Annotated in this window: 49 protein-coding genes and 4 tRNA genes (1 of these 53 cut by a window edge); 27 read left to right on the top strand and 26 right to left on the bottom strand. The window is 66.0% G+C overall.

Annotated features, from left to right (window positions below):
- The 7 genes from OG921_RS05000 to OG921_RS04970 all read right to left on the bottom strand — a co-directional run.
- On the bottom strand, window positions 1-2,173 hold the 5' portion of the coding sequence (locus OG921_RS05000) for a cation-translocating P-type ATPase (RefSeq protein WP_266111268.1). It extends 599 nt beyond the left edge of the window; 2,173 of the gene's 2,772 nt are visible here — the first part of the coding sequence; the start codon lies at window positions 2,171-2,173; its stop codon lies beyond the left edge, outside the window.
- A 76-nt stretch (window positions 2,174-2,249) separates the two neighbouring features.
- Complete coding sequence (locus tag OG921_RS04995) at window positions 2,250-3,554, bottom strand: APC family permease (RefSeq protein ID WP_266111267.1); 1,305 nt, start codon at window positions 3,552-3,554, stop codon at window positions 2,250-2,252.
- A gap of 87 nt (window positions 3,555-3,641) precedes the next feature.
- Complete coding sequence (locus OG921_RS04990; RefSeq protein WP_266111266.1) at window positions 3,642-4,475, bottom strand: class II glutamine amidotransferase; 834 nt, start codon at window positions 4,473-4,475, stop codon at window positions 3,642-3,644.
- Window positions 4,476-4,488: 13 nt separating this feature from the next.
- Window positions 4,489-4,938: a DUF6325 family protein gene (locus OG921_RS04985; protein ID WP_266111265.1), complete on the bottom strand. Its 450-nt coding sequence runs from the start codon at window positions 4,936-4,938 to the stop codon at window positions 4,489-4,491.
- Window positions 4,939-5,525: 587 nt separating this feature from the next.
- Window positions 5,526-5,600: transfer RNA gene (locus tag OG921_RS04980), tRNA-Val, on the bottom strand.
- 1 nt (window position 5,601) lies between these two features.
- Window positions 5,602-5,672 (bottom strand) — tRNA-Cys (locus OG921_RS04975).
- A gap of 26 nt (window positions 5,673-5,698) precedes the next feature.
- Window positions 5,699-5,771, bottom strand: a tRNA-Gly gene (locus tag OG921_RS04970).
- A gap of 229 nt (window positions 5,772-6,000) precedes the next feature.
- On the opposite strand from OG921_RS04970, the gene OG921_RS04965 reads away from it, so the two are divergent.
- A tRNA-Val gene (locus tag OG921_RS04965) sits at window positions 6,001-6,072 on the top strand.
- A 307-nt stretch (window positions 6,073-6,379) separates the two neighbouring features.
- Here OG921_RS04965 and OG921_RS04960 read toward each other — a convergent pair.
- The 3 genes from OG921_RS04960 to OG921_RS04950 all read right to left on the bottom strand — a co-directional run bounded on the left by OG921_RS04960 (window position 6,380) and on the right by OG921_RS04950 (window position 8,066).
- The gene (locus OG921_RS04960; protein WP_266111264.1) at window positions 6,380-7,462 is read right to left on the bottom strand and encodes a site-specific integrase; all 1,083 of its coding nucleotides are present in this window, start codon (window positions 7,460-7,462) and stop codon (window positions 6,380-6,382) included.
- A gap of 112 nt (window positions 7,463-7,574) precedes the next feature.
- Window positions 7,575-7,784 (bottom strand): AlpA family transcriptional regulator, encoded by a 210-nt coding sequence (locus OG921_RS04955; protein WP_266111263.1) that lies wholly within the window; start codon window positions 7,782-7,784, stop codon window positions 7,575-7,577.
- An 81-nt stretch (window positions 7,785-7,865) separates the two neighbouring features.
- Window positions 7,866-8,066: a helix-turn-helix domain-containing protein gene (locus OG921_RS04950; protein ID WP_266111262.1), complete on the bottom strand. Its 201-nt coding sequence runs from the start codon at window positions 8,064-8,066 to the stop codon at window positions 7,866-7,868.
- 386 nt (window positions 8,067-8,452) lie between these two features.
- On the opposite strand from OG921_RS04950, the gene OG921_RS04945 reads away from it, so the two are divergent.
- Window positions 8,453-8,995, top strand: coding sequence for an HD domain-containing protein (locus tag OG921_RS04945; protein WP_266111261.1), 543 nt, complete (start codon window positions 8,453-8,455; stop codon window positions 8,993-8,995).
- Here the strand turns inward: OG921_RS04945 and OG921_RS04940 are convergent.
- The 3 genes from OG921_RS04940 to OG921_RS04930 all read right to left on the bottom strand — a co-directional run bounded on the left by OG921_RS04940 (window position 8,959) and on the right by OG921_RS04930 (window position 10,913).
- On the bottom strand, window positions 8,959-9,441 hold the full coding sequence (locus OG921_RS04940; RefSeq protein WP_266111260.1) for an NUDIX hydrolase: 483 nt from the start codon (window positions 9,439-9,441) through the stop codon (window positions 8,959-8,961). The genes OG921_RS04945 and OG921_RS04940 overlap by 37 nt on opposite strands.
- Window positions 9,442-9,446: 5 nt before the next feature.
- Window positions 9,447-10,181, bottom strand: coding sequence for an XRE family transcriptional regulator (locus OG921_RS04935; protein WP_266111259.1), 735 nt, complete (start codon window positions 10,179-10,181; stop codon window positions 9,447-9,449).
- A 336-nt stretch (window positions 10,182-10,517) separates the two neighbouring features.
- Window positions 10,518-10,913 carry a hypothetical protein gene (locus OG921_RS04930; RefSeq protein ID WP_266111258.1) on the bottom strand — a complete coding sequence of 132 codons (396 nt, stop codon included), beginning with the start codon at window positions 10,911-10,913 and terminating at the stop codon, window positions 10,518-10,520.
- A gap of 192 nt (window positions 10,914-11,105) precedes the next feature.
- Here OG921_RS04930 and OG921_RS04925 point away from each other — a divergent pair, with 192 nt between their 5' ends.
- The gene (locus OG921_RS04925) at window positions 11,106-11,804 is read left to right on the top strand and encodes a class I SAM-dependent methyltransferase (protein ID WP_266111257.1); all 699 of its coding nucleotides are present in this window, start codon (window positions 11,106-11,108) and stop codon (window positions 11,802-11,804) included.
- 12 nt (window positions 11,805-11,816) lie between these two features.
- Here the strand turns inward: OG921_RS04925 and OG921_RS04920 are convergent, their stop codons facing one another.
- From OG921_RS04920 to OG921_RS04900, 5 genes are read right to left on the bottom strand one after another with little or no spacing between them, the layout of a single operon-like run.
- Window positions 11,817-13,283 carry a cytochrome P450 gene (locus tag OG921_RS04920; RefSeq protein WP_266111256.1) on the bottom strand — a complete coding sequence of 489 codons (1,467 nt, stop codon included), beginning with the start codon at window positions 13,281-13,283 and terminating at the stop codon, window positions 11,817-11,819.
- 27 nt (window positions 13,284-13,310) lie between these two features.
- Entirely contained in the window at window positions 13,311-14,468 is a 1,158-nt protein-coding gene (locus OG921_RS04915; RefSeq protein ID WP_266111255.1) for an MAB_1171c family putative transporter, read from the bottom strand.
- A complete protein-coding gene (locus OG921_RS04910) occupies window positions 14,465-14,977 on the bottom strand; it encodes an ImmA/IrrE family metallo-endopeptidase (protein ID WP_266111254.1) in 513 nt (170 codons plus the stop codon). Before OG921_RS04910 ends, OG921_RS04915 begins: the two co-directional genes overlap by 4 nt.
- Window positions 14,978-15,003: 26 nt before the next feature.
- Window positions 15,004-15,417: a hypothetical protein gene (locus tag OG921_RS04905; protein WP_266111253.1), complete on the bottom strand. Its 414-nt coding sequence runs from the start codon at window positions 15,415-15,417 to the stop codon at window positions 15,004-15,006.
- Between the two features lie 3 nt (window positions 15,418-15,420).
- Window positions 15,421-16,092, bottom strand: coding sequence for a hypothetical protein (locus OG921_RS04900; RefSeq protein ID WP_266111252.1), 672 nt, complete (start codon window positions 16,090-16,092; stop codon window positions 15,421-15,423).
- Window positions 16,093-16,810: 718 nt separating this feature from the next.
- Between OG921_RS04900 and OG921_RS04895 the strand changes: the two genes are divergently transcribed.
- The 22 genes from OG921_RS04895 (at window position 16,811) to OG921_RS04785 (ending at window position 43,409) form a co-directional block, all read left to right on the top strand.
- A complete protein-coding gene (locus OG921_RS04895) occupies window positions 16,811-17,797 on the top strand; it encodes a hypothetical protein (RefSeq protein ID WP_266111251.1) in 987 nt (328 codons plus the stop codon).
- A 19-nt stretch (window positions 17,798-17,816) separates the two neighbouring features.
- Window positions 17,817-18,635, top strand: coding sequence for a hypothetical protein (locus OG921_RS04890; RefSeq protein ID WP_266111250.1), 819 nt, complete (start codon window positions 17,817-17,819; stop codon window positions 18,633-18,635).
- Window positions 18,632-19,522, top strand: a complete 891-nt coding sequence (locus OG921_RS04885) for a hypothetical protein (protein ID WP_266111249.1) — start codon at window positions 18,632-18,634, stop codon at window positions 19,520-19,522. The genes OG921_RS04890 and OG921_RS04885 overlap by 4 nt, the downstream gene beginning before the upstream one ends.
- The gene (locus tag OG921_RS04880) at window positions 19,519-20,988 is read left to right on the top strand and encodes a cutinase family protein (RefSeq protein ID WP_266111248.1); all 1,470 of its coding nucleotides are present in this window, start codon (window positions 19,519-19,521) and stop codon (window positions 20,986-20,988) included. The genes OG921_RS04885 and OG921_RS04880 overlap by 4 nt, the downstream gene beginning before the upstream one ends.
- Window positions 20,989-21,013: 25 nt before the next feature.
- Window positions 21,014-21,769 (top strand): DUF6668 family protein, encoded by a 756-nt coding sequence (locus tag OG921_RS04875; RefSeq protein ID WP_266111247.1) that lies wholly within the window; start codon window positions 21,014-21,016, stop codon window positions 21,767-21,769.
- 41 nt (window positions 21,770-21,810) lie between these two features.
- Window positions 21,811-22,101 (top strand): hypothetical protein, encoded by a 291-nt coding sequence (locus OG921_RS04870; protein ID WP_266111615.1) that lies wholly within the window; start codon window positions 21,811-21,813, stop codon window positions 22,099-22,101.
- 48 nt (window positions 22,102-22,149) lie between these two features.
- Window positions 22,150-22,425 carry a hypothetical protein gene (locus OG921_RS04865; RefSeq protein WP_266111246.1) on the top strand — a complete coding sequence of 92 codons (276 nt, stop codon included), beginning with the start codon at window positions 22,150-22,152 and terminating at the stop codon, window positions 22,423-22,425.
- A 22-nt stretch (window positions 22,426-22,447) separates the two neighbouring features.
- A complete protein-coding gene (locus tag OG921_RS04860) occupies window positions 22,448-23,104 on the top strand; it encodes a hypothetical protein (RefSeq protein ID WP_266111245.1) in 657 nt (218 codons plus the stop codon).
- Entirely contained in the window at window positions 23,101-23,979 is an 879-nt protein-coding gene (locus OG921_RS04855; RefSeq protein ID WP_266111244.1) for a hypothetical protein, read from the top strand. The genes OG921_RS04860 and OG921_RS04855 overlap by 4 nt, the downstream gene beginning before the upstream one ends.
- The gene (locus OG921_RS04850) at window positions 23,955-25,472 is read left to right on the top strand and encodes a hypothetical protein (RefSeq protein ID WP_266111243.1); all 1,518 of its coding nucleotides are present in this window, start codon (window positions 23,955-23,957) and stop codon (window positions 25,470-25,472) included. The genes OG921_RS04855 and OG921_RS04850 overlap by 25 nt, the downstream gene beginning before the upstream one ends.
- Window positions 25,469-26,968: an SCO6880 family protein gene (locus tag OG921_RS04845; protein ID WP_266111242.1), complete on the top strand. Its 1,500-nt coding sequence runs from the start codon at window positions 25,469-25,471 to the stop codon at window positions 26,966-26,968. The genes OG921_RS04850 and OG921_RS04845 overlap by 4 nt, the downstream gene beginning before the upstream one ends.
- A gap of 14 nt (window positions 26,969-26,982) precedes the next feature.
- Window positions 26,983-28,707: a hypothetical protein gene (locus tag OG921_RS04840; protein ID WP_266111241.1), complete on the top strand. Its 1,725-nt coding sequence runs from the start codon at window positions 26,983-26,985 to the stop codon at window positions 28,705-28,707.
- Window positions 28,704-29,027 carry a hypothetical protein gene (locus tag OG921_RS04835; RefSeq protein ID WP_266111240.1) on the top strand — a complete coding sequence of 108 codons (324 nt, stop codon included), beginning with the start codon at window positions 28,704-28,706 and terminating at the stop codon, window positions 29,025-29,027. Before OG921_RS04840 ends, OG921_RS04835 begins: the two co-directional genes overlap by 4 nt.
- A gap of 4 nt (window positions 29,028-29,031) precedes the next feature.
- On the top strand, window positions 29,032-30,675 hold the full coding sequence (locus OG921_RS26600) for a M23 family metallopeptidase (RefSeq protein WP_323182689.1): 1,644 nt from the start codon (window positions 29,032-29,034) through the stop codon (window positions 30,673-30,675).
- Window positions 30,672-31,283 (top strand): hypothetical protein, encoded by a 612-nt coding sequence (locus tag OG921_RS04820; RefSeq protein ID WP_266111239.1) that lies wholly within the window; start codon window positions 30,672-30,674, stop codon window positions 31,281-31,283. Before OG921_RS26600 ends, OG921_RS04820 begins: the two co-directional genes overlap by 4 nt.
- A gap of 28 nt (window positions 31,284-31,311) precedes the next feature.
- Window positions 31,312-32,070, top strand: a complete 759-nt coding sequence (locus tag OG921_RS04815; protein WP_266111238.1) for a hypothetical protein — start codon at window positions 31,312-31,314, stop codon at window positions 32,068-32,070.
- Window positions 32,071-32,095: 25 nt separating this feature from the next.
- Window positions 32,096-34,168: a type IV secretory system conjugative DNA transfer family protein gene (locus OG921_RS04810; RefSeq protein ID WP_266111237.1), complete on the top strand. Its 2,073-nt coding sequence runs from the start codon at window positions 32,096-32,098 to the stop codon at window positions 34,166-34,168.
- Window positions 34,165-34,740 (top strand): DUF4913 domain-containing protein, encoded by a 576-nt coding sequence (locus OG921_RS04805; protein ID WP_266111236.1) that lies wholly within the window; start codon window positions 34,165-34,167, stop codon window positions 34,738-34,740. Before OG921_RS04810 ends, OG921_RS04805 begins: the two co-directional genes overlap by 4 nt.
- 18 nt (window positions 34,741-34,758) lie before the next feature.
- A complete protein-coding gene (locus tag OG921_RS04800; protein WP_266111235.1) occupies window positions 34,759-35,988 on the top strand; it encodes a DUF1173 family protein in 1,230 nt (409 codons plus the stop codon).
- Window positions 35,989-36,206: 218 nt separating this feature from the next.
- Complete coding sequence (locus OG921_RS04795) at window positions 36,207-36,854, top strand: hypothetical protein (protein WP_266111234.1); 648 nt, start codon at window positions 36,207-36,209, stop codon at window positions 36,852-36,854.
- A 236-nt stretch (window positions 36,855-37,090) separates the two neighbouring features.
- The gene (locus OG921_RS04790; RefSeq protein ID WP_266111233.1) at window positions 37,091-42,709 is read left to right on the top strand and encodes a helicase-related protein; all 5,619 of its coding nucleotides are present in this window, start codon (window positions 37,091-37,093) and stop codon (window positions 42,707-42,709) included.
- A gap of 94 nt (window positions 42,710-42,803) precedes the next feature.
- Window positions 42,804-43,409: a hypothetical protein gene (locus OG921_RS04785; RefSeq protein WP_266111232.1), complete on the top strand. Its 606-nt coding sequence runs from the start codon at window positions 42,804-42,806 to the stop codon at window positions 43,407-43,409.
- A gap of 158 nt (window positions 43,410-43,567) precedes the next feature.
- On the opposite strand, the gene OG921_RS04780 is transcribed toward OG921_RS04785, so the two are convergent.
- The 4 genes from OG921_RS04780 to mobF all read right to left on the bottom strand — a co-directional run bounded on the left by OG921_RS04780 (window position 43,568) and on the right by mobF (window position 52,937).
- Entirely contained in the window at window positions 43,568-43,885 is a 318-nt protein-coding gene (locus OG921_RS04780) for a hypothetical protein (protein ID WP_266111231.1), read from the bottom strand.
- Between the two features lie 361 nt (window positions 43,886-44,246).
- Window positions 44,247-45,203: a hypothetical protein gene (locus OG921_RS04775; RefSeq protein WP_266111230.1), complete on the bottom strand. Its 957-nt coding sequence runs from the start codon at window positions 45,201-45,203 to the stop codon at window positions 44,247-44,249.
- The gene (locus tag OG921_RS04770) at window positions 45,203-45,997 is read right to left on the bottom strand and encodes a triacylglycerol lipase (protein WP_266111229.1); all 795 of its coding nucleotides are present in this window, start codon (window positions 45,995-45,997) and stop codon (window positions 45,203-45,205) included. Before OG921_RS04770 ends, OG921_RS04775 begins: the two co-directional genes overlap by 1 nt.
- Window positions 45,998-46,865: 868 nt before the next feature.
- The gene (gene mobF / locus OG921_RS04765; protein ID WP_266111228.1) at window positions 46,866-52,937 is read right to left on the bottom strand and encodes a MobF family relaxase; all 6,072 of its coding nucleotides are present in this window, start codon (window positions 52,935-52,937) and stop codon (window positions 46,866-46,868) included.
- Between the two features lie 366 nt (window positions 52,938-53,303).
- On the opposite strand from mobF, the gene OG921_RS04760 reads away from it, so the two are divergent.
- Window positions 53,304-53,801, top strand: a complete 498-nt coding sequence (locus OG921_RS04760) for a hypothetical protein (protein ID WP_266111227.1) — start codon at window positions 53,304-53,306, stop codon at window positions 53,799-53,801.
- Window positions 53,802-53,852: 51 nt separating this feature from the next.
- Here the strand turns inward: OG921_RS04760 and OG921_RS04755 are convergent, their stop codons facing one another.
- The 4 genes from OG921_RS04755 to OG921_RS04740 form a co-directional block, all read right to left on the bottom strand.
- Window positions 53,853-54,158, bottom strand: a complete 306-nt coding sequence (locus tag OG921_RS04755) for a hypothetical protein (RefSeq protein WP_266111226.1) — start codon at window positions 54,156-54,158, stop codon at window positions 53,853-53,855.
- Between the two features lie 208 nt (window positions 54,159-54,366).
- Window positions 54,367-55,698 carry a DNA cytosine methyltransferase gene (locus tag OG921_RS04750; RefSeq protein ID WP_266111225.1) on the bottom strand — a complete coding sequence of 444 codons (1,332 nt, stop codon included), beginning with the start codon at window positions 55,696-55,698 and terminating at the stop codon, window positions 54,367-54,369.
- A gap of 44 nt (window positions 55,699-55,742) precedes the next feature.
- Window positions 55,743-56,348: a hypothetical protein gene (locus tag OG921_RS04745; protein ID WP_266111224.1), complete on the bottom strand. Its 606-nt coding sequence runs from the start codon at window positions 56,346-56,348 to the stop codon at window positions 55,743-55,745.
- Window positions 56,349-56,484: 136 nt separating this feature from the next.
- Window positions 56,485-57,132: a hypothetical protein gene (locus tag OG921_RS04740; RefSeq protein WP_266111223.1), complete on the bottom strand. Its 648-nt coding sequence runs from the start codon at window positions 57,130-57,132 to the stop codon at window positions 56,485-56,487.
- A gap of 131 nt (window positions 57,133-57,263) precedes the next feature.
- On the opposite strand from OG921_RS04740, the gene OG921_RS04735 reads away from it, so the two are divergent.
- On the top strand, window positions 57,264-57,572 hold the full coding sequence (locus OG921_RS04735) for a hypothetical protein (protein WP_266111222.1): 309 nt from the start codon (window positions 57,264-57,266) through the stop codon (window positions 57,570-57,572).
- Window positions 57,573-57,671 lie beyond the last annotated feature (99 nt).

The raw sequence follows: 57,671 nt of genomic DNA, 5'->3' as shown, positions 1-57,671 counted from the left end.
CCGCGCTGAGGAAAATGAGCACGAAGCCCCACGCGGTGGTGAGTTGGAACTTCACGAACTTGATGATGTTGGCGTAGATCCCGCGTCCTTCGCGGACGGCGGCGACGATGGTGCTGAAGTTGTCGTCGGTGAGAATAATGTTGGCCGCGCCCTTGGACACGTCGGTTCCGGTGATGCCCATGGCGATTCCGATGTCGGCCTGCTTCAGCGCGGGCGCATCGTTGACACCGTCGCCGGTCATGGCCACCACGCCGCCGTCGGCCTGCAACGCCTTGACCATTCTGATCTTGTGCTCCGGCGCGACCCGGGCGAGCACCCCGAATTCGCGCGCGCGTGCCACGAGTTGGTCGTCGTCGAGGGCGTCGAGCGCGGCGCCGGAGGCGGCGTCGCCGGTGATGCCCAGGTTTCGGGCAATCGCGGTCGCGGTGGTCAGATGGTCGCCGGTGAGCATGTGTACATGGATTCCCGCTTCGTGTGCGACCTCGATCGCCGCGGCGGCTTCTGGGCGGGGTGGGTCGACGATTCCGACCAGCGCGTAGAGGGTGAGGCGGTCGACCTGGTCGAACAGCGCCGCCGAGTCGCCGGGCAGAGTGTCGCCGATCTCGCGTCCGGCGATCATCAGTGTCCGCAGACCCTCGGCCGCCAACTCGTCGACTCGCGCCCGAATACGTTCGTGATCGGCGGCTTCGAGCGGCCGCACCCCGTTCTCGGCGAGCACCGACCCGGCCCGCTCGAGCAGCACGTCCGGCGCACCCTTTACGCAACAGCGGTAAATCGTGGCGGCGTCTGAAGTGTGGCCATGGAAGGTCGCCATGAACTTGTAGTCGGAGTCGAAAGGGACCTCCGCGACCCGGGGAAGTGCTTCGCGTGCGCCGTCGACGTCGATTCCACCCTTTTCGGCGAGCACCACCAGCGCACCCTCGGTGGGATCACCGACCAGTGTGCCGTCGTGCACGGAGGCGTCATTGCACAACGCCATCGCGGTCAGCGCATCGGTCAAGTCGGGCAACGGGATGCCGTCGCCGGTGAGGATCTGGCCGGTGGTCGCGTAGCCCTCGCCGCTGACCCGGAAGCCACGCCCGACGATGTGCAATCGACGCACCGTCATCTGGTTGAGCGTCAGGGTTCCCGTCTTGTCGGTCGCGATGTCGGCGGTGCTGCCCAGGGTTTCCACCGCAGAGAGCTGTTTGACGATCGCGCCGCGTTGCGCCAGCCGCGACGCGCCCATGGCCAGCGTGAACGCGACAACCGCCGGCAGACCCTCGGGGATGGTGGCCACCGCGAGCGACACGGCGGTCAGCAGCAGGTCCGTCCAGGAGTCACCTCGGGCCAGGCCCATCACAAACACGAGGGTCACGACCACCAGGGCGATGATGGTCAACGTCTGCGCCAGCTTGTCGATCCGGCGTTGCAGCGGGGTCTTGTCGCCGCCGGCCTGCCCGAGCATCGTTGCGATGGCACCGATCTCGGTGTCCATACCGGTGCCGGTCACCACCATCGCCGCCCGCCCCCGGGTGAGCGCGGTGTTCATGTAGAGCATGTTGGTGCGGTCGGCCAGCGGGAGGTCCGCGTCGTCGAGTTTCTCCAGGAACTTCTCTACTGGCTGCGACTCACCGGTCAACGCCGATTCGGCCACCTGCACGTTCGCGGCCTCGACGACCCGGCCGTCCGCAGGGACCGAGTCACCGGCCTCGAGCAGCACCACGTCACCGGGGACGAGTTCGGAGCGGGCGACTTCCTGGAGTCGACCGTCGCGGCGTACCCGCGAGTTGGCGACCGCCATGTCGCGCAGGGCCTGCAGGCTGTTTTCGGCGCGCGCTTCCTGCAGGTAGTTCAACACAGTGTTCAGCGTGATCACTGCGAGGATTACGACCGGCGTCTCCCACTCGTGGGATACGAGGGCGCTGACCGCAGCGGCGACCAGCAGCACGATCGTCATCTGGTCGGTGAGCAGGCGCGCGACCTTCTTCCAGCGCGGATCCTTCGCCGCTTCGACGAGCAGGTTCGGCCCATGCTCGCGCAGCCGGTCCGCGGCTGCGGTCGCTGTCAGCCCGGTGGCGGCGTCGACGCCGAACGCGGTTTCGATGTCGGTGGTGGAGCGGGTGAACCAGGGCTCTGGTTGGTCGGGGGACCGGTCGGCTACAGAGGCTGTCGGGGTGTTGCCGGAAACCATGCGCGAACTCCTCCGCGTCGGGATGTTCGGTTCGATCACACTCGCGCAGTCATCCTACGAACAATCGGGGCCGCGCTCAGGTTCTTCTGCGTTGCAGGCGAGTCCAGACCAGGTCGAGAATCACTGCGAGCAGGAGTATCCCGATCATGGCGGTGAACGTCTCGGGCGCGGTCCGCAACGTCTGCACGCCGAATACGACGAGCACAACGACCGTGAGCGCAATTCCCGCGACGAGCAGGGCGGTGGAGGATTCGGTCTCGGACTTCAGCCGGTAGGCGGCAATCGAGGTCACCAGAAAGATTGCCAGCGCGACGGCGCTGCCGAGTGACGCGATTGCGGTGAGGTCCACAGTGTTCGCAATGAGCAGGATCAGCAGCACCGAGATCGCCAGGCCCCAGGTTCCGCCGAACCTCGCGAGTCGACCGAAAATCGGTGGGAACGTGCCCGACTCGGCCAGTTTCGCCGTCGACCCGGCAGCTGCATAGATATTGGCGTTGACCGACGACGAGGTTGCCAGCAGGGCCGCGACGGCCATCATCGCGAAACCCGCATCCCCGAGTGCGGGCTTGGCGGCGAGTGCGAGCGCCGTTTCGCCGTTGTCGATCACCTCCTGCACCGTGAGGGTTCCGAAAACGCCCAGCGCGATCAACACGTACAACGCCGTCGTGATGCCCAGGGCCAGGTACATGGCTCTGGGGAGGTTGCGACTCGGGTTGGGAATGTCACCGCCGGTGAAGCTGATGACGGTGAATCCGATGTAGGCGAAGAAGGTCAACGCGACGCTGGAGACGATGTCCACCGTCGGCGGGTAGGTGGACGGGGCGAGCAGGTCTGGGTTCAACTCGGCAAGCGTGACCACGATGAAAACCGCGAAGACAGCGAGTAGTACGACCACAATCGCCGTCTGCACCCGGTCGATGAACTTCGCGCCGGCGATATTGACGACGGCAACGCCCAAGATCACCACGCTCGTCAGCACCTTGGCCCACGCCGTCGATTCGTCGAAGAACAGCGCAGAACCGTAGCTGCCGAACGAAACCGACACCATCGCCGTGACGATGAGCGCCGCGAAGTAGAGCAGCCACGATGTCACCGCGGTGATGCGCCCGGGGCCGTAGCCGAGCAGGAGGAAGGTGACGATGCCGCCCGACGACGGGTAGCGGGCGCCGAGCTTTGCGATGGCATACCCCTGCAGGGTTGCCACGACACCAGCGATGACGAACGACACCCATACCGCCGAACCGGCGACCGTCCCGGCCTCGCCGAGCAGGGCGAAGATGCCGGCGCCGACCATCGACCCGACACCGAGGAACGCGGCGCCGCGCACCGTCATGGACTGCTTGCCAGACCCCGAGGCGTCGGCCGAGTTGGTCTCGCTCATAGGCTCAATCCTGGCAGGAGAAACCTGTCTACACCTCGACATATGGCCGTGTCTGCGCCCCGTCGTTTGGTCGTTGACGGAGATGGTTCAGGAGGGCGGCTGCGGTCGAAATGGCCGTTGTTCGTCCGGTCCGTCCTGGACAATCAACGCGCTCGATGGCGGAACTTCGTGCCATATCCCCGGCAGGTCGCTCAGCGGTTCGGAAACGACGACGCGAGCTTCCTCCGAAAAGTGGCTGAGGCGGTGGTCTTCGGGGTACAGCTGACGGACGGAGTCGATATCGACGCTCGCGTACAGCGTGTTGACGACGGGGCCGCTGGCGTACCGGGCGGCATAGAGGCGCTCGCCGTCGGTTAGTCCGATGGTCATCTGCACCGGTTCGGCGATGTCCTTGGATTGAGCGAGTGCCTCGATGTATCCGGCCATGCGTTCGAGCCCACCGAGCGGATCGTCGGCCAACCCGAAGGTCAGGGCGAGGTGAAACATGAGTTCGGAGTCGGTGGAGCCCTTGATGTTGTCGAAGAGATCCGGTCGGACGGCGAGGAGTAGGTCGCGACGTAGTAGCTCGAACCCGGCCAGGAACCCGTTGTGCACGAAGATCCAGGGCCCGTAGCGGAAGGGGTGACAATTTGTCTGCTGGACGGGCGTGTTGGTCGCGGCGCGAACGTGCGCCAGGAAGATGGGCGATTCGATTGCGCCGGTGAGTTCACGCAGATTCTCGTCACCCCAGGCCGGCGCGGCGTTGCGGAACAGCGCCGGCTCGCCCGGCCTGGGGTACCAGCCGAGCCCGAACCCATCACCGTTGGCCATTGCCATGTCCGGCGTGGACCGTCGACTCTGCTCGATCAGCGAATGGACGGGGTCGTAGATGAGTTCCTTTGGGGTCGTTGCATTTCCAAAGTAGCCGAGCCAGCGACACACGATCGGGGCCTTGTCAGTCGTCGGTGTCGAGGGATTCGAGCGCTGCCAGGATGCCCTGGGTGGGGACGCGGCCCGAGGCGACGAGCTGGGCGCCGTTGTGTCGGAGCGCGGACGCGAACGGCGCTGCCCAACGGTTTTCGTAGATGAGGACCGCGCCGGTACAGCCGGGTTCGAGGACAGCGCCGGCTTCGTGGACATCGGTGCTGTCGAGTAGTCCCGAGGACGCCTCGGCGAACAAGGTCACGTCCAGGTCGCCTTCCATCCCGGACTCGCTGATGTCGATTCCGACCAGTGAACCGTCGGGTTCCCGCCGGACGAATGCCAGGTCGAGCACCCGGATGATGCCGCGGTCGACGAGGTCGAGCAGCTGCGGCAAGGCGCTACCGTTCGGGGGCCGGTCGGCGGGGAATTCCACCACGAGATAGTCGATTGGCCCGATCTCGTCCAGGTTGATGTCGTTCACCGCGAACCTCTCGTCGTTGAATGGGTCGATGTGCGGGCTGAGCTGCGGAATCGTGGTGGTTACGGTCGCCCGTGCGGCGGCCCATAATGGGTGCAGAGATTGGGCCGAGTGTATCGCCGAGCGACAACGTCCAGGGTGCGAAACTCGTCGAATGTTCGCGCATTCGCCGGGCGGAAGCCCAGGTCGTGGGTGAACACGCCGAGCAGCACGGCCAGCACCAGCCCGATCGACAATGAGACCGCCACCGCGGGGGTTCGCCGAATCCAATGCGCCGGACCTGCAGGACGAGGGCGCCGTTCAGGTGCAATTGGGCGCTGACTGAGCACTCACGTCGCGGTAGCGTCCTGCGCGACGGCGATGATGCCGGTGCAGCGGTGGCGAACAGCAGCCGTTGACGCGACCGACCTAGGCCGTGTCCAGCCCGAATCCGAGCGGAGCGTGCCGCGTTGCGGACCTATTCCGGGAGCTGTGTGAGACGACGTTGCACGGCGGTCGTATGGACGGGGTGACGGGTCGAACACATGGCACGCATGCGGCATAGAAACAGAAAAGCCCCGGTGAATACCGGGGCTGATCAGGTAAAACGGTGGTGCGCGATACTGGGATTGAACCAGTGACCTCTTCCGTGTCAGGGAAGCGCTCTCCCGCTGAGCTAATCGCGCGAGGTGGAGACGGGAATCGAACCCGTGTGCACGGCTTTGCAGGCCGTTGCCTCACCACTCGGCCACTCCACCGGGCTAATGTCGAGACCCATACCTCGAGCGGATGACGGGATTCGAACCCGCGACCCTCACCTTGGCAAGGTGATGCGCTACCAGCTGCGCTACATCCGCATTCGTCCGCGGCGCTGTTTCCGGCCCCGCGGTGCGAAAAGGAACATTAGCCGACAGCGGAGTGAACTCACAAATCTGCTGGTAGACGTCCTGTGAGCGCCTCTGGGTATCTGCTCGACGGCCGCCGGTGGCAGCTCAGGTCTGTGGCCCGAGGGGCGGATTGTGACTCGCCCGTGCGGTCGTGTTAATGTTCCACCTCGTTCGGCAAGCCCCGCAGGGGCGCGCAGACGGTCCCGTGGCTCAGTGGGAGAGCGTCCGCTTCACACGCGGAAGGTCGCTGGTTCGATCCCAGCCGGGACCACACACTGAAACCGCAGGTCAAGGCATGTTTCGAAATGCCATTCTCCGTTTTAGATAACGGCATTCCGCGTCTCCATCCGGCTAAAATCCGGCCAAACTATCGAGGGTCGGAATAAGAGGCCTGGCACTGGGTGCCACTGGGTCGAGATTCCGAACGGAATGGCATCGAGTGCCACGTCCGTCGGTCCGCTCCCTGGGCGGCTGCCGAGGGTCCGGCGCCAGGCTCTCGGGTCAGCAATCCCCGGGTGCCTGCAGTGATGTGTGGAGGGCCCGCGAGCGCACGGTGGCCCGCCGTGGAGGTTGCGCTCCTACACGGAATCGATGCCGGCCAAGCCGTCGAGTGCAGTGGCGATGCTGTCGAGCTCCTCGTCGTACAGATCGGCATAGGTGTGCGCGGTGACAGTGATCGAGGCGTGGCCCATGACCTTTTGAAGCAGCCGCAGGTCGGCGCCAGCCTTACGTGCAAGCGACGCATAGGTGTGGCGCAGGTCGTGGACGCGCAGGCTCGGTCGCGCGAGAGCCGCAATCGAGGCCTTCCAGGCAACCGCTCGTTTCCAGTTCTCCAGCCCGAGCCTGGATCCTTTGGGTGAGGTGATTGCCGGCTCCGCCGGACCGCGTCCTGAAACTCTGTCGAGGAGTATTGGCATCAAACGCTGGGGGATTGGGATCGTGCGCTGGCCGGCACGGGACTTGGTGTTTCCCTCGGTGAGTTTGCCGCCCACCTGGGTGATCGAGCGGCGCACGCGGATCCGACGTGCTGCGAGGTCGACATCTTCGACGTTGAGGCCGGTGAGTTCGCCGAAGCGTAAGCCGGTGTAGGCCAGAATCAGCACGACATCGCCGTACTCGCCGCAGACCTGTGCGAGTGCGGCGACCTCGGACGCGGTCAGATATGTGTGCTGGCGGTGTCGCATCGGCGGAAATTTCGTTCGCGTCGCGGGATTCTTGCCGATCAACAGACCGCTCTCGACGGCATGGTCGAGGCACATCTTGAGCACCGAGTGAGTCCAGCGGACCGTTCGTGGGCTGAGGCCAGATGCGGTCATTTCGTTGACCCAGCCTTGAACTGATTCCTGGTCGATCCTGGCTATGGGCCACGTACCGAACCTGGGCTCGACACGCAACCGCCAGTTGTCGGTGTAACCTCGGCGCACCTTCGCACTCAGATCTGGACGAGATGCGAGCCAGACCGAATAGACTTCTGCCAGTGTATGTTTGCCGCCGCGTGGATCGACTCGGTCGCCGCGCGCTTGGGCAACGGCGACCTCGGCTTCGAAGAGTCTCGCTGCACGTTCGGTCTTGAAAGTGCGCGTCCGTCTGGTGCGGTCGGGCAGTCGCCATTCGACGTCCCAGCGCGCGCCTTCAGTGGTCTTGCGGCGATTGATCGACATGATCGGTTCGTCCGATCCTTTGAATTATGTTGCACAGCAATGGAAGCGCTGTTTTTGCAAAGGCCGTTCGGTCGTAGTCGGTACCGCTGCCTCGATTCGGGTGGGTGAGCGGCTACACCCGTACCGACTCGAGCCAATCGAGGACGTCACGCCGATTCCATCTCCGATGACGATCGCTCAGCCGCAAATGACGAGGACCGGGCGCGACCATGCCGCGCTCGCGCTTGGCTGCCCAGTCGTGCAGCGTGGAGACGGGGACACCCGTCAATCCCTGCACATCGCCAGCTGTGAGCAGGTCGCGATCAGAGCCGTTGTCGACCACTGCAATCACGCTCCTTCAAGGCCGCACGCGGACATGACGCATTCACGCAAGACTCGTTCCCAAATCGTCGGCGGCGCATCGTCAGCGGAGTCCGAACTCTTCGCGAAGCGCGGCCGTCACAACGTAGATCCGCCCGCCCAGGCGCCGTATGGGAAGCTCCTTGCGCGATGCAAGGCGGTACGCCGACGCGCGGCTGATACCTAGAAGCGCTGCTGCTCGTGGCACTGCAAGGAGGAGCGGAAGGTCCTCCGATTCCTCGGTTCGCGAACTGGGTGTCTGCATGTACTTCCCCGTCCAGTCATCGGCCGTAGCGTCTTGGGTCTGAGACGGAAACTATATTAGCGCTAATATTGGAATCTGGCGACAGGTCTGGGTCGGCCGATTGGCGCAATCCACAGACGAGTGCTCGCCCACGCATGCCAGTGGATCCTCGGGGGTTGTGGGTCATCCGAGCCTGACTCGCCGACCAATGCTGAGGAGTCACGCCTACTGTCGGGAGTGTCGCGCGACGGTCGAACCAGTGGCCCGTTCACACGTGCCGCCAAATGGTGGCGGGCGAACGCCAAGCTGTGGCGAACAAGGTTAGTGGCCAAACTGCAGTGCATCGTTCGAAGTCAGACGTCACACGTTAGTGTTCGTCACCTGCGATCGAACGATATCGTCGGGGTATGTCGGTTTCTCCAGCGATCTCAGAGCTGCTGGCTCTGCTGACGCCTGCCCGACGTGAGCACTCGATCGAGGTGGGTCGGAAAGCCGAACGGGCGGCGGAACTTGTTGCGGACCATCTGCGCGAGGACTTCGTGATCGCGGCGTACCTGCATGACGTCGGATACGGACATCCCGACGGAGGGTTCCACCCACTGGACGGCGCGCGCTTGCTCGAATCGCAAGGCTACTCGTCGGCCGTGTGTCACCTGGTCGCCCACCACACTGCGAGCCTGATCGAGGCTCGCCGTCGTGGCATCGACCTTAGCGAGTTCGACCAGTTTGCCTATGACGGTCCAGAGATGGACAACGCCAACCGCGTGCTGTGGTGGGCAGACATGACCACAGGGCCGAACGGGGAGACGGTGACGGTTGAGGAGCGTCTGGCCGAGATCTTGGAGCGGTACGGAGCGGACGATGTCGTCGCTCAGTCGATTCAGGAGGCTTCGCCTTTGTTGATCGAGGTCTGTCACTCCGTGGCTGGGTCGATGAATGGTTCTGTCTGAGTCAGCGCCCACTCAATGCGTTTACGTTGGCTCGTATCCATTTTGAGTTCAGGGATTCTCGCGCTGGCTACCCACTCGACACGTGTGCTCTCGGAGCTCGGTGTCGGTTCGCCCGAGACGTAGCTTGCGCGGTAGACGACGGTGAACTCTTGGCGGACCTCGTCGTTGCTGGTGTAGTGGATGACGTGCCGCGGGTCTGTGAAGATTCCCACGATGCCGTTTAGCTGAACGGTGATCCCGGTCTCCTCCTCGGTTTCACGAACCGCTGTGTGGCTTAATGATTCTCCGGGGTCGTGAGCGCCACCAGGCATCGACCAGTTGCCGTTGTCCGAACGACATATCAACAGGACCGCGCCATCCCTCGATACGAAGGCGCCGGCACTGGGCCGCACGCTGTTCGCCGGCGGAGCTGATGGGTCGTTGTTGTAGTCGATGCGTTGTCCCACAACGCTCAGACTACCGGGCGCCCAGTCGCCCACACCTGCTCGAACGAGTCGGCATACAGCGTGAAGAGGCGCCCGCCGGGAATTCGTTGGAGGTGCTGTACGGGCGCCCGAGCTGCGTAGGCGCCATACACGTGAGTGTTGACGAGCATGTTGTCGTCGAAGCGGTAGATGCTGGTATACAGCGGGGTGTCGTGAATCCGCAACGACACCTCGGGCAGTTTCAGGCAGTCGGCCAAGTACTCGGCTGTCGATTTGCACCGTTGGGGGAGTGTCGGTAGGCCCTCAGCGTGGCCACGTTCACGCACGGCCTCCGAGTCAGGATCGCCGAGTAGTACCCGGATCTGGGCTCCGGCGCGAGCCTTCTCCGTGACGATGTCCACGAATCCCAAGGATTCGACGAGGAAGCCGCCCGAGTAGACGAGAATCTCGATCGTCTCGTTTGCCTGCCGCATCAATGCGCGCCAAATCTCATGGGGTACATCAGCTCTGGCCGCCCACATCTGCACAACCTCGGAACGCGACGTCTCTGCTGACCTTCCGCCAATCAGCAAGCCTGGCCAAAGGTAGGTCTCTTCGTGCCCCAGCAACTTCGAAATGTGCGCACGGGTAGATGGGTGCGGCTGCCGACCTTGTGTGATCCACCGCTCCACGGTCTTGCCGTCAACCGAAAGACACTCTGCTAGCCGCGAATTGGTGAATCCAGCGGCGGTCATCGCGCCGCGCAGACGATGGTTCGCCATTGCCTGAGTCTATCCGAAAGTGTCCCAAAATGTCCCTCCTGGGCGGTTAAAACGTCCCGCTCTTCGAGCGCATTCTGAGCTGGGGGTTACGCAAGGATCGAAGATCAGACGGGGGCACTGATCATTATGGCGACCAAGAACTTTCCGGGTCCAACGACATCGTTGCAGACTGACGGAGCCACGACAGTCACCGTTGATACCTGCATCGAGGGTGAGCGGTCATGAGCAACGCCGGCTCGGATGGCGGAGCCCATCAAACATCAGATAACGCAGACGGCGATCGTGGAGAGTCGGAGCGGTGGTCGGCGGGTTTGCTGGACGACCGAGTCGAACGACTCATGGTGCTTCGTCGCCGCCGGTTAGCTGCTGCTCGATCCGGTCGAGGCGATCGTTGATGGCCCTGAGTTCCTCGGCGTTCTTTTCGCTTCCGCTCAGTCTGCGCAGTTGAGCCCTGAGCTCGGCAAGCTCTTGAAGGACGGGGTCATCGCGGTCGGGATCCTTCGGAGACTCTCCTTCGAGGACTAGCTTGAGGTGATTGCGCGGCCAGCCGAGGGCCTCCGATACGGCTGCGAGCGTGACTTGGCTGCGGCGTCGACGCTGAGTGTCGTTGACCATCTCACGGATGGTCATCGGCGCAAGGCCTGACTTCTGCACCAGCTCGGCCTGGGTCATGTCGAGTTCACCCATCCGCTGCCGCATCGCTGCACTGACGCCCTGCCAATCCTTGGCCACGATCCGCTCCCTCCGCGAGTGCAGCCAAGGCTAGCGCCGATTTGCGCGCGGAAATCAACCAAGCGTCAGACGCCCAGCTCATCGAGAACGCGGTAGAACGTCTGACTAGCGTTTTCACCCACCTTCGTCCTCGGACAGCACGACCCTCTGGGAGGCATGGCACGATCGAGAAGGCATCGCAGAGGGGGAAACGTGACGAATGAACAGGACAATGCTGACGTCTTGGCTGCCAGCGCGCCGTATACGAAGCTGTTCCTCAACGTCTACGACTTGTGGGTTGTCTGTCTATCGAACACGGTGGCGTGGCGGTGCCCGGCCGGTACGCTACTAGAACATTTCAACGCAAATGTGCGCCTTCGACACCTCGAAGTTGGCCCAGGGTCCGGGTGGCTTCTGGCCCACGCCGACTTCCCAGGACCGTCTGCGGACATCGTCTTGCTGGATCTCAACCCGAACAGCCTCGAACACACCGTCCGTCGGTTGTCCGACCGCCATCAGGTGAGGACGATCGAGCAGAACGTGCTCGACCCTCTCGGCGATGTTGGTGGGCCATTTGAATCGATCGGGATCAACTACGTCCTGCACTGTCTGCCCGGTGGATGGGTGGCGAAGTCGGCCGCGTTGAAGAACCTCGCGAACAAACTGTCCGACGACGGCGTCCTCTTCGGCTCGACGGTGCTCGGTCCCGGAGTGAACCGCAACCCGGCAGGCTTCGCGTTGACAGAGCTCTACAACCGGATCGGAGCATTCCACAACCGTACGGACGATCACGATGGGCTCGTGTCGGCACTTGAAGCTTCGTTTACACAGGTCGATTCCCGCATCGTGGGCAATGTTGCGTTGTTCGCTGCATCGGGCAGGCGCCTTACTTCGCGAGCGGCCTCGACCTAGAAACCCACTAGCTTAGCCGCTTTGAGACGATTGCTCCCCAAGGTCCCTTCGCCGGATGCGCAGCCTTAGGCCCGTCGGCTTGAGAGTGATCTGCTCGCTGATGTTCTGATCAAGTCGGAACGAAGGATCCGGTTCGAACTCGTAACGCCGCAGTAGTGTCGCGAGAGCGAGGAGAACCTCGTGGTACGCGAACTGCCGGCCGATGCACGCGCGCATCCCGGTCCCGAACGGCTTGTAGACGTACGATCGATCGAGCGCACGGAGTCGTTCGGGGAGAAACCTATCGGGGTCGAAGTCATCGGCGTCGGATCCCCACACGCTATCGCGGTGTGCAGCCAATGTGAGGACGAACACCCACTCACCCTTCTTGAAGGGGTAGGCGCCGTCACCGATGACGGTGTCTTCCTTCGCTTCCCGAAAGTATCCCGGCGCGATTGGCCACAGCCGCAGTGTCTCGTCGACGACACGTCGCAGGTATCGGAGTCTTGCGACGTCCTCGTACGCGAACTCAGGCCGCTCGGCGGTGGCGGGCCATTTCGCGTCAATCTCGTGGCGAGCGCGATCGGCGATTTCCGGCCTGGTGGCCAGAAAATGCAACGCGAAAGCGAGGACCCCGGCGGAGGTTTCATGTCCAGCCACAAGAAACGTGAGAATCTGGTTGCGGATGTTGATCTCGTCTAGGGGTTCGCCGCTGTCGGGATCAGGTTGACTGAGCATTCGCTCGAGCAGATCGCTGCCCGCAGTTGCGTTGGCCTCGACACGGACACCAGCCTTCCGGCGTGCGACGACGTCGTCGACGACATCCTTGACATAGCGTTTGTCGCGCTCATGCTGCGCGCGCTGCCGATACCCGATCGATTTCTGCAGAATTGGCGGAAGGTTCGCGTTTCGGTTGATGTAGGTCAGGCCGCGCATCATCGCCTCGACGAACGGGTGGTCGCCGGAGCGCTGAAACGAGTCGAAGGTGTATCCGAATCCGGTGCGGGCCATGACTTCGAGGGTGAACTTGTTCATGTCCTCCGGTACGTCGACCCAACCGTCAATGCGGTAGTCCCAGTAGTCGACTAGTTCACGAAGAGTCGCAAGCATCGTGCCGTGGTAGCTACGCATTGCCTCCTGCGTGAAGCCGGGCGCAAGGACATTGTGCGCCTTCTGCCAGTTGGGCTCGTAGTTGTAGGCCGTGAAGAGCCCGTCTCGCGCGATCGGGCGCAGCTTCTTGAACAACACCCCGACGTGTTTGGTCCACGTCGCATCATCGTTCACTTCGGCAATCAGTTGTGGTCCCGAAACGACAATCATCGGATAGTTCACGATCATGCGCTCGAAGATAGGGCCGAGGCGCTGCGCGTCTTTGAGACTTGTTTGCGTCGGCTTGGCAGGGTTGATCGTCAGCAGGTCGCCGAGGAGCGGGAGTCGGAACCGAGGACGCGGCAATGACGGACGTGACGTGCGCGGAGGCGCAGACGGCGTTGATGTCATGGGCTGGTTAACCTTTCAAGAAGTCGCTCACCTTGATGCGGCGGGAGCGCACTGCGCGAGCGCTGTCTGCCACTGCCGGGCCAGGTCGACGAGGTTGTCACTCGCTGCGGTCAGGTGCGTCGATTTCGTCGGCATTGTCAGAATGTCCAGCTGCACACCAGAGTTCGAAGGGATCGTTCCGTGGAGCTTGGCCGTGTAGGCGCGCGCCACCTGAACCGCGGCCGCGGCGGTCGGCGAGGCGACATCGTCGTGCTTGGCGACCGGAGTCGCGTAGGGCCGCAGCCGTAGGAGAGCATCGTGAATCTCTATTGTCATTCGATGCAAACGCGCGGCTTCAGTGTCGGTGGCGAGGCGGTCGCGGGCGACCACCTCGGGAAATAGCGCGGTGAGGTCCTGCCACAGCGGTTCGAGCAGTCGACGGTTGCGCCCGGTTCGGTCACGACCGAACCGGACCCGCAATGCAGATACTGTGGGCACGATCGTGATCAGGCTTGCCGCCGTGGTCGCGAGGAAGAACGTCAGTGCCTTGATGTGCATCTCGGGATCTTTGGACCGGGTGTTGCTGATCACCTCGTATATCGTGTTCAGCGGGGTGACGACCGCGTCGAACACGAGGACTCCACTGATGCCGATGTTCGCTGCGTAGATCGCCTTTTCACGGCTGGTGTTGTCGCCCGCGCGCAACTCACGCACCGCGAGGCGCAGGTAAAGGGTGGCGCACACCAGGATCGGTGCGTAGAAGGCGCACCAAAGCACCGCGGATGACCACGTAAGTTCCTGGTCGATGAGGACGTTTTGCATGCGCGCCGGTGTACCAGCGAAGAGGACAACCGCACTGAGGATGAGGCCGACGACGTAGTAACGGCGCTGCCGCTTCTGCGCAGTGGCGGGATCGGCGCCATCCCACAGCTTGCCGATTCCGTACAGTGCCTGGACGATCCCGATGATCGCGCAGAAGGACAGTTGCCGGAGCAAGTCGATATCCCCGATTGGACCAGGGAAACGCCCGAGCAGGTCTTCGGTGGCTTGTTCCCGAAGAAGCATGCCAACAGCCGCGAAAGCGAGTGCCTGGTTTATCAGCCGATCCGTGATGCTGGAGTTGATCAGCGCGAACCGCACTATCGTCAGCAATACCAGCAGGGTGATCACCGGCCATGCGATGACGCCGGGAACTGGGGAGGTCATCGGCCGCGGAAGAATGTCGAGCGCATAGCGGAAACCCTTCGTTGTCGGACGGTCATCGCTTCGATCATCACCAGGTCGGCGAACGCCTCGGCATCGCGCTCGGCCTGTTCGTCGTAGTCGCTGCGGCCGAGTGCGCGCAGGATGGACGAGTTTGCGAGTGAAGGCATCAGCGAGCCAAGCTGTTCGAATCGGAAGTCGGCGTGCGGTGAGGTTTCATGGGCAAGCATCATGTGCCCGATCTCGTGACAGATGACTTGATCGGCGTTGTAGGCGGAGGTATCGCAGCCGTATACGAGAAGGTCGTCGGTATCGCGGGCCAGCCATAGCCCGCAGGTCGTACCCGCGCAGGTGACGCCGCCGAGCCGCTCCGAGGTGACCGAGACAAGCCGAATGGGCCTTCCGCGCACTGACGCGACGGTATCGACGAACCGTTGTCTTTCCCACGGAACATCCGTCGGCATCAGGTCGATCAGTCTTTGCGCCGCTATTGCTACTGCATCGGTCGACATGGCGGTCCTTCCCCCCGGAAATCGCCTTAGTGGTCGTCGTATTGTGCAGGAAGCTCCTCGAGAACTCTTGCGATGTCATCGGCGAGCCCGCCCCCGCCGCCGCGCATCGCAATCTTGCGAACGCCAGCGTTCCGCGCGGCGATCAACAAGCGGAGTTCTCTGTCGAGTACATGTACCTCGTCGTCAGGACCTGTGAGGTACCGCGCTGGCACGTCGAAGTGCTTGGCGATCGCATGAAGGATACGGAGGTCGGATTCGGCACCGTCGTCGCGACGTAGCCCTGTCACCACGTCTACGGGCAAGTCCGACCCGAGAATTGCGCTGATTGACTGTGCCACAGCTTCATTGCTCTGTTCAGGAGCGTCCCGCACATGGGCGGCGTCGAACAATCGGTTGATCCGCTCGGCGACCGATGGCAAACCATGGTCGTTTGTCGTCACCGGTCACCCTCTCCCTGCTCGGGGACCTTGCCGCTTGCGGCGCAGTCTGCTTTCAAAGTCCGCGAGTTGTCCGCGGTCAAGGTTTGGCTCACGGCCGATAAGCCACCTGCGGTAGAGCTTTTCGGATGCATCCGGGTCGTCGGAAGATACTGACGTAGAGAGCAATTCGCCGAATGCGTACTCGATGAGTGGATGGGTCGTCCGCCCGCCATCGCTGTCTTGATTGCGTTCGAGCAGATCGGTGACGAAGGCGCCGGCGACCTGGCTTATGAAATCATCGATCAGTCGGTTGGCGCGTTCGAGTTCGCCGGAGAGTGATCGTGCGGCAATGTCGTGAAGCTCTCGCTGGGCAGTCATTAGGCCGAGGAACGACTCGAGGTCGAGAGGAACTGTGCCCGCCCCCGGCTCGAAGTCTCGCGTGGGCGGGACGTCGGTGGTTTGCGGATCACCGCCCTCCCAGAATGTCGTGGCCGCGCTGCCGGGCAACCACTGCAGGCCGTTGTCGAACTTGGTCAGTGTGCTCGGGCGCGGACTCTTCAGGTCGCCTCGCTCGGCTTGTGCAATGACTGGTGGCGTCGGACCTCCCGCCGCGTTAAGTGCCTCGAGAGTCAGATTCAGATGCTTGCGGCGCGCGGCAACTTCGGCCGCGAAGTGCTGCGAGAAGTCGTCCGCCACTACCCCATGCTACAGCGGTAGACAAGTATTCGTGCGAAATGCATGAAGTGTTCCAGAAGCAGACTCGCGATACCCGCGAAGTCTGGCGGAAAAATTACTCTCGGATTTAGAGTTAATTTCTCTTAGTTTTGTGCGGGAGCCATAACTGTCCAGGGGGCGCTCGGTGGGGTCGGGCGCCGTTCCATGGGGGCATGAGCGGGGGTATGCCGCGCGCGCCAAGCGTTCGGCGAAGGGTGCTCGCCACGGCAATGACGCCGAGTAGCAGCGGGTCCAGGGGTGGAACGTGGGGTCGATCGTCGCGACGGATCGATGTCATTGCTGTTGACGCGTCTAATTTAAGCGCTAATATAGTCGCTACCGAGCGGGTTGGCCCCCACTTCTGGGGCGTCGAACCGGTCATTTCCAGGTGTTCTCCTCGTGAAAGGTCGGTGCAGGGATGGGACGTAATCGGATTGGTCGCCGGATCGCGGTAGCGGGATCGCTCCCGTTGGCGGTGGTGTTCACGTGCAGTGGCGTGGGTTCGGCGACCTCTGGCCAGCCGGGGTTGACGCCGGGGCCCCGAGGCGCGGGTCAGCCGGGAATGAGCGCGTCGCCGGCCCCGCCTCCTGTGCCGGACACGCCGTTGGTTTCCTCGATTCCGGATGCGCCGGTGGCACCGAGCCGGCCTGTTCCTCAGTACCTGAAGCCGTCGTACCCGCAGGTTTCGACTGACGAGGAGATGTCGCCGACGCCGGAGTTTGGCGACGACAGCGTTCGGGAGCCCGAGGTGGTTGCGGCCGCACCAGAGGCGGTGGGTCCGCCCGCACCGATCCAGGCCCCGCCGGACACGATCCGTGCAGGAACGTTCCAGCAGCAGCGCCCGGACTGGTTGCCGAAAGACGTGGCCGACAAGGTGAATGGCTGGGGCGCCTACGTCGAGTATCTGGGGCAGCAAGGTTTCGATTCGGTTGGCTTTTCGCGGATCCAGAGTGATCGCGCGGCCGCGGCCGCGACGGGTGCAGGCGCGGTCGGTGCGCTGGCCGGCGCCGAGGTCGCGGGCATCGCGGGTTCGGTGCTGGGGTGCGGTGTCGGTGCGGCGATTGGTGCCGCTGGAGGTGCGGTGGCCGCGACGGTGTTCACGGCTGGTCTCGGTGCGCCTGCGGGTGCAATCTTCGGCGGGATCGGCGGCTGCATCATCGGTGGTGCGATCACCGGTGTCCCGGCTGTCGTGGCCGGTGCGGTGGCTGGCGGCGTGGGCGCCGGTGTGGTCGCGGGCGCGATCGGGGCGGGCCAGAACGCGTCTCCGGCACCACCGCCGCCGCTGCTGGACACCGCGGGCATTCCCGCGCTGCCCGCCCCTGCTGCACCGGTGTTGCCGACTGTGGATGTCGCTGGGGTGGTGGATTCGGCTCCCCCGCAGCTGCTTTCCGCTGCGCGGGACGCGATCGTGGGCGCCACCCCGGTGGCGGCGCAGGTCACCGGACAACTCGCCGACGCGGCGAGCACGGCGCAGTCCGCGGTCCAGACCGCCGCACCGCAGCAGGTGGCGGCGGTGCAGCAGGTTGCCACGCAGGTGGTGGAGCGTCCCGACGTCGCGCCGGTGGCACAGTCGTTCCGGCAGGCGGTGAACACGGTGCCAACCCTTAGTCCGGGCCAGCTGGGCACGCTCACCGCGCCGGTCAACGACCTGGTCTCCGCCGTCCAGTCCGCCGCCAGCGGGCACTGAGACTCGCGGGGTCATCGCCATGAACAGCCGTGAGGACACAGCCGCCGGTATCGAGGGGTCCGGCGGCCGGTTCGCGGGCCACCCGCCCCAGCTGGATCCGGATGCCCCGCCACCGGATTCGGACTGGACGGGCTGGCTCGCCAGCGAGGTCGATGTCGTCGGTGCACACGACGCCATCGGTGATGACCTCGCGTTCACCAACGACGAGCCCGACGCGCAGGACCGGATGGCCGAGCTGTCAGCGTCACTCGTCGAACGGCGCGAACAACGCCTCGCGCGCAAGCGCCGGGCGCGGCTGGTGAGTGTCGGTGTCGCGGGCGTGTTCGTGGCCGGGGGCGTGGTGCTCGCCCTCACCGTCACCCGCGGCACGGACGAGACGAGCGCTGCACCCACCGGGTTGGTCCCGGCCGTCACCTCGCCGACGGAATCCGTGCGCCCGTCGGCGGTGCCGGCGGCGTGGTGCCCGACGGTGCAGGAGGGCGCGCACGTGTCCGGTTCGGGCGCAGGTGACCTGACGTCCGGGCCGGGGATCGTGTTGGCGTTGCAGCACCGGATGTATGTCGATCGCGATTCCGACGGGGTGCGGGCACTGTTCGCGCCGGGCGCCGTGGTGGCACCGGTGGAGGACACCCGGGCCGCGATCGCCACGATCCCCGCCGGAACTGAGCATTGCGTGAACATCATCGCCCTGGCCCCGGACCGGTTCGCGGTCACCGTCGACGAGCTGCACCCCGATCGGACCACGCAGCGCTGGGAAACCACGGTCACCACCGCCACTGGCCCCGACAGCCGCCCGGCGATCATCGCTGTTGCCCCCGCGAACGTAGGCGGGCAATGATGACAACACTGGATATCTATTCCGGGACAGCGCTTTCCGACCGGGACGCGGATCGACTGCACGCCCCGGTCCCGCCCGGATCCCCGACCACGCCGCCCGCGTCAAGTGCCCGCAGCGAGTACGTGCGCGTCGGCCTACCGGATGGGCCGGCGCTGCGGCCGCGCTGCCCGATGCTGGTGGTCGGCGGCAACGGCGGCTCCGGTGCGACCACGACCGCGATCGGGATCACGTCCGCACTCACGCAGGTCGAGGGCAGCGGGTGGCCGGTCGTGGTCGACGCGACCCCGGCCGGTGGGGATCTGGCGCGACGCGGCGCCGACGAGCACCGATGCCTGTCCAGTGTGCAGGCCTGGCTGGCGTCCATCGAGCCCTCGCTGCCGTCGCCGGTCGAGGATGCGTGTGGGTTCAGCAGCCTCGGGATCGGGGTGCTCGGGCGGACCGAGAACCACCTGCCGCGCCGTGAAACGTTCGCCTCGGTGCATCGCCTGCTCGGTGATGCCGGTGTGGCCGCGGTGTACGACGGTGGTGCCCCGTTGCAGGCCAACGGGATTCGCCCGTTACTGGCCGATCCGCGGGTGCCGGTCGTGGTGACCGTGGCCGCCCGCGCGGATGCCGCGAATCGGCTGATGCCCGCACTGGAGTGGCTCGACGAGCATTGCACCGAGTTCGTGGTCGCCGACTGCGCCGTGGTCGTGACTCATCAGAGTGTGCACGCCCACCGCGGGGTGTCCGAGCACCTGCGCACCCACCTCGGGCAGTGGGTCCGCGGTGTCTTCGACATCCCTTATGACCCGCACCTGGCGCTCGGCGGCCCGATCACCTGGGCCCAGCTGAACCCTCTCACCCGGACCGCGTACCGAAATCTGATGCAGGAGATGCAGAAATGACCGTTCGCAGCATCCGCATGGCGGTCCTCGCCGGCACCACCGTGGTGATCGTCGGCGCCGGTGGGGGCATCGTCGCCGGCGCGGCCCCGGTCGCCGAGACCACCTCCGCCGCCGCGGTGTCGGTTGATCCTTCGGTGGCCAAGTTGATCGGGAGCACCTGCCCGCAGCTGTTCGCGCTTGGGGTGCAGGGCACCGGGCAGTCCTCACCGGACGCATCACCGACGACCGATACGGGAATGTTGTCCTCGGTGTTCATGCCGATGTTGGCCAAGGCGACCCAGGACGGTGTCGCGGTCGCGCGGGCCTACGTGCCGTATTCGGCCGGGTTCGGTGGCGCGGTCGCGGGCAGCAACGTGCCGTATTCGCAGTCGGTGACCGAGGCCGAGCAGCGCCTCGACGACATGGCCGCCCAGATCGCGGCGGCCTGCCCGGACACGAAGTTCACCGCCGCCGGCTACAGCCAAGGCGCGCACGCAGTGAGTGCGTTCGCCCGTAAGGTCGGTGCCGGGCAGGGTGTGATCCCGGCCGACAAGCTCGTCGGAGTCGCCACCTTCGGTGACCCGACCCGCGCACCGCGCGCAGCACTGTTCCCGGGTGATCCGGGGTTGACCAGCCCACAACCGGCACCCGGCACCACCGGCACCGAGGTCTCCAAACTCACCGCACCCAGCCAGCCCACCGGTACCGGCGGCGGCATCGGCCCGGTCGCCGACACCGCCCCCGACTACGGGGCCCTCACCGGGCGGGTCGCGAGTTTCTGCATTCCGGGCGATCTGTCGTGTGATGCCCCGGCCGACGCGCCGATCGTCCGCGTGATCGCGAATATCGCCGGGCAGTCCGACCTTTCGGCGGGTGACCCGATCACGGCGGTGTCCTCGATCGCGCAGGCGCTGGCCCTGACCACGATCAAGACCGGCGTCACGGTGATCAACAACGACGTGCAGGGCACCACGCTGGCGAACCTGTCGCTGTCACCGCAGAAGTCGCTGTCACAGCGACTGGCCGAAGCCTCGGACCCGCGTACCCCGCTGCCGACCCCGTCGGAGGCGATGCGGGCGTTGATGAAGGTCGGCACCATCGGCTTCAACGCCGCACTCACCGTGGCCAAGGAGATCCTGACCCCGGCCAACCTAACCGAGTTCGCCACGGTCGGGCTGGCCAATCCGGTGGCCGCCGCGGCGCTGCTGGCCACCAAACTCGGCGGAGCGCTGGTGAAACTCGTTCCGCCGGCGACCACGTCGCGGCTGGTGCAGCAAACGTTCACCGCGGTGCAGCGCAACGTCACCGACAACGCCGACCTGCTCAACATCGCCACCCTGGCCCGCTACGCCGACACCATCGCGCGGCACAACAGCTACGCCACGGCCCCCGCCGCCGCGGGCGGGCCCTCGCCGGTGCAGTTCGTCGCGGACTGGTTCACCGCGCTCGCCAAAGACCTCGCCACCGCGACCGGTCCCGCCCGGTAACGACACCGCAGGAAAGGAGAATCCGATGCCGCATCCCATGCCCCACGCACCCATCGACGGCGACCAGCTCGGCAACGACGAGTTCGCCAGTGCCGATGTCGTTGTCGGCCCCGCCGGGCGCGACGACGCCCGCATGACCCGGTTGCCCGATCCGGACGCAGCGGGGGCGGGGTTTGCGGTGCGGGCGCCGCAGTTCCGGTTGCCGGTGTGGGACCGCCCGGTCCCGCACGGGCAGCACCGTTCCCCGGCGGTGTGGCTACTCGGCGCGCACGGCGGTGCCGGGGTGTCCACGCTCGCGCACGTGCTCGCCCCCGCCGGTGAGGCCGGGGGACGGTGGCCCGCGCACTACCCGGAGGAGTCACCGTTCGTGATCCTGGTGGCCCGCGAAACGGTACCCGGCCTGTTACGCGCCCACGGGCTGCTGCGTCAGCACGCCGCAGGCCTGGCCGGCCCCGCGCGGGTACTGGGACTGGTCACCGTCGCGGACCGGCCCGGGCGGATCCCGGCCGCGGTCCGCCAGACCCGCGACCTGGCCGCCGGGCTGGTCGAGCACGCCTGGCGCGTCGCGTGGATCGAGCAGTACCCGCTCACCCACGACGTGACCACGTTGCCGGTCTGGTCCCCGCTGGACCCACCGCCTGTGAAACCGGCACCGAAGCACACACCCGTCGTGCCGCGCGAGGTGACCGCCCTCGGGGCCGCGATCCACGACGCGCTCCGCACCGCGCTCGATTTCCCCGACACCCCACCGCGTTCCACCCGAGAAAGGCGCTCGTCATGATCCTGCACACCCTGCACGCCAGCACCGACACCGTGCTCGCGATGCACAGTTACTTCGCCCAACAGGATCCTGCCCCGGTGCAGGGCGTGATCGGGGACCTGAGCCCCGAGGCCCCACCGGGATCGAACGGGTTCCTCCGGCTGATCCGTTGGCTCATGTGGGCCGTGCTGCTCGCGGGTGTCGCGGCACTGATCTTCGCCGGAGGGAAGTTCGGGTGGGAGAAATACAACGGCGGCACACTCGAGTCCCCGAAGATCGTGCTCGGCGCCCTGGTCGGTGGCGTGATCGCCACCGCGGCCGGCACGATCATGAACGCGGTCATCCTTCCATGACCCCGCCGACTCGACGCGCGCTCTCACCCCGGGTGGGGTGAGCGGGTCGTGATCGTCCTGGCCGACACCGCAACCCAGCTCGTCGCGGTCAAGCAGCTCCCCCCGGAGGTTCTCGACCCGCTCAAGCAGGTGGTGGGCTGGCTGCTGTGGCTGGTGTGTGCGGGGATGCTGGCCGGCCTGATCTGGGCCGGTGGGCGGCTGGCCTACCAGCGCCAGCACGCGCCACACGAATCCGCGGCCGCCACCTCGATCGTGATGATCCTGATCGCGAGTGTGATCGCCTCCTCCGCTGCCGGTATCGCTGCCGCCCTGCTCACCTTCTGACCCCCGGAAAGAGACACCCAACATGGCTGCCCGATCGACCCGCCCTCGCCTCGCGCTAGCCCTGGCGATCACGGCCACAGCCGTGATCGCGGCCGGGTGCGGCGACGCCGGTGATACGCAAAACACCGATGCGGCAACACAGGTGGAAGCGGCGGCGCCGGACATCACCGCGGCACCGGCCGGGTTGCGGTGGGAGCCGTATCAGGGCATCGCGCTGCCGTTCTCGAACACCGACGGCCCGGCCAGCACGACGGGTGGCGCGGTCGGCGGGTTCGGGCACACCCCGCAAGGCGCGGCACTGGCGGCGATCCAGCAGTCCACCCGCATCGGGGTCGCCCCGGACGCGCAGTGGGCAGCGGTCCTCGCCGCCGGCGCCGCACCCGGAGCGGAGCGAGACAGCTTCGCGGTCAACCGGATGCAGGTCTCCATCACCGCCCCGGTCGTCGCCGCCGAGGCACCGACGATCCGCGGCTACCGGATCGGTGACTACACCCCGGAGCGAGCCATGGTGACGGTGTTCACAAGCTTCCCCGACACATCGAGGGCCGCAACTGATGTCGCTGTGGTGTGGTCGGACGGGGACTGGCGGCTGATGCTGCCCGCGGGGGACAGCGCTGCGGCGGTGCGATCGGTCGACACGATCCCGTCCGACCGATTCGTCGCACTGGAGGCACCGTGAGCACACCACCCGAAACCGACACCACGACCGACCCCGACGCACACGCCACGCGGCGGATGCTGTCGCTGATCATCTCCGCGGCCATCGTCGTGCTGGTCGTCGTGGGCGGCACCATCGCGATCCTGATAACCCGCCACGACAACACCGAGCCCGCCGCCGCCGCGCCACCGGCCGCGGCGCCCACGCAGACCGACCGGGCCGATTGGGGCACGCCATATCTCGACCCGATCGGGCGCCGGGTCGAGACACCACCGAACCCCAACGGTGTTGCCCTGCCACAAGACGAGCCGCAGCGCCCGCCGCGCGGAGGACTGGATCACTGCCCCGCCACCGCGCAGGACACGGCCGGGACGGCGTTCTGCACCAGCCCGCCCGCCGGGGTCATGTGGCAGCAGGTCGACACCGTCCCGATGCCGTTCTCCACCAGCGACGGACCCACCGCCATCGACGGCGAAATCCCCACCGGATTCGCACAGACACCCCAAGGCGCAGCCCTGGCCGCACAGCAACTCATCGCCAGGTTGGTTGCCACCAAGGACGCTGCGATCGCGATCACCGAGCAGCGTGTTGTGTTCGACGACCCAACGGAACGGCAAGCCCGCCTCGATCGGTACGCGAAGACGACCGACTGGCCACCGATTCCACTGGACCGCATCGAGGCATACCGCGTCGCGTACTGGGCACCGGACTACGCCGCAATCGAAATCGCCAGCCGCCCCTACAACAACGACACAGCCGGCGAATGGACGACGGGCCGGCTCGACCTGCTCTGGCGCGACGGGGACTGGCAACTCAAAGCAGGTCAGATCCCGGGAGTTCCCTCCGGCGGCACCACGATGAACCTGACGGGATGGACGGAATGGCCCGGAAAATAATTCTCGCCCTGCTCCTTTCACTGGCGATCCTGTGTGGTGCGACCCCGACCGCGGTCGCCGAACCGGAACCCCCGCCAGCACCTTCCGCGCCCGCCGACGATGGAGGCGGAGTCTGCCAGACCGTCGGCAACGCAGTCGAGAACTTCTTTGGCTTTCCCGGCATTGGTGAGGTGCTCGGCGGCGGTGTCACGGCGGTGTGTGAGAACCCGGGGAATCCGGTGGGTGCGGTGGGGGACGCGGTGACCGGGGTGGCGGGGGAGGTGTGGGACTCCTCGTTCGGCAAGATCGTGCAGTCGCTGATGTCGGGCTTGGGACAGATGATCATGCTGTCGATGTCGTGGTGGATCATGCTGCCCAGCCCGGACCTGCAGAACATGACCGCACTACAAGCCATTTCGGAGTACACGTTCCAGATCCAGCTGATCCTGCTGACGGTGTCGATCATCTTCGTGGCCTTCCGGCTGGCGAACGCACGCCGGCACGCGCTGCTCGACGAGTCCGAGGAGGCCTACCGCGGCCTGGTCCGCACGGTGCTGTCCTCGACATTGGCCGCGGTCCTGATCGCGACCCTGACCAAGGTCGGGGACGGGTTCGCGACCTGGGTCGTGATGGAAACCTCGGGTCAGAACCCGATGAAACTCGTCGCGACGATGCTGTCGCTGACTTCCTACAACACCGCCGCCCCGGGGTTGATGCTCGTGATCGCGGTGATCGGCATCCTCGGTGCACTCATGCAGGCGGTGCTGCTGGTGGTGCGCCAGGCGATGCTGATCGTGGTGGTCGCCGCACTACCGATCGCCGCTTCGGCCGGCGGTATGGAGGTCGGCAAACAGTCCTACCAAAAGCTGATCGCCTGGATCATCGCCTTCCTGCTGTTCAAACCTGTTGCGGCACTCGCCTATGCGGTGGCGTTCCTGTCCGCCACCAGCGGCGACGCCACCCCGGGCGGTGCGGACGGCAACCCGACCGGCCCCGCGTTTCAGCAGGCGCTGCTGGGCATGGTGCTGCTGATCTGCACCGCTTTGATCCTTCCCGCGCTCATGCGCCTCATCTCACCCGCCGTCTCCGCCGCCGGTAGCGGCGGTTCCGGTGCGGCCGCGACCGGCGGCGCGCTGATGGCCGGTGCCGCACTCGCGACCGGCGGAAAAGCGCTCGCCGCAGGCAAAGCCGCGGGTGCGGGCGGGGCGAGTGGCGCGTTTTCCGGCGGCGGCCCGACCGCCGCGATCGCGAGCGCAGGCGGCGGAGGCGGCGGGGGAGCGCCACGCCCGAGTAGCGCACCGCGACCGCAGAACCCGCCACCACCCTCGGCGGGCGGCTCCCGCCGCCCCGGCGGCGCCGGGACCGGCGCGGAAGCCGGACCCCGCAAGGGCCGCGGCTCGGCGGCCGCACGGACCGCAGGTTCGGGACTGGTCAACGCGGATCGAGCCAGCCGTGAAAACGACGAGCGCAACCAGGGCGGCACCGACATGGGAAGGCACACGATCCGGCAATGACAGCCACATCGACACCGCCACAGAACGAGGGCCTGCTGTACACGGGGTGGACGAAACCCCGCTCCGCCGGCCTGTTCGGCATGACCTGGGCCACCACCTTGACCTGCGGTGTCCTGGTGGTGGTGTCGATGCTGACGATGATGTTCGCGGGCCCGAAGATCGGGCTGGGCGTACTGGTCGTCTCCGGGTTGATCGTGACACCGCTGGTGTGGACACGTGAGGGCCGCAGCGGCTACGAGGTGAGCTCGCTGCGGGTGCAGTGGCACCGCGGCCGCGGATCCGGGTCACACATCTACCGGTCCGGGGTGTTCTCCGAAATCCCCGGCGGCAAAACACGTCTGCCGGGTCTGCTGGCCCCGACGAAGCTGTACGAAGGCACCGACATCGCGGGCTGGACGTTCGGGATGATCCACATGCCCGCCACCCATTGCTACACCGTGGTGCTGCGCGCCTGGCCCTCGGGTGACGAACCGGTCGATCAGTCGGTGATCAACGGCTGGGTCGCCGAATGGGGCATCGCGCTGGCCTCGATGGGCCAGACCAGCGACGTGCCCCAGGTCGCCGTCGTGATCGACACGATCCCCGAGACGGGTAACAAGCTCCTCGGGGCGGTGCGGCGGTTGATTCATCCCGACGCCCCCGAGCTGGCCAGTGAAACGCTGTATCAGTCCGCGGAAATGCACGTCAGTGAAACTGTGGGGCTGGAATGCCGTCTGGCGGTGACGTTCACCGCGACCACCGATGCCCGGCGGAAGGACCCCGCCGAGCAGGCCGTGGAGATCGGGCGGCGACTGCCCGGGTTGTGCGCGGCGATGCAGACGGCCGGGGTGGCGTTGCGCCCGATGCCGGCCGCCGAAGTGATTGCGTTCGTGCGCCGATCCTTCGACCCGGCAGCGCAGTTGGCCCTCGAACACGCGGATTTGGCCGGGAACTCGCATGGGCTGGACTGGTCCGATGCTGGTCCGGTCGCGGCCGAGGAACGCTTCGATCACTACCTGCACGACGGCGCGCAGTCGGTGACGTGGGAAATGGACACCGCCCCGATCGGTGCTGTCGACGAGGGCGTGCTGCGGCGTCTGCTCGCCCCCAACGCCGAGATCCCCCGCAAGCGGGTGGCCCTCTTCTACCGCCCGCACACCGCCGGTGACGCGGTGAAGATCGTCGACATGGACTTCAGGGACGCACTGGCGGCCGAGCAGTCCGGGAAAGGTCTGGCCGCGGCGTCGGCGTCGATCAAGGTGGAGCACACGGGCCGCGCCCGCGAGGAGCAGGCCCGCGGGCACGGCCTGGTCCGGTTCGGGCTGCTGATCACCGTCACCGAACCCCTCGACGGGGATCTGCCCGCGGTCGAGGCGATCACCCGCGACCTCGCGGTGCAGTGCCGGTTGAAGATCCGCCGGACCTACCGGTATCAGGCCGCGGCGTTCGCGGCGTCCCTCGGCGTGGGCGTGATCCTGCCCGACCACGCCACGGTGCCCAACTCGCTGGCCGGATAAGGAGCCGATCCCCGATGGTGAAGGTCCTCGACGATCCGAAACGCGCGGCCTACCGCGCCCGGACACATCAGCCCGGGCCGCGCGGGGCGTGGGCGCGGTGGAAGCTGCACATCGACGACAACCGGCGCCGCAACGCCGCTGCCGCCGAGCGCGCCGCGATCGACACCACCGAGGCACCGGCGGGGCGGAAGTTGCTGCGGCTCACCTCACATGGTTACCGCGGCCGCGGTGGCGGCGCGACCCGCACCGTGGGCCGGGTGCCCGAATACCGCGCCACCACGGTGCAGGCTCCCGGCTTGTGGCCGTGGGCGGTGGGTGCCGGATCACCGTTGGTCGGCACCCCGATCGGGCCGCGGCTGGGCACACCGAATGCGCGCACGGTGTGCATGGACCTGCTGAACTGGCTCACGAACGGATTCATCACCGCTCCCGTCGGATTCGTGCTCGCGCTCAACGGGTTCGGCAAATCCACCTTCGTGCGCCGCCAGGTCCTCGGCACCGTCGCGCAAGGAGTGACCAACCTGATCCTGGCCGACGTGCGCCCCGACTACCGGGCCCTCGTCGAAGCGCTCGGCGGGCAGGTCGTGGACCTCGGCTACGGCTACGGACGGGTCAACCCCCTCGCCGGCGGAGTCCTCGGCTCGATCATCCCGCTGCTGTCGGGTGACCTGCAGCGCCGGATGCGCCAGGAGCTGCGCGGTCGCCAGGTCGAAACCGTCTCCGCCCTGCTCGAACTCATCCGCGGCCGCCGGATCGAGGACTACGAGGAGACCATCATCGCGACCGGACTCCATCTGCTCTACACCGAGAAGGGATTCACCCCCGAGCGGCCGCCACTGCTGTCCGACATGCTCGCACTGGTCGACGAGGGCCACCCCGAACTGATCGCCGACGCGGGCGAAGACGACACGATCGGCTACCGGACGGCGACGAAGAACCTGCGCCGCAGCCTACGGGCTCTGATCCGGGGCCGGTTCGGCGAAATCTTCAACGGCCACACCACCACCGAGATCGACATCGACGCGATCGCGGTGTGCATCGACGTCTCCCACATTCCCCAGGGTGACAAGAAACTCAAGGCCGCGGTCATGCTGGTGTGCTGGGCCGACGGGTTCGCCGCGATCGAGGCCGCGCACGCCCTCACCGACGCCGGCCTCGCCCCACAACGCCTGTTCCAGGCCGTCATGGACGAAATGTGGGACGTCCTGGGCCTGGGGCCGTTCATGACCGACCGGGTCAACGCCGTGACCCGCCTGAACCGGCGCGACGCGACCGCGCTGTGGATGATCCTGCATTCACTGGCCGACCTGGAAGCGGTCGAGTCCCGTGCCGATGTGAACAAGGCAATGGGGTTCTTCGAACGCGCCCGGGTCAAGGTGATCGGCCCGGTCCCGGAAAAAGAGATCGACCGGCTCGACAAACTGTGCCCGTTCACCGCGACCGAACGCGCGATGGTCACCCGCTGGTCGGACCCGCCGCCACTGATCGACGACCCGAAACGCGCCGGCGATCCCGAGCGGGTCGCCGCCGGAGTCGGGAAGTTCCTCATCAAATACGGCGAAGGCGGACGCCCGGGCATTCCGGTGCAAGTGCTGCTCACCCCCGCAGAACGCGACGCGGAGGTGCACGCCACCAACAAGCGCTTCGACGACTTCGGCATCGCCGGCGGCGGTGCCGCCAAGGTCGGTACGGAAGTCGATGAGGCGCACCACCACAACGGTGCCCAGGTGACGCTGTGATCCCCGCACGGCGTTACCGCGACCTGTCACCCGAACTCCGGGTCACCGCGGTGGAGAAGGTCCGCATGCTGTCCCCGCAGGTGTCGAGCCGGTGGCGCGCAATCCAACTTGTCGCCGAAGCGATCGGAGTCAGCCCGAACACGTTGCGATCCTGGGTGAGCGCGGCCCCCGAACCGGTTCCGACCCGCGCCGCGGACGACGGGCGCGCCGAACGGGAACGGACCCTGCAGCTCGCCACCCAGGCCGAGCTGATCCGCGACCTGACCGCCGGCCCGCAGACCCGGACCGACAAGCCACCGATCCCGCACGGCGCGTGGTGAAGTCGTGAATGCCACGAAGCTGATCGCGGCCATCCTCGCCCCGGTGGTCGGGTTGACGCTGATCGTGCTTCTGGTCCTGGTCCCCGCCGCCCTCGACAGCGGCTGCACACCCGGAAGCGGCGCCCCCAGTTCCACGGGAAATCCGTTGCTGCCGCCGGGATCGACGGTGAAACCGGTCGACCCGGCCCTGGTGAGGTTCACTTCCGGTTTCGGGATGCGCGGCGGCGCACCACATCAGGGCATCGATCTCGCCGGTGACCCGGGCACCGCGATCTACGCCTACACCGACGGCGTCGTCGCCGAGTCCGGGCCCGCGTCCGGGTTCGGTGACTGGATCGTGCTCGACCACAACCTCAGTGGACTACCCGCCTCCACCGTGTACCGGCACATATTCGCCAACGACCTACTTGTCCACACCGGTGACCAGGTCCGCGCCGGTCAGCAGATCGCCAGGATCGGCTACAACGGGGCCGTCGACCCGCCCGGTCCACCCGGGGCGCACCTGCATTTCGAACTCTGGCAGGGCGGCACCCGCCTGGGCGGCGGGCACGCGGTGGACCCGAAACCGATCTACGACACCGCGCCAGCGCCCGGCACCGGACCCCCGCCACCCGCGCCCGGATCACCCGCACCGGCCACCCCCGCCCCGTCACCGTCGGGGGCGGAGCTCGCGGCATTGCCCGCGTCGGTCGGCAGTGAAACCCATTGGCAGATCGACACGATCCGCATCGCACGCGCGGTGCACGCAAAGTACCCGCAGATCCAGACCATCGGCGGCTGGCGAGCCTCCGACCCGTATCCCGATCACCCGTCCGGGCGCGCCGCCGACATCATGATCCCCGACTATTCCTCGGGTGAAGGAATCGCGCTCGGCAACGCGGTCGTGGACTACCTGCTGTCCAACGCGGATGCCTTCGGCATCGACTACCTGATCTGGCGCCAGGAATACATCCCCGCACACGGAGAGCGCAACCAGATGGAGGACCGCGGCGGGGCCACCGCCAACCACTACGACCACGTCCACGTGACCACCAACGGGCACGGCTTCCCCGGCGGGGACCTACACCTGTACGCCCCCGAAGGCGGTTCGGGTACCTACAGCCCCGGCCAGGCCACCAGCGACTGCACCCTCGACCCCGGCGCCCCGGTCGGCGACGACCTCGCACCGGGCAGCGTGCCACCGCAGTTCGCGCCCTGGCTGCGCAAAGCCGGCGCGATCTGCCCGCACATCAAACCCTCACTGCTCGCCGCGCAGATCCATCAGGAGTCCGGCTTCAACGCCACAGCGGTCAGCGGCAGCGGGGCACAGGGCCCGGGACAGTTCATGCCCGAAACCTGGCCGTCCTACGGCCGCGACGACGACGGCAACGGACAGGTCTCCCCGTTCGACATCGGCGACGCAGTGATGGCACAGGGCCGCTACATGTGCGCAATCGCCGCCGCGATCGACCCCGCCATCACCTCCGGGAAGGTCAAAGCCCCCAACGGCGCCGCCGAGCTGTATCTGGCCGGCTACAACGCCGGCGAGGGCGCGGTCCTGTCGGCCGGCGGATTCCCCAGCGGATCAGCCGATTACGTGAACCAGACCCGGCCCTACGTCGACACCATCCTTGCCAACGAACCGAAATACGCGGCGGTGAACCAATGACCACAACCATTCGCGCCCGCCCGCGCCCGCGCGCGCGAGGACTCGCCACCCTGGCAGCCGCCACGCTGGCGGTGCTCGTCCTCGGGGCCACCTCGGGGTGCGGGAACGACAACCCGACGCCAGCACCGCCGGCGGCGAGCATGGTTGCCGGCGAGCAGGGAAACGACGCGCACACTCCGCTGCCCGACCCGCTCGCCGACGTCACCAGCGCCCCCGGCCGCACCGCCGAGCAGGCCCTTGCGGCGATGTTCTCCTGGCAACCGGCCACCGATCCCGGCCCGGCCGCTGCGGTCGCGCGTGCGTTGCCCTATCTCGGTGGGCAACTCGCCGCCGCGGCGACCGTCACCCTCGACGCGCCGCTGCTCCCCGCGCAGTGGGCGGCCTGGTCACGCAGCCACGACACCATCACCGCGGCAGCCACCACCCGAGACACCGACCCCCGATCAACCGAGACCGCCACCGAGGCCACGCAGGTGGTCGATGTTCGGCAGATCGTGTTGCACGCCAACGGCCAAGCCACCCCGCTACCGGCGATGGTCGCGATCGCCGAACTCGACCACACCGCCGATGGGTGGCGGCTCGTCGACTACCGGCTCACCGGACAGTGACCACCCTTCGATCGAGAGGAAACGCTCCATGACCGAGCATCACGACGTCGACCACGGCGGCCGGGAACTGGCGCAGATGGCGGTGAAAGCGCTCAACGCCGCCCAATCGGCGCTGGATTCGTACGCGCGCCTCGCCGAACGCCGCGTCCAGCAGACCGACCGCGCCCACCGGCTCGCCGAGGAGCAGCACCGCAACGCCGAGCGCGAACGTGAAACCGCGGCGCGTGAGGTGGAACGAAGGCAGCGGATGCAGGCACGCGAGCTACAGATGGCGGAGTCCTCACAGCGGATGGCCGAGCGGGAGCTGCGCATGGCCGACGCCGATCTGGCCGCCCAGTGGGCAGCCGCGGACCTGCAACGCGATACCGACCCTGCGGCCGCAGCCACAGCGGCGGACCGGCTGCGCGAACGCGGCGTCGACATCGACGAGGCCCGCGTCCAAGCCGAGCGTGAACGCGAACAGGCCGAGCGTGACGGTACGTCGGCGCCGATGACCGACACCGAGGCGGTCGCCGCCGCGAAAGCCGCCGAATACGTCACCGCTCAGATCGAGGAACAACAGCACGCGCAGACCGACCCGGCCCAACAAGCCGAATCCGCCCAGGCCGGTACCGAGCAGGTTGAGCCTGAACTGGATGCAGCCTATGTCCGCGACCTTCTCGACGACGCCGACCCGTGGCGCAGCGAGGTCACCGATATGACGATGTGGCCCACTGATTTCTCCGAACCGACACCGGAACCCGCGCTGCTCGCAGACACCAACCGCGAACAGGGAGTTGGGCTGTGACGCCATCAAGTGAGGGAGGTGGAGGATGACGACTCAGGCACGACGCAAACGCGGTGGCGAACGCAGCGAGTGGGCACCACTGCTCCTGCTCGCGTCCGTGGCGACGGTGGCGTCTGTGGTGTGGGCCGCGTTGTCCTTGGGCGAGATACTCACCGGCGAGTCTCCGAACGCAAACCCGATTGCCGCACTGCTCGAGGTCGCAATGGGGAAGCGCCGCTGGCCAACCACTGCGACCGTGATCTTGGTGGCGCTTGTTGTGGCGGCCGTCGCGGGGGCGGTCATGCTGGCGTGGGCGGTGCGGGGCCGAGTCGGTCGTCGTCACGCCGTCGACAGGGCGGCACGGACGATGACGCCGACTCGGAACCTGCGTGGTGCGGTCGGCCACGACGCCGACCAGCTCGCGGGCCGACTTCTGCCCGACTCGGTGCGCACCGACATCGAGGCGGCAGCCAGCCGGAAACGGTTCAGCGACACCCACGGCCGACCCCCGGTCGACCACAAGGAACTGCTGGTCTGGACCACCGAGCAAGAAGCGTTGGCAGCGCCGGGCACGGATCGAGAACGGTTCACCGCCGCGCTAGGGAAGGAACCGGTCAGCGGTAAGGAGCTGGCCCGCTGGGTCGAGCACAATCCGGATTTGGGACGCGCACGGCACCGTCCGTCGTATCGCGGTGTGCGGCTGGGCCGAACGGTTGCCGGCAACACGATGGTGTATCAGCCTTGGGAACTGCCTGGCGCGGCGATAGCGGGCACCCGGATGGGCAAGACCGCCGGGTTGGCGATCGTCGCCGTGTGCGATGCACCGGGTCCGGTGATCGCGAACAGCAACAAGCCCGACCTGTATGGACACACCCGCCTGGTGCGCGAACTCGTCGGCCGCGCATGGATATGCGATCTGCAGGGCATCGCCGGACAACCCGGTGCCGATTTCTACTGGGACGCGCTGGCGCGGGTCACCCGCCTCGCCGAAGCGCGCCGGCTGGCGTCGTTCTTCGTCTCCGCCTCCACAGCCAAGGGTGCGCGAGTCGATTCCTACTTCGACGGCGGAGCCCAGGAGCTACTGGCGCTGTACATGCTCGCCGCCGGATGCGTCGGCGGCGACCTGCTGCACGTGGTGGAGTGGCTCGGCAACGACCAGAACCCGCTGCCGGTCACCATTTTGACCCAGCACAACAAGTTGCGGGCAGCCGGTCGCGTCAAGGAGGCCCACTTGTTGCACCCGCGACAGCGGCAGGGGCTTTACGACATGGCCCGCCGGTTTCTCGATGTGCTGTCGGACGACGAATACGCGGCGCTGATCCTGCCCCCGTCTCGGTTGTCGGTGAGCGTAACCGGGCAGAAGGCCGTCGTGCAGTTCGGGCCGCGGACACACGACCGTCCGCAGTTCGATCCGGTCGCGTTCGTCACCAGCTACGACACGCTGTATCCGTTGAGCCGCAAAGGGCCCGATAGCACCGCGCCGTTGACGACGGCGCTGATCGGGCAGGTTCTCGACGCCGCGGCCGCCGTGGCGGTACGGAATCGCGATGCACGCCTGCGGGTTCCACTGCTGGCGGTGCTCGATGAGGCCGCGAACACCTGCCGTCTCGCCGAGTTGCCCGATCAGTATTCCTATCTCGGTGGGCACGGGGTGATCCTTCTGTCGATCTTGCAGTCGCGCAAGCAGGGTGCCCGGGTCTGGGGTGCCGACGAGTTCGCCGAGATGCTCGACCAGTCGGTTCATGTGTACGGCGGAAATGTCGCCGATACCGGTTACCTCAAGGAGTGGTCCGACCTGACCGGGGTCCATCAGGTGTCCACCGAATCGATCAGCAGCGGCAAGGGCGGCGCGAGCAAGTCCCGCAGCTGGCACGACGAACCGGTGCTCACCGTCGACAACCTCGGTGCGTTGCCGAAAGACCGAGCGCTAGTGCGTTTCCCGGAAAATAGGCCGGTACTGATTCGCAAGCTGTGGTGGTGGGACACCGAGCACGCCGACCTCATCCGAGCCTCGATCGCCCGCTACGGCGGCGCCATCGACGACGACGAGCCCGAAGCAGCTCCTGCCACCGCGACCGGCACTACACCCACAACCGCATCGGAGGCGATCGAACTATGAGGGATGACAACTACAATGACGATCGGGCGTCACACGAGCCGTATCCCGGGAGCACCGAATCGGAACCGGAGTCGCTCGTCGCCTATCTTGCGAAGGGCTTTTCCAACGGCAGAGCCCGCAACCTCGGCGTACCCGAAGGCACTGAGACGGACAAGCCAGCGCCGAGGTCGATCCCGCCCCGTTTCCGCCATGCCGGGGAATGGGTCGAGCAGTGGCTCGCGCCGATCGTCGTGCGCCGCCTCACTGGCCCAGGTCAGGGCCGCACCTGGTGTGCCCAGTGGTGGAAACACGATGAAGTAGCGGTGCGGATGGACGCGCTGTGGAGTGGCTGGGAAGCGGCGCGTGCCAGCAAGGACCGACTCGCGATGAGTGCGTTGTGGGTACACCACATCGACGCGCACCTCCGCGTCATCCTCGACGGCGAATCGGGGCCCCTGCACATGTGCGGACCAGACGAACACAACGAACCTGGTTCCCTGCCGGTCGAGCCCGCCCCGCAGGGCTGGTTCGAACATGGCCGGCACCGCGATACACGACTGATCCCCGCCGGGCCGAATGGCAGCCGTGGCTGAGGAGCGAACAAGGGGCTGATGATGGTGAACCAGGAAGGGCTGACGCGGGTGCGGTTGGCGGACCGGGTCGTGTCCGCCAACCAAATCACGGAGCGGCGTGAGGATCTGCGGTGGTTGTTCGCCCGCGCGAAGGCGCAGGACGGGCATGGCTGGTGCCTATGTCAGCCGAATGATCCCCTGCCGCTGGTGATCCGTTGCTACCACGGTGTCTTTCACCTCGCGGTGTGGCCGGGCCACGGGCACCGCCACGACCGTGACTGCCCGTTTTGGCGCCAGCATCCGCAGTGGTCGGGTCTGGACGCGGCCTACACCGCCGACGCGTTCGTTGACACTGCCACCGGGACAGCGATCCGGATGCAGACACCGTTGACATTGCGCATCGGCACACCCGGTCAGGTCCCGCCGTCGGACATCTCAATCCAGCCGGGGCAACGCCGGTCCGCTACCACCCTGCTCGGGCTGCTGCACTGGTTGTGGGAGGGCCGCGCGTTGGCGGGGCATCGTCCGGGCGCCCCGCCCCGGCGGTGGCGCGACTGCCATGCCACTCTGCGGGACCGGTTGCGTGGCACCAGCATCAACGGCCAATCGGCTGAGGCAGTTGTATTCGTCGTGCCCCCGTTTGGCACGGACACCGCCGAGGTCAACGCTGAGGAGTTCACCCGCTTTCTCGCAGGGTTGGGAGGCGCGCGGCGCGGCGTGCTGCTCGGCGAAATCAAGGAGGTCACGGATACCGACTACGGGGTACGGCTGACCATCGCACATTTGCGGGCGCCGCTGTACGTCTCGTCGGCACTTTTCGATCGGGTCCGGCGCTCGTATCGGGCGGCGCTGGCGTTGACCGAAGGTCGGCGGATGACGCTGCTGGTGCTGACCCGTTCGGCGAAGGGCTACCCAACGGTCGTCGACATGGCGGTAATGGGCTGCACGCGAGGCTATGTCCCCGTCGACTCGCACCCCGAGTTGGTGATGGCCGACGCACTCGCGTCCGCGGGCCGCGAGTTTGTGAAACCGATGCGCTACGACGCCGCCGACGCGGTGTTCCCCGACTTCGTGCTGCTCGACACCGACCCGGCAAGTTACGTCGAAGTGTGGGGCGTCATCGGGCGCGAAGATTACGAGCACCGCAAGCGCCACAAGCAAGGCTTCTACCGCAGCGCCGGGCACCGCCTGGTCGAGTGGGACACCCGCTCCCGGCTACCGGACCTGACACTTCCTTCGATCCGAGGGGCCGCGTCTGGATCGAGCTGAGGTAACCACACGGGGCCCTGACGGGTTGGTGGACCCGCCAGGGCCGGTGTCGGCCAGAGAACGCTCCTCTGACCGGGTCAGAACTGTAATCGCCAGGTCGTGCACTGTCAGTTCGATGTGCGACCGTGACAGGGGAGCGCGACCACCGATGACTAACCCACCCAGCCGTCCAGGCGGCGACCCGAACCTGTTCGAAACGTCCCAGGAGGACCGCAGCGATGCCCGAACCGATCCGGCAGATAGTGGAGCAGACCTGGCGCGACGCGATCGGGTTTCCTCCGGACTGGACTCCGACCCAGGTCGACACCTTCCTCGACAGCGAAGCCGACCGGCTGGCGGAGATGATCGAGACGCAGATGGGCAGCGCCCAAGGCTCACTGGTGGACGAATGGATCCGCAAGCACGATCACGCACCGGACTATCCGACGACGGTGTCGCTGATCGAGACGGCGCGACGTTCGATCACCGAACAGGTCCTCACCTCCGAGTTGTACGAGAAGATCCCCAACCGGGAGGACCCGTTCCCGCCGGCGATGAGCGTGCCGGAGTGGCGCGAGAGTCAGGAACGCGAGCAGCGGACACGCTTGAGCGAGGCCAAGGGCGACCCGCAGCGATGGAAACATCCGCTGCGCCGCAGCGACCCGCAACCGGAGATCGACGAGCTGGCGCGTCGGCTGTGGCCGGACCGATCAGCGCTGTTCCGGGTGACCGGATCATTCCTGCTACAGACCCGCCAGGAGGACGCCCAGCCGATCCCGACCGGCCCGGAAGATCCCCTGGCAGTGTCGTTTACCAACCTCGTGAGCGAAGCGCTGACCGAGACGGGCCGGCCCCTCGACGGCCCCGGAAAACTCGCCGACAGGTAGACACCAGCCAGCTCGGCCTATTCGGTCTCGATGCCGACGGCACGCACCCGATCGACCCGGCGAGCACCGACCCCGGGGGCACACCGCTGCACCCGACGCCCACGGCTGCGCCGGTGACCGCGCCCACCTATGGCAACCGAGACACTCCCGCCGCTACCGCAGCCGAGCCGCTGCCGCGCACAGAACCAACACTGACAGAAGCACTTCCGACCGGACCCGGCCCGGTGGAACCGGTCGTGGCGGCGCAGAATGTGCGGTCACTGTTGCCGGAGCCGGTGGATTTCCGGCCGGTGGACTCGGTGCTGCCCCCGTCGGGGGAGAAGGCGCGGGCGCGGGCGAACATCGCCGCGGTGCGGATGCTGAACCGGCTCGAGGTCGAGGACCGCTACGCGACCGAGGACGAACAGGAGATTCTGACGCGCTGGTCGGGATGGGGCGCCGCCGCGGGCATCTTCGACCTGCGCAAAAGCGAATGGGCCGCCGAACGTGACGAGCTGCGCGGCCTGCTCGACGAGGCACGATGGGCCCAAGCCCAGCGCAACACCCTCAACGCGCACTACACCGACCCAGACGTTGCGCGGGCGATGTGGGTGGCGTTGGACCGGGCAGGTTTTCGGGGCGGACGGGTACTCGAACCCGGCTGCGGGTCGGGCACGTTCCTGGCCTACGCACCGCCGAGCGCACAGATGGTGGGAGTGGAACTGGATTCAACGACCGCCGCGATCGCGGCCGCCCTGCAACCGAGTTCCCAGATCCGCAACGAGGGCTTCGAAACCACGCATGTCCCGGAAGGCTCGTTCACTGCGACGATCGGCAACGTCCCCTTCGGCGACTTCCGGTTACACGACCCGTCGCACAACCCGTCGCGGCTCTCTATCCATAACCACTTCATCAACAAGGCGCTCGCGTTGACCGCACCCGGCGGGTACGTGGCGGTGCTGACCTCGCGCTACACGATGGACGCCGTCGACCCGCGCTCGCGCCGGGAGATCGCCGCCCGCGCGGACCTGGTGGGTGCGGTCCGCCTACCGGCGGGCGCGTTTGCACGCGTGGCTGGCACCCAGGTGGTGACCGACATTCTGCTGCTTCGCCGCCGCGAGGATGGGCGGGAGATGACGGCACAGACCAAGTCGTTTCTCACCTCGGCGAACGTGACCGTCCTCGACGCCGACGGTGACGAGCAAGGCCTGCGTGCCAACGCCTACTACGCCGATCATCCCGAGCATGTGCTGGGCGCCATGACGGTCGGTCGCGGAATGTACGCGGGGGAGTCGTTGACGGTGACCGGCACGAGCGGCCCGGAACTAGCGGAGCAGGTGCAGCAGAGTCTGATCGCCATCGTGACCCGCGCCTGCGCGGACGGTCTTGGCCTGGACGCGGGCTGGTCGACGCTGGCCGGACCGACCCGCGAAGATTTCGAGCGGGGCCTGCAGGCCGCCGCCGACCGCACGGACCCGGTCACGGCGGTGGGCACCCTGAACTACGAGGCGCAGGGCGATCGGATCATGTCCTGGTCGGGGCAGCGCTGGGTTGAGGTGAAAACCCGCGGTGCGGGCCAGGTCCGGGAATGGGCCGCGCTGCTGGAGCTGCGCGACGTCGCGGGTGCATTGATCACCGCCCAACGCGAAGACCTGCCCACCGAGCAACGCGACGCTCTGCGCGCGGAGCTGAACCGGCGCTATGACAGCTATGTCGCCCGCTATGGCGCGATCAACCGGTTCGGCTGGTCGAAGGTGGCCGAGCTCACCGACGTCCAGCACGCCAAAGCGTTGGACAAGCTCACCGCCGACTGGCGACGCGCCGAGGGCAGCCGGACCGAGCCCTACGACGGGCCGATCCCGTCCGATGTGGTGGCGGAGTTGTCCGAGCAGGCATGGGAGAACCCGCGCAAACCGCACAAGACCTATCCGCACCTGGGGCGTGCGTTGCGCACCGATCCTGGCTTCTCCACCGTGCTGGCATTGGAGGAGTTCGACGAGACCACGATGCGCGCCACCAAGGCCACGCTGTTCCACACCGACGTGCTCGGGGTGCGGGCGGTGCGCTCCTCGGCCGACACCATCGAGGATGCAATGGCAATCAGCCTCGACGAGACCGCCCGCCTGGACCTGCCCCGGATCGCGGAGCTGCTCGACACCACCGTCGAGAACGTGGAAACCCTGATGGAGGGCAAAGCGTTTCGCGGTCTCTCGGATCCGCACGTGTGGATCCCGGCGTCACGGTACCTGTCGGGCAACGTGCACAAGAAACTCGCCGACGCGACCGCGGTCGCCGAAACCGACACCCGATTCCGGGCTAACGTCGACGCATTGACCGAGGCGCTGCCGCCGCGGATCACCGGCGGAGTGAGCGTGCGACCGGGTACCGGCTGGATCCCCGCCGCGGACTATGTGCAGTTCATGCGCGACACGTTCGCGATCCCTGCTGACATCCGGGTCAGCATCGAAAAGGCCGCGGGCAAGTGGTCGATCGAGGTTCCGTACTACCCAGGTATCTACGAGCAGGACATGAAATGGGCACTGGTGCCGAAGAAATACCGAGGCTCAACGCGATTCAACTTCGAATGGTCCGACGCGGAACGGCAGGGGGTCGCCAATGCCGGAATACGGCGCGGCGACTACGACTGGCGCGAGATGTTCACCGATCTTCTTAATAGCAAACCGATCGAGATCACCAAATCCAAGGAGTACCGCGACATCACCGGCGGAGACGCGCTGCACGACGCCGCTACCCGCGCCGCGCAATCCCGCGCGCACCGCATCGCCCAGGAGTTCAACGAGTGGGCACTGGGCATCGATCCCGAACGCACCGAGCGCCTGCTCGACCGCTACAACGAACTGTTCAACTCCGTCGTCGCGCCCGTCTACGACGGGTCGGTACGCGCCTTCCCCGGTCTGGGGTCGCAGTACGCGCCATACGACTACCAACGCAATGCGGTGGCGCGCATCGTGTCCGAGCCGACTGTGCTGCTCGATCACGTAGTCGGCGCAGGGAAGAGCGGCACCATGTTCATGGGCGCAATGGAACTCAAACGTCTCGGGCTGGTGAGCAAACCGTGGATCGTGGTTCCGAACCATATCGTCGATCAGTTGTCCCGAGAAGCCAAGCAGTGGTATCCCGGAGCGAACGTGCTCTCCGGGGCGGCCGCGACCGACGCGGAGATGCGGCGGGTATTCCTCGCCCAGTCGGCTTCCCAGGACTGGGACATGGTGATCGTGCCACTGTCGGTGTTCGTGCGGGTCAACGTATCCAACTCGACCCGCATCGAGTTCATCCGCACCCAGATCGCCGCGCTCGACGAGACCAAGGCAAGCCATGACGAGTCGGTCAAAGCGATCGAGAAGGCCAAGGCAGTGCTGCAGGAGAAACTGGAAGACGCACTCGACAGCGCCGGCAAGGACACTGGTCTGACGTTCGAATCTTCGGGCTGCGACTACTTGTTCATCGACGAGGCGCATGCGTTCAAGAACCTCATCCGCGCCTCCGGAGTGCAGGAATTGGCGTGCTCAGGCTCGGATCAGGCTTTGGATCTGCAGATGAAGCTCGGCTTCCTGCGCGACCAGCGTCGCCGCCATGCGGCGGCGGCGGGGGTCGGTGCCGATGAATACGTCGAACGGGTCACCACGTTCGCGACCGGCACCCCGGTAGCGAACTCATTGGCCGAATTGTGGGTGATGCAGGCATATCTGCGTCCCGACCTGCTCGCCGACGCCGAAGTTTCCGACATCGACGAATGGGGCGCCACGTTCACCAGCACCCTGGAGCGGGTCGAACTGAACGCCTCGGGCAGCCGGTTGCGCCCGGTCACGCGGGTTGGGGAGTTCACCAACGTCGGGGACCTGATCGCGATCAATAGCGTGTTCACCGACTTCGTCGGCCGCGAACGCGTCCCAGCCCGGCTACCCGAGAAGGTCGGCGGCACCAACGAAGTGATCGGGTTCGAGCCGCCCCAGGAAGTGCTCGACTTCATCGCCGACCTCGGGTGGCGCGCCGACCACGCCGATGTCGCGCGCCCGGACATCGACAACGCGTTGGTGATCGCAAACCACGGTCGCAGCGCCTCCCTCGACCCGCGGGCAGTGCACCTCGACATCGACGACCCACCGCTGATGCTGGACGAGGAGGGACTGCTCGCTGAGAACCAAGCCGGCCCCGGCACCATCCGCGCAGTGGTCGTCGCCGAGACCATGCTCCAAATCTGGCGCGACACCTGCGATCTGCCCTATCGAGACAAGCTCGGAACGTCCTCGCCGATCCTCGGCGGTTTGCAAGTCGGGTTCTGTGACCGCGCCACACCCAAATCCGGTGGGGAATGGTCGATCTACCACTCGATCCGAGCGCTCCTCGTGGAGGGTGGCATGGATCCTGCGGTCATCCGGTTTGTGCACGATTACCCGAAACCTGGCGAGAAGGCCGCGCTGTTCGAGGATTGCCGCAACGGCCGGGTGGCGGTGCTGCTTGGGTCCACCGAGAAAATGGGCACAGGCACGAACGTGCAGGACCGCATTGTTGCCTTGCACCACATCGACGTGCCGTGGCGCCCGGCCGACCTCGAACAACGCGAAGGCCGCGCCATCCGTCAGGGTAACCAGAATCCTCAGGTCCGTGTCCTTAACTACGTCGCGGAGAAGACCTACGACACCGTGATGTGGCAGACCGTGCACCGCAAGGCGCACTTCATCGAGCAGCTGCGGCGCGCAGACCGCTCTATGCGGCGTGTACCCGACCTGGGCGCCGATTCCGTCGCCGAAAATGCCGCTCTAACCAAGGCTTTGGCCACGGGGGACCAGCGCTACCTGCGTCAGGTCGAACTCGACTCGCAGGTGCAGGATCTGCAAGCCCAGGCAGATGTCCACTTCGCCCAGCAACGCAGCATCGAGCGTGACCGCGAGCGGCTGCGGTCGGTCGTGCCGGCCGCCGAGGAACGTATCCGCGTCCTCGCCGCCGCTGCACCCGATCTGCAAGCGTGGTGCGCCGCCGAAGATTTCGTCATCACGATCGACGGCACGCGTTACCTGCGGCGCGCCGACGCCTCGAAGGCGTTGACCACCGAGCTGCGCAGCGCGCACGCCGTGCTGCACAGTAAAGGTATGCAGGTAACCCGGCCGATTGGCGAGATCGCCGGGCACTCCCTCATTGCGGCGCGTTCGGCAATATCTGGCGAGCTGTTCGTATCCTTCGAGAGGCTGCCGCTCCCGGCGCGCGCCTACGAGCCCGACGACTTATACGGGTCGGTCGACCCGAAGACCGCGGCTGCGAAGGCATCCGGAAACCTAACGCGGATCGAGAACATGGCCGCCTCCGCAGCCACGGTGCTGGCGAAAGCCGAGTACCAACTCGACCGGGAACGCCGGACGCTTCAGCATCTGGAGAACACACCGAGCGTCGACTTCCGGCATGCCGCCCGGCTCCAGGATCTCTCGGCGGAGTTGCACCAATTGCGCTCTGAGTTAAGGGAAGCGGAGAACAGCCCCGAGGCGCTCGCACGCCACGCTGCCCGGGCCGCGCGCCTGGATGCCAAAGGCCGCGAGGATGGGTGGAGCCTGATACTCAACCCCACGCCGGCTCTCGTCGAAGAGCTGGGCCTCGACAACGCCGACGAGGTCCGCGAACTCATGGCCGAGCGGCAACGCGATGCCGCGCGGTTGCACGACCAACGACGGCAACAGGCAGTTGCCGACGCCGCGAATGCGGCACAACCAGTGGTGGAGCGGGGGATCGGACAGGCGTTCATCGACCCCCGGGTCGACCACGATCCCGGTGCCGAGGACAGCGACTGGCGCACGCGGCCCGGGTACGACCGCGATCAAGGCATCGACGCACCCGAGCGCGACGACGGGCTAAGCGCTTGGTGATGGCGAGTCCCCATGTCGGGTTTTGTCGGTGTCGCGTGCTACAACCGGGTCAGAACCGCCCACGTCAACGCACTAGTGGAAGCAGGACCGCGACATGAACACCGACCGTCGCCGTGATGCCGTGCTAGCCAGTGTGGACCGTCAACGACGCGTCATCACCCAGACCGCAACCACACTGATCGAGCGGCGTCTCGGTGTGCTGTCGGTGGTCGTGCACTGCTTCGACGACCTCGCTGCGGAGCCCTATCTCGCGCGGGTCGCACCCCGGGCCTACGCCCGCGGTGACGATGGGTTCGAGGCGATCGCGCAGCTCGGCTTGGCTGCTGCTGCCAACCGCGCCACCCGGGTCCTGCTCGCCTGGGACGAGCGTCGCCTCCAGTTGGGCACAGGTGGCCAGTTCACTACTATCAGCGATGGACTCGTCCTCGTCGACGCCGTCCGCGTTGAGCGCGGTCACGCCGTCGACTGGCGGCCCTACACCGTCACCGACCAGTCCGGGCCGCGGTTGCGGTGGTACGCGAGCGACCACATCTCCAACGCGGCGCTGCCCGCCCCGATCAACGAACTGCTGCACCGATGGCGTAACACCGAACTCCGCGAACCAGCCACAGTGTTGCTACAGATGGATATTGATGGTTACCGGTTCCACGTCCCGAGCGTTGGCACCTCCACCACTGACCGTCCCGGTATCGTCATGTAGGCACGGAAGTCACCGTCGTGCTCGCCGTTGGACACCCACTGATCGGCGGTCGAGTCATACTGCGTGCCGAGCGCATACGCACCTGCTCAGGCCCGCCCATCGAGGATCGAACGCTGACTCACCGCTGTCGTGGCGAGGCTTCGCCGAGGACGCAATCACTACGCGACGCCGTGCACGCCGCGCGACGCATGTGCGTGGAAGCCAGGGGATAACACTCCAGAATCAATGCTTTCGCCGCCGGCGCTCGCTCTCATCGTGGCCGCGCGCGAAAAAAAAAAAAAAAAAAAAAAAAGCATGTGCCGAGCGCGTGCGATGGTGTTGTGGCTGGCGAACACTACCCGCGAACACTCACGGGTGATGCAGCGGTCGCGCGGTACGCACACCCGCAGTCGCACCGGGTGGCCGACCACCGGCACGTCGGTGACGTTGCGGATCACGGTGTCGCGGTAGATGCCCTCGGTCCGCACCCTGGACACTGCCGCGCTCCATCGTCGAGCAGATCACAGAACACCACGGTCGTGTCGCCGTCGAGCGCCGCGTCGGTGATCGTCACCCCCAATTCCACGGTCCGCACGATCGTGTCGGCAACAACAGCAGCAGGCAAGGACGCAGGCTTGACACAGGGCTCCCCGGGTAGCAGGAATGCGGCTTCGACACCTGCATCCTCAACTGCCCGGGCCCACTTCAGGTCAGCGACCACAATCCGATGACCAGGGTTACCACGTCCTACCCTGCACTCCATTTCCGGATGAGCCAGTTTGCCGCGGCAGGCTTCCGGGTTCGCTGAGATCTACTGCGAGAGATAAGCGTTGTAATTCATACAATGACATCCCATCCTCACTCGGCCCGCCATCCCAGGTCGCCGTGCGCGAATTTGACTGTCCGGTCGGCGTACTCAGGAACGGCAAAGAAGCTACTAGCCGCAGAAGCCTGCTCGCTGGACTGTTCGCCGAGAAGAAGTGACAGTTCAACGGTGGCTGCCGCCGCAGGATTCTCGGTGAGATAGGGTGCTGCGGCCGCAATCCGTTGCCGCGAGTCCAGAATCTCGTTGAAGCGCCTACGAAAAGCAGGACTCCACCAGTCCTCGGACACAAGATGTCCGTAGATAGACGGCGCCCCGGATGGCATCGTCACGACTCCGTAGTCGTTAAATCCCGACAACGCCCACGAGAGCCTGTCGACTGACCCCGACGACAAACAAAGGTTCGGCCTGCGCTTCAACTGCGCAGCCAAGCCATTCACGCGAGACAACTCCGCTCGCCACTCGTCCTCGACGGCGAAGTGAAGCAGTCTCGCACACTCCGTGAACGCCGGCGTCATCGCCTCTTCAATCTCACTAAGCTCACCCGCGAAGCTCGGTGCCCCCCACCGCACGTCATACGGGGTCACGTTCCTGGCCAGGGACATAAGTACTTCGTACCGCTCACCCGGGAAAGCGTCACTCAAGACGACGACTTCCCACAGATTGCTGCTCGGATAGTAGCCGCGTTTCTCGCCCTCGGTGACCCACGCCATCTCATCTGTGGCGCGGGCGATTGCGGTCGCAACGTGCGACAATTCGGGGTTTTGAGCATGAGCCCGGTAGTTGTCTGCATCTAGCGGGATGTCTTCCACGCCCTCCGGTCGAAAGCCATCGATAAGTTCCCACTGGACGAGCTGAAGCGCGGCCTGGAAATCACTGCCCGGGATACCGCTCAGGTACGTAGCGAGCGGACGAAACACCTTCGCTCGGAGAACCGCCAGTCGATAGTTGCCGGCAGCGGCAGCGGCGGCGGGTGGTGGTGTGTCGGCCATCAAGGTCTCCCTGTTTCGATGAAGTCCCAAGGACGTTCGAATCGACCCGCGGACGACTTGCAGACCGAGGTATGCGTCCTACCGTCCCACGCGCTATCCACCCAGTCGGTGGAATACCGCTCACCGATCACGACATCGTCAGGACTGGCCCACACTATTCGGGGCCGCAACGCGTCGTAACCTTTCGCCGCTACCAAGTTTTCAGTTCGCGTCCGCGTCTCGGTGAGAATTACGGAACCGGGCTGCAGGTCGGTGTAAGCCGATGCCCGCCGAAGGAACGGTTCAACCGCTGCCCACACTCCGAATGCCTTGGCGAAGCCAAGAAAACCGGCGGCACGAAATCCCGCACTCGCGGGACTGAACAGCCGAACCTGGGCGTCGAGAAGACCCCGCCGCGAGGTTCGGCCCGGCGAGTGTGCGACGTCCTGCAGCTCGGCGGCTTCGTCGCACAGCGCTCGCCTGACAATCAGGCCGCCAAGCGAATGACCGACCATGAGCAGCTCGTCATACGGATCGACGTTTTCGCGGGGCCGGACGCCTCCCGCCGCGTCGCCGCCATGTTCGGCGGCAGAAACGTACATCGCCTCGGCGAACGGATGCGGATAAAACCGTGGCAACTCCCTGCGCAACCGGTGTGCCACAGCCGTCACATTGTCCTTCAGCGACGGATACCCCACGAATAACAAGTCCGCCTGGCGCCACCACTGACGTTGCTCGCTCGCCTCCGCGACGTTGCGCCACGTCGAAATAGCTCGCCCATTGAATCCATGCACAAATACGACCAGACGCGTCACCCGGGGGGCGTGCGAAACGAGTAGAACCCATCCATCCGGATCGCTGACTCGATAGGGCGAATGCCAATTCATACACAGATCATTACCCAGAAGAGCACGAACAACATCTGTTTGGTGCGAGAGGCTCTTTCCCCAGACCCGGGACTGTGGACTTAACGGTGTTTCCGGCCTGGCACGGTGAGCGATGCTCGGCGAGGAAGGTGCCGTGATGACGACACTGATGATGTGGCGAAGAAGAAGCACGCGGAGCAGTTCGCCGAGCAGCAGGCTGCGCTCTAACTGGTCCGGCTGGCCCAGAACAGGCCTGTAGCTGACCGGTCCCGTTATCCGGCTGTGGGAAACGAGTGGAGCGAGTTCATCCCGTTTCTGGACTACGACGTCCGGTCGCAACCCTTATGTGACGAAAATCACATAAGTTGTGCACTGTGGAGTGCGCGCGTTCGCGCGGCAATGTTCATGACAGACATTGCGCTCAACACCCTCCTCATCGGCGCGCTCGCTCCGGTCGGCTGCGCCGCTATCCGCACTCTCGGTGAGGTTGGTTGTCTGATTATCGCGCTGCACGGAACAGACCCAGCCCACCGAGCCGAAATCCTCCGCGCGCTTAGAACTCGTCGGAACTGCCGCTAGGTAGCCGAAACCTGAGCGATTACCCGGCCGGTGAGCCGCACGGGGTAAATGCACCAGGTCCTGCGCCGGTCGCGCCACGCAGCCGGTGGTCTATTTGCACGTCGCTTGGTTCAGATCTGGGGGCCCTCCCCATATTGAAAGCCGTCACATCATAGAACGGACGCGTACTGGCGTCGACGGCGCGCCCGCCGTCAATTTGAGGCTGCGTCGGAGCTCTATTGGGTTCGGGGAGACAAGCTCAGCGTTCCGGTCCGTGGTCAACTTTGTGGCCTTCGTCGGAGTCTAAGCCCGGATCGGTTTGCCAATCCGTGGCCTCGGGTGGACTGAAGTGTTCGGCTTCGGCGCCGCGGATCTGGGTTTCTGCTGCGTGTTGCTCGGCGGTACGTCCGAGGCGCCGATCCCGTTCGGTACGGGCGGCGACAAGCTGTGCAACGAGGTCGCGCCGATCGCTCGCCAGCTGCTGGTGGGCGGAGTCGACACGAGCTTGACGCTCGGCGTCGAGGGTGTGCGCGTCGGCGAGTTCGGCGGCGCGAGTGGTGGTGTCGGTGGCGCGGCGCTCGATGTCGCACCATTGGGCGTGTGGCGTTTCGACACTGCGGGCCGCAGCGACGGCTGCGTCGGCGGAAGCGATGAACGCGGCGCGCACGGTCTGGTGTTCGGCCGCCACGGCGGCGATCTGCGCCTCGAGCTCTCGGCGGGCTTGCCGCTTGTGCAGCGGGAGGTACCCGCGTTGGGTGGTGAGTTCAGCGAGCCGTGATTCGGCTGCGCGGAGCGCGGTTTCGGTGTCGTTGCGGTGTTGCTCAACCTCATGAACGCGTTCGATCGGCGCGTAGTGCTCGTCGAGTTCGCGGTGTGCAGCGAGCACAGTCTCGACGGCGCTGCGTCCATCGGTCGTGAAATCCGCCAGGCTGGGCCACGGATGGGTGTCCGGGTCAGTCGCATCCAGACCGGATTCGAGGTCGGCGATGTAGGTGTCGAGAGCGTCGTCGGGCGGCATCCGCAACGGGTCGGAGAGCATCTGCTCGACCACCGCGTCGTTGAGGACGGCTGCGCCATCGCCGCCGGCCTCTGCCTCGAATCCGAATGCTTGCTCGGGACTGGGCGACGGGACGGCATCGAACGCGGCGCCGGGATCGACGCCGGTGGGATGGAGTCGCCCTGGGGGACGGGGACTTCCGAGCAGGCTGGGCGAGCCGTCGAGGACATCGGAGCTGCTGACCGTGGTGAGTTCACGCGTGGCGGCACGTTCGGCACGAAGGATGAGCCCTTCGAGGATGCGCGTTTCGCGCGTGGCAGTGGTGAGTTCGGCGGTGTCGAGTTCGAGCGCGAGCTGACGCGCGTGCATTGCGTCGGCGGTGGTGACCACGCCGTCGGCCCCGGCGAATTCGTCGAGCGCGGCCTGAGCAGTGAGGTAGTCGGCGCGTGTGGCTTCGGCGTGGTGGCGGTGGTAGTCGGCCTCGATTTCGGCGAGCGTTGCATCGAGATCGAGACTCAACGCGTCATCGTCATTGCCTGCGGCCCGTTCGTCTGCGGCGCATCGGCGCACGTCGGTGAGGGCACGGGCGGCAGCTTTGGCGGAGCGGTCCGCTTCGCGCCAGATGTGGAGCGCCTCGTGCGCGGCAGCCTGGTAGGGGCGTTGGGCGTCGGCGCGCTTCATCATCGCGACGATGAGCGGATCTGCGGCACGGCTGTGCGGCCCGTCGTTGGTGGGAGAGAGGATCGCGGCGCGCAGGGTGCGTTGGCCCTGTTGCGCGGCGGCGTAGTCGTCGCGCAATCGGTCGAGCCGCTCGCGCGGCGGCAGGTCGGAGTACCGGTCGTGTTCACGCAGGGTGGCGGACCAGTCCTCGATGATCGCGAGTACGTCACCAGCCAAGTCGCTTTCGTTGGCATGTTCGAGCTCGTGCGGATCGGTGTCGTCGGGTGGCTCGCGCTCCTGCAGGCTGTCCAGGTAGTCGACATCCTCGACGCTTGGAGTATGAAGCCACAGATCGTCCGGGCGGTGATCGCGGTAGTCGGGGGCTTGCTCACCGTGCTCCGGCACGAGGTCTTCGTCATGGGGCGGCGCTTCGATTGGGTCGGGCAGCCGGTCCGGCGCGTGGGTAAGTACCGCTTCAACCCGCCAGGACAGCGCCGTCGCGAGCTGGTCGACTCGAATAGGCACATCCCCGTCGCCTGCTCCGATAACCATCTCGTGAGCGAGGCCGAGCAACTGGTGCGGTGTCCACTCGGCGGGATCGGCAGCAGCTACCGCCGCTACAAGGCTGGGCCATGCCGCGTCAGCCATGACCCTCTGTGCGCGGTCCTCGCCGACGACATCGGCGAGGGCGTGCACCCATTCCGGACGTAGCGGCGTGACCGGGGCACCAGAGTCGAAGGCGTGCAGCACGGCCGGTTCGAGGCGTGCAGATATGCGCCACCACAGGGCCTGTGCAGGCACCTGATCGGGTAGCGGCGCTGCGGCCACCGCATCGGCGACCATGGTGTGGATGTCGGTCCCGATCTGTTTGACCAGGGTGAATCGTTCGGCCAGCACCGGCCAGAACGGGTCGCGGGCAATGCGGGGATCGACGCGGTCCGCGAGCGGTTTCCACCGTGCCGCCGAGGCAGTGGTATTCCCGACTGCCCGGACGGCTCGCTTCGCCAAAGTCTTCTGGTAGCGACGCTCGGCGATCGCGTATCTGTCGGGGCCGGTGGGGCGGCGATCGAGGTCATCGACGCCGATAGCGGATCGCCAGACGGCGAGACTGGCCAACAGCGGTGAGGCGTCGGTGCCAACGAACGGCCGCGCCCACGCTGGCGCGCTACTCGGGGTCCATTCGTCGGCGAGACTACGTACCTGGCTGATGAGATCGGCCACCAATGCGCGTCGTGCCACCAGGTATTCGCCCCAGCGCGGGTCGCTCCGCAGCGCTGACGGAACATCCCGCAACCATGGCAGCGGTCCCCGACCGGCGGAGTGTTCAGTTGTCGGGTCGAGCCTCCAGTCCAGAACTGCGGAGGGGTCGATGGCACTGTCGAGTTCCCTGGGGACGGCGACGTCATGTAGTGCGATGACCGGATCGGCGCCGCTTGCCGCGATTGTGGCGAGGTGCCTACGCAACACTGGCCAGGCCGTGTCGGTGGTGAGGTCGTAGCTGCGCGCACCGTCGAAGACTGCAGTGGCGGCGTCGTCGATGCGGTCCAATACGTCCGCACCGACCATGTATTCGGCTGCAGTTCCGACGGCGTCGGTGTATGCCGATACCGCGTGAGCGAGACGCGGGCGGGGGTCGCCAGAGTGCTTGCGGGCGCTTGTGGCCGACATTTGCGAGCCGGTCCGGGCGAGGATTTCGGTGAGCAGGTCGAGCCCGTCGGCGGGGATCAACGTTTCGGGATGCAGCACCTTTTCGGGATCACCATCGACAGCGGTCGTGAGGTAGGCGTGGTTGGCAAGCTTGCCACGAGTCATCCACGTGTACAGGTCTTCCCGGGTCTCGCTGCCGAGGAAGATCGGGTGTGCTGTGTCGGCGGTGATGCCCTGCGATGACGCGCCGGTCGTGGCGTAACCGAGTTCGGTGTGCGCCGCGACATAGCCAGCGGGCAGTGTCGTCCGCAGACCACTTTTGACGTGGCGAACGTCCAGTGCGCCGTCGGGCCGGACGTCGGTGACCGTCCACCGGTAGCCGTTGCGAACGTGGTCGGTGCCTGAAAATGCCAACCGCCGGTCGTTGTTTCGGGTGATGACAACGTCCCCGCGAGACGCCTCCAGACCGTCCGACAGCACCACCACCCGGCCCACTGACGTGTCGCCTGCCATGGCGAGCCGGTCCCGGCGCGCGCGCTCGTTGAGGTTACGCACCACCTCTCGGGTAGGGCCGAGCATGATCGAGTCGAGCCCTTCCTCGCGATCGCTACTCCATCCCCGATACGCAAGGTCGACCACGTGCGCGCTATCGCCGGTGTGGATGCGCTGGTTGTCGAGATAGAACCCGAGTGCGGCCGAATCACCGTCGCGAAGCGCGAGGGTGGCGTTCGCCTCGGCCGGGTTGGCGAACCGGATCAACTCGTTGAGCGTGACCGCGCCAACTTCGGCGGCGATGTCACGCAACACGCCACCGGCAGCAATGGAGGACTGCTGGCGGTCATCGCCCACGAGCCGGACGCTCGCGCCGCGCTGAAGCGCGAATCGCACGACGGTGTCGAGATTCTCGGTCCCCGCAAGCCCCGCTTCATCGATGACGAGGAGGGTCTTCTCATCGATGTCGCGCACCCACTTTGGGATGCGGACCGGCCGCCCGGATCTAACAGCGGATGTCATCTTCGCAAGTACGTGGGTGAGCTTGTCGACCGTGTCTGTTGCGGCGCCGATATCGTCACGAAGTACGCCCGCAGCCGATCCGGTCGGCGCGAGACCGAGCACCGTCCCACCACTGCTGATCCAAGCCCGAGACAGCACACTCATCGTCGTGGTCTTGCCCGACCCGGCCGGCGCGAGAGCTAACTGTACCCGCGCACCGGAGCCGGCGAACTCCCGAACCAGCGCCTCTTGTCCCTTCTTCAGCGGCCGGTCGGGGTTGTTCGCGAGGTGTTCCAGCAGTGCCACATCGATTGTGGCTGGGTCCACGACGCGCCCATCGCGGCGCCGTGCGGCGCCGAGAAGTCGCTCTTCGGCAGCCAATATTGCCGCCGTGGTGTACATCTGCACACCCGTGCGCGTATAGACCCCGGCACCGTCGTTGCGACGAAGTTCGGGAGGTTCGACGATCGCCTCTACATGATCGAGGCGCACGGACCTGGACTCGTCGAGCGCCGCCAAGACAAGCTGCTCGGCAAGCTCATCCGCCATTGCGCGGGGCACCTCGGCAGCGCGCAGTATCCGCTGCGCCTCTGCCCGCACATGATTGGCTTGCCACCGTGCGCGCGACCGCGCGACCGTCGCGATGATCCGATCCGAGGCCGCATCTACCCACGCGGCATCAGTCACGACGGCATCGGCGGGCAATGGGTGCAGGGCGGCCTGCACCATGTCCGACAAGGCTCTCTCGCTGCCGAGAATCTCGATCGCCTCGGCCCGCCAGGCGGTGCGTTGTTCGGCCTCGGTGCGGGGTTCGTGCTTGGCCGGACGGGTGTCGAGGTTGGCTTCTTGCGCGAGGTCGTACGCCTCGACCGGTGTCGGTTCGCGCCCGTGCTCGGCCTGGAACGTCGCAGCGAGCTGCCCGCGCCGAACCTCGATCGCCTCCCGCCGCGACGACCAGAACCGGCACAGATCATGGTCGACTCCGACGATCTCGCGGATCGGTCGCTTCGTCGGGTCGGTACCGGGCCGCTCGGCGAACCGCAGCCCCAGTTCTTCCTTCAGGTACAGCTCGTTGCGGGTGTTGAAGTACTCCGAGAACGCGACCGCGTTCTTGTAGATCGGCGTCCCGTCCAGCGCGAGCCAGCGCAGTTGACCGTCCGGGCCACAGGTCTGCACTTTGTTCGAGATCACCACGTGCACGTGCCAATCCGGGTCGCCGGTGCGGGAATCGCGGTGTACGAACGCCGTCGCGATCAGTCCTTCCACATCGACCTGTGCGACCCCGTTCGTGCCGGTTCGTGTGTAGGCGTAGTTCTTCTCGATGTGGTCCAGCGTGTCCCGCAGCGCCAGCCAGTTGGCGCGCTCGATACGTTCCTTCACCTCGCCTGGCGCGATCGCGTGCAGAGCCGACACCGACTTGACGGGGGAGAAGCACAGGTCGTATCCGGCGACCGCCGTCGTGCGCTGCCTGTTGTTGCGCGCCACCCAGCCCGAAAGCTCGGTGTCGTTGAGAGGAGTGCGACCGATCTCTTCTGTGAACATGGTCATCGCGATTTCGGTGCGAATCCGGGCACGTTCCTCGGCTGGGATCGGGGCGTTCCAGTGCTCGCCGCGACCAATGCTGTAGTCGGTGAACTCCTTCTTCACCGCCTGCCGAAACTCGGATGCGCCGGTGTAGACACGGTAGGCGGCGCCCAGCTTCGTGGCCTTCAAAGCCTCGCGCGCTGCGGCCCGCGGCTTCTTGCCCTCGGCGATGTAGCGCGCGATCAGTTCCTTTTCGATCGCGTCCGCATTCGGGTGGCGACCCTCTCCGTACAAGGCCTTCATTTGCGCCTCGCTGACCACATCGCCGTCGGCGATGTCGGTGAACGCAGACAAACCGGTGCCGAGCCAGCGCCCGGGCGATTCGCCGCGAGCGGAGTAGTACTCGTCAAGTGTCGAGCGGCCCAATTCCGTGCTGTCGTGTGCCGCCACTTGCTTCGGCAGATACTTGTATCCGTCCCCAGCGAGAAGCTTCTTTGGGGTGACGGTCACCAGTGCAGAATAGCGCAGCTGGGTCAGTCTGGTCCAGAATGCAAGAGGTGTGAGGGCGCGAAAGATGTTGTGGGACAGAGTGTGTGTGAGTGTAACAGGTGAGACGTGATGAGACGAAGTGGAATAGACCGGTAGCGATTTCAGTGTTGGATGGTGGGATAGTTGCGAACAGGAACTGTCTGAGCGGCGGAGTGGTCACGGAACGTGTTACACAGCAAGCTATTCAGATCGCCGAGTGCCGGGGGTTGTATCGCGAATCTGTCGTCGGGCGACGCGCAACTCGAATGGGTTTGTTGACTACCGGCTTTCGCTGGGAACCGACGGTAGAGTGAGAGTGACCATCTTCGTTGGGGGAGGAGTAGGCAAATGTCCGAAGAACTTACGGGGGCGAGGAAGCGGGCGCCGGCGGTTGTCGCGCGCGAACGTGCGCGAAAGGTAGTCGCCGAAAAACGAGCGGCCGAGCTGGCACGAGAGAAGGCGATCGAAGACGCGCTCGCAATCGTCTTGCTTGCGGAGGACAGCGAGCGTATGGCCGCGGCGCAGCGTGACGAGAAGATCTCGGCGGCTCACGCTGCCTACCGGCAAGCGGTCTCGGACCTGAATCGGCGCAGCGGCGAAGCGCTCTGCGCGATGAAGACGCTCAACGAGTCGGTTACCTCGATGGTGGGAATGACTGGGCTACAGCGCGCGAAGATTACCGAACTCATGAAATGCGCGATCCGACCCGGCGAACAGAGTTCCGAATCGGTTTCGACGGCCGCCGCTCCAACGGTGGTCGGCGGTGACGGCGAAGTCGACCTACCGAATGCGGGTGTCGAGACAGCGGCAGCCGCTGGCGTCGCGCAGGTTCTACAGCAGGGCTAGGGAAGCGCCAGCTCCGCGGAGAGTCGCTACGCATCGACCGCCTGGCGGGAATCACAAACGATCGGCAAACTCGACGAGGAGTGCGGCCGCAATCTTGCGGAGTTCGGTCGCAACCGCTGTGGCACGCACGCAGCAGTCAAGTTCCAATGTCCGTACCGGGGTGGAGATGTCGCGCCGGCGGGGATCGCCGAAGAAGTCGGCTAGCCGGCGATACTCATGCACTCCGCTGAGAAGCGCAGCATGTAGATCTTCGATGCCGTCGTCACTCTTCGTTGCCTCCCGCGCCGCGTCGGCAATGGCGTGTGCTGTGACCCGGCCGGCCAGGTTGTTTTCGCTCGTTGCGTAGTGCTCACTCATCCGCGATGCGAATCCGGCGAGCTCTGCTGGATCTATGGTCCGCAGGCTGTAGCAAACCGTGCTTCGGTGAGTCTGCTCGTCGAGGCCGTGGTGAAGTCGGCCGCGGATGCGAACTCCGTTGACGACGCGACTTACGCTCCGGGGAATCACGCCGCGCCGCCAAGGGATTCCGCTACGGCGAACACCAGGTCTCGCGCTGCGGGCGGGGTCACTGCGTTTCCAGCTGCCGGGTTTGCTCGCGCTTGTTGCCGAGGATCTTGTAGCCACTGGCGAATGCCATCCCGGCGGCGATCTCGTAGGGCTCGAGCATCCGGAAGGAGCAGTCCTCGATGTCAGGAATGTTGGCGGTGGCCAGGCCGTGGTGATTGCCACTGGCAGCGAATGTGTCGTACGGCTCGGAGACGGCTTTGGGGGTGTTGTGGTTGCGCAGTGGGACCACGAACGCATATCGGTCTCGGGTGGTGAACGTCCGGTGCGGCTCGATGGTGAGCTGCGCAACTCCGGTCCCGTAGTAGGGGACGAGCAACCCCGTTTCGTTGCGAGTGGTCATTGTCCGCATCGGTTCTCGGGCCGAGCGGGCTTCCTTGCCATCGCGCCCTTCCACCGGCACCAAGAGCGCCTCCTGGTGACCGCCGGGCGCGTCGACGATCGGGGACGCGGTGAGGTCGGCAGCACTACCGAACGATGCAGCGAACTTGCGCAGCCCGGCGGAAATGCGGGCCATCGTCTTTGGTGACAGCGGCTTCGTGCGGTCGCCGATTCGCGTGCCCGGCAATGACCAGTCGATCGCGGTCGCGGCCGCCAGCCATCCGGGTTCGACAACGCTGTTGCGGCATGACACTTTCGGGCAGCGCCAGACGTACTGCTGGCGATAGCGGCCCCAGCGCACGTCGGGGTTCTTCCAGCCTTGCAATGCAGTGATGTCGGTGGCGCACTTCGCGCACCACGCGTGCGGACGCGTCCACTTCGCGAAGTTGGGTGCACGGTTTCCCTCGCGCCAGAAGACCACATATGCGCGGTCGCGCGATTGCGGTGCGGGTGCCCCGCCGGCGTGGGCGTGCATCGAGTTCAGGTACACGGTCTCGTGGTTGTAGCCGAGCAAGTCCATCGCTTGCAGCCAAGCCGGAAACATCACCCACTTCACTGCGTCGACGACGTTCTCGACGATGATCGCTTCGTAGCGGTGGTGTTCGGCGAAGCGGGGAACGTCCCACATGGTGGCTCGGGAGCGCTCGGCCGCCTCATCCGGCAGCCTGTCACCGAACAGATCCGGCTGAGCGTCGGGTTTCCGGCTCTTGGCAATCGAGTGGTTGGTGCACTCGGGGCTGGCCCAGAGTATGTCGGTGCGCGGGAAACGGCGTGGATCTACCTGGGAGATGTCGGCACAGGTGTGGTCGGTGTCGGGATGGTTGGTGTTGTGCGTCTCGACCGCGAGCTTCCAGTGATTCACCGCTGTCCTGACGCGCACGGACGGAACCTGGATGGCGCCGCTGCTGGATCCGCCTGCGCCGCAGAACAGGTCGGTGAGTGTGAGGGTCATGGTCGTCTCGTTTCGCGGTGCGTGGCGGAGATCGAGCTGGTGAGTTAGATGCGGGCCGAGCCTGGTCGGAGACGCCGATTGGCTTCGGGCACCCCCAGCGGCGGGATGTAATCGTCCTCGGTGGGATCGACGCCGTAGGTGTCACCGTCGAGGCAGACGCCGGCGGCGGTGCGGTGTGCGCGGCGCAGAATGTCGAGAGCGCTGTGATACGCGGTTCGGTCCATGATCAGCCAGGTGACTGGGCCCATACTCAGGTCGATCCAGTGCACGGTGCGGCCGAGCGCGGTGGAGTAGCCATTGCGCCCCACGACCGCGTAGCTCGCGCGCCGGACCCAGTTCAGCGCGAGTGTGGTCTGTACGAATTCGTTTGCGTTGTCGAGCCGTGGGTTCGGGGTGTGGGCCGCGAGCGGGGCGAGGTGTCCTCGGGCGGCAGAGAAACCTTCCAGTACGCCTTGGGCGGCATTTGCCGACAAGAACCGCATCAAGATGCCACCCCAGACCATGGTGACGACAGCCTCGTTGGTTCGCGCGAACTCCACCGACACCAGCCCCGCGTGGTCCCCGCTGATGCGGGCCGTGGTGTGCATGACCATCGCGTCCGGACGGGACGCGGCCTTGGCGTCGGATTGAGAGTCCTTGGGTGGCTGCATGATTCAAGTGTAGCACACAATAGCGACAGGGCAAGAGTGGGCGACGTTCCTGCAAGCGAAAGCAGAAGGTTGTTCGGCGCCGGGGGAGCGGTCCTTGAGCCAGGCGTGTCAATGCGGCCGAGCGCGTCGTGCCGTATTAGTCCAGGCGAGCACGCACGACGGACCGGTTGACACCCAGTCGACGAGCGGTAGCAGCGATGGAGCCTTCCTCTGCAAACACCTGCGCGACGTAGTCCCGATCCAGCGGCATTTCACGAGGCCCAGTGCGACGTCCGGTCTTGCCGAGGTGTCGACGCACGGTGGCGAGGTCTACCTCCGCTTCCGCCGCTATCTCGCGGAATGTGGCGCCAGCTTCGAAACGTTCGCGCCATCGCGCGACCGTGGCGTCGTCGATACGCGGGCTTCGGCGTCGTTGGTCCTCGGCCATTCCGTTCGCGTCTCCTCCGTCGCCGAGCGGTATATGCATCGCGATCATCCCACGCGGCAATGCCGATCCGGAGTCCTCGTGGGTCACCCAGCGACCGGTGCCTTCGAGGCGGACGTCGGCAGCAGAACGACAGCTGCGATCGTCGCCAACGTGATCAGTCCCACGGGCAGCGCGGTGATTGTAGGGCTCGTGACCATACATGTGAGCGCAGCGCCGAAAATTCAGCGCTGATCCGTTGCAGGGTGAGATCGTTGAGTGGCTGCAACGTGGCTTCCAGTAGATGTCATCCCGCGATGTCGTGGATCCGCCGGCCTCATCCTGTCCGAACTTACCGAAACGGCTCTTCGAGTTATCCACAGAACGGTCACCACCGGTGTGAGTTATCCACAGGTTGCTCCCAGCGCGGCGAATGATTTGGCAGGTCGAAGGAAGATCGCAAGCGAGTCGACCACTGCCGTCGGAACCACAATTCGAAGGAGGTTAGTCGCATGATCGTCTGGAGCGTGCGCATCGAATTCATCGAGCCGCGGGTTGTTGCCGGCGCCGCGGTTACTCGCGGCGGCGCGATCGAGGAGCTGGTAGAAGCCGCCCGCGTCGCAGTCCTCGGAGCGCCGAGAGCAGTGCGGTGCACTCTTGTTCTCGATGACGTTGTCGTCGCTGTGCTCGCGACTGCCTATGACGCGAACGGGCGGGTAGACCTGGCTTGGGCAGTCGACTACCTCAAGCGGGTCGAGCGGACGCTGGAAGGACCGTTGGGAGCAAAGACGGTACCGCGCAGGGGTGCCTACCTGACCTGAGCCCACCTGTTGATGGCCTTTTCTTGCGAGGTAACGCTGCGGAGGTCCTCGTGTCCGTCGCCTCTGCGATCAGCGCGTGCTTTCCGGTCATCGTCGACC

The organism is Aldersonia sp. NBC_00410 (assembly GCF_026342035.1).
Classification (GTDB): Bacteria; Actinomycetota; Actinomycetes; order Mycobacteriales; family Mycobacteriaceae; genus Aldersonia.
Note: the sequence above shows the minus strand (reverse complement) of the source record. Positions and strands in the feature narration are given on the sequence as shown.

What these genes read in the sequence shown, in the direction of transcription:
- OG921_RS04995 (WP_266111267.1), bottom strand. Translation starts at nt 3,554, where the DNA reads ATGAGCGAGACCAACTCGGCCGACGCCTCGGGGTCTGGCAAGCAGTCC.
- OG921_RS04960 (WP_266111264.1), bottom strand. Translation starts at nt 7,462, where the DNA reads ATGTCGATCAATCGCCGCAAGACCACTGAAGGCGCGCGCTGGGACGTC.
- OG921_RS04950 (WP_266111262.1), bottom strand. Translation starts at nt 8,066, where the DNA reads ATGCAGACACCCAGTTCGCGAACCGAGGAATCGGAGGACCTTCCGCTC.
- OG921_RS04945 (WP_266111261.1), top strand. Translation starts at nt 8,453, where the DNA reads ATGTCGGTTTCTCCAGCGATCTCAGAGCTGCTGGCTCTGCTGACGCCT.
- OG921_RS04935 (WP_266111259.1), bottom strand. Translation starts at nt 10,181, where the DNA reads ATGGCGAACCATCGTCTGCGCGGCGCGATGACCGCCGCTGGATTCACC.
- OG921_RS04920 (WP_266111256.1), bottom strand. Translation starts at nt 13,283, where the DNA reads ATGACATCAACGCCGTCTGCGCCTCCGCGCACGTCACGTCCGTCATTG.
- OG921_RS04915 (WP_266111255.1), bottom strand. Translation starts at nt 14,468, where the DNA reads ATGACCTCCCCAGTTCCCGGCGTCATCGCATGGCCGGTGATCACCCTG.
- OG921_RS04910 (WP_266111254.1), bottom strand. Translation starts at nt 14,977, where the DNA reads ATGTCGACCGATGCAGTAGCAATAGCGGCGCAAAGACTGATCGACCTG.
- OG921_RS04895 (WP_266111251.1), top strand. Translation starts at nt 16,811, where the DNA reads ATGTCGCCGACGCCGGAGTTTGGCGACGACAGCGTTCGGGAGCCCGAG.
- OG921_RS04890 (WP_266111250.1), top strand. Translation starts at nt 17,817, where the DNA reads ATGAACAGCCGTGAGGACACAGCCGCCGGTATCGAGGGGTCCGGCGGC.
- OG921_RS04885 (WP_266111249.1), top strand. Translation starts at nt 18,632, where the DNA reads ATGATGACAACACTGGATATCTATTCCGGGACAGCGCTTTCCGACCGG.
- OG921_RS04880 (WP_266111248.1), top strand. Translation starts at nt 19,519, where the DNA reads ATGACCGTTCGCAGCATCCGCATGGCGGTCCTCGCCGGCACCACCGTG.
- OG921_RS04875 (WP_266111247.1), top strand. Translation starts at nt 21,014, where the DNA reads ATGCCGCATCCCATGCCCCACGCACCCATCGACGGCGACCAGCTCGGC.
- OG921_RS04870 (WP_266111615.1), top strand. Translation starts at nt 21,811, where the DNA reads ATGCACAGTTACTTCGCCCAACAGGATCCTGCCCCGGTGCAGGGCGTG.
- OG921_RS04860 (WP_266111245.1), top strand. Translation starts at nt 22,448, where the DNA reads ATGGCTGCCCGATCGACCCGCCCTCGCCTCGCGCTAGCCCTGGCGATC.
- OG921_RS04850 (WP_266111243.1), top strand. Translation starts at nt 23,955, where the DNA reads ATGGACGGAATGGCCCGGAAAATAATTCTCGCCCTGCTCCTTTCACTG.
- OG921_RS04845 (WP_266111242.1), top strand. Translation starts at nt 25,469, where the DNA reads ATGACAGCCACATCGACACCGCCACAGAACGAGGGCCTGCTGTACACG.
- OG921_RS04840 (WP_266111241.1), top strand. Translation starts at nt 26,983, where the DNA reads ATGGTGAAGGTCCTCGACGATCCGAAACGCGCGGCCTACCGCGCCCGG.
- OG921_RS04820 (WP_266111239.1), top strand. Translation starts at nt 30,672, where the DNA reads ATGACCACAACCATTCGCGCCCGCCCGCGCCCGCGCGCGCGAGGACTC.
- OG921_RS04815 (WP_266111238.1), top strand. Translation starts at nt 31,312, where the DNA reads ATGACCGAGCATCACGACGTCGACCACGGCGGCCGGGAACTGGCGCAG.
- OG921_RS04810 (WP_266111237.1), top strand. Translation starts at nt 32,096, where the DNA reads ATGACGACTCAGGCACGACGCAAACGCGGTGGCGAACGCAGCGAGTGG.
- OG921_RS04805 (WP_266111236.1), top strand. Translation starts at nt 34,165, where the DNA reads ATGAGGGATGACAACTACAATGACGATCGGGCGTCACACGAGCCGTAT.
- OG921_RS04800 (WP_266111235.1), top strand. Translation starts at nt 34,759, where the DNA reads ATGATGGTGAACCAGGAAGGGCTGACGCGGGTGCGGTTGGCGGACCGG.
- OG921_RS04795 (WP_266111234.1), top strand. Translation starts at nt 36,207, where the DNA reads ATGCCCGAACCGATCCGGCAGATAGTGGAGCAGACCTGGCGCGACGCG.
- OG921_RS04785 (WP_266111232.1), top strand. Translation starts at nt 42,804, where the DNA reads ATGAACACCGACCGTCGCCGTGATGCCGTGCTAGCCAGTGTGGACCGT.
- OG921_RS04775 (WP_266111230.1), bottom strand. Translation starts at nt 45,203, where the DNA reads ATGGCCGACACACCACCACCCGCCGCCGCTGCCGCTGCCGGCAACTAT.
- OG921_RS04760 (WP_266111227.1), top strand. Translation starts at nt 53,304, where the DNA reads ATGTCCGAAGAACTTACGGGGGCGAGGAAGCGGGCGCCGGCGGTTGTC.
- OG921_RS04755 (WP_266111226.1), bottom strand. Translation starts at nt 54,158, where the DNA reads ATGAGTGAGCACTACGCAACGAGCGAAAACAACCTGGCCGGCCGGGTC.
- OG921_RS04750 (WP_266111225.1), bottom strand. Translation starts at nt 55,698, where the DNA reads ATGACCCTCACACTCACCGACCTGTTCTGCGGCGCAGGCGGATCCAGC.
- OG921_RS04745 (WP_266111224.1), bottom strand. Translation starts at nt 56,348, where the DNA reads ATGCAGCCACCCAAGGACTCTCAATCCGACGCCAAGGCCGCGTCCCGT.
- OG921_RS04735 (WP_266111222.1), top strand. Translation starts at nt 57,264, where the DNA reads ATGATCGTCTGGAGCGTGCGCATCGAATTCATCGAGCCGCGGGTTGTT.